Below are 57,671 nucleotides of genomic sequence, written 5' to 3'. Positions count from 1 at the left end.
GGCTGCCGCCGCCGCCGATCCGGCCGCTGCACCGCTGCTGGGCGCATTGCAGAAGCAGCTCGACGGCTATCGCCGGATCATCGTGCTGCTGGCCGACGAGGAACAGCAGTCCGCGGCCGATCGCACCACCTCCACCCGCATCGGCCAGCAGCTGTTCCACGATGGCCTGGAACAGCGCAGCGCCATTGCCGCGCAGTTCGACACGCTGCTGCGCGGTAGCAGCCCGCAGCGCTTCGCTACCCTGGGCACGGTGCTGGATTACATCGAGTCGGCGCCGGAACTGTTCGATGCCGATCGCCTGGCGTTCCGCGAAGTGCTGCGTGATCTGCACGAACGCATCGGCGCTGATTCCTCGTTGCCGGCGGTGAAGCTGCACCAGCGCATCGGCGAAGACCTGGAGGCGCTGGACGAGATCGAGCGCAACTACAACCAGGAACTGACCCGCATCTTCAGCCGCTTCGAGCGCACCCGTGCCATCGAACTGAAGCGCGAGAAGTGGGACGACTACATCGCGCACCTGCACAAGGACTACAGCCGCGAAGCGATCCTGCGCGACTACGGCGTGATCGAGCCGTACCCGATGTCGATGAAGGACAGCGATCGTGAGATCTTCGGCCGCGACCTGCCGCCGAAGACGGTGGTGCTGACCTTCGACGATGGCCCGCACAAGGCCTATACCGACGAAGTGGTGGCCATCCTCAAGCGCTACGACGTACCGGGCGTGTTCTTCGAAGTCGGCCGCAACCTCGGCAAGGTCGAGACCGACGGCAAGGTCAGCCTCGGGCCGATGGCGAAGATCAGCCGCAACCTGATGGAAGAGGGCTACGCCGTCGGCAACCACAGCCTGACCCATGCGCAGCTGTCGCGCACCACCGGCGATGCGCTGCGCCAGCAGGTGCTGGACACCGACACCCTGCTGAAGGACGTCGACAGCAAGCGCGCGCCGCTGTTCCGCTTCCCGTATGGCGCGCGCAACGCCGAAGGCCTGCAGCTGCTCAACGAAGCGGGGCTGAAGTCGATCATGTGGAACATCGATTCGATGGACTGGGCCGACCCGGTGCCTGAGTCGATCGTGCAGCGCGTGCTCGACCAGGTGAACAAGGAGCAGCGCGGCATCATCCTGTTCCATGATATCCACGACCGCGCGGTGAAGGCACTGCCGCAGATCCTGGATCGGCTGATCGCCGACGGCTACCAGTTCGCTGGCTGGAATGGCCGCGACTTCAGCGTCGCCCGCCCGCGCAAGGGCAGCGACCGCGATGCCACCGTCACCACCGGCTATGAAAAATCGTGGGCGATCGTGGTCGGCATCGACAACTATGCCAAGTGGCCGAAGCTGGAGTACGCCAGCCACGACGCGCAGGCGGTGGCCGATACGCTGACCGGGCAGTTCGGCTTCCCGTCCTCGCAGGTGATCGTGCTGAAGAACGAACAGGCCACCCGCAACAACATCCTGGCCGCCTTCCACGACCGGTTGTCCGATGACCGCACCGGCAGGAATGATCGCGTGTTCGTGTTCTTCGCCGGCCATGGCGCGACGCGCCAGCTCGCCTCCGGTCGTGACCTGGGCTACATCATCCCGGTCGATTCGGACCCGAAGGAATTCGCCACCGATGCCATCGCGATGACCGACATCCAGAATATCGCCGAGAGCATGCAGGCCAAGCATGTGATGTTCGTGATGGATGCCTGCTACAGCGGCCTCGGCCTGACCCGCGGCGGTCCGTCCTCGTCGTCGTTCCTGCGCGAGAACGCGCGCCGCAGCGCGCGGCAGATGCTGACCGCCGGTGGTGCCGACCAGCAGGTGGCCGATGCCGGCCCGAACGGACACTCGGTGTTTACCTGGGTGCTGCTGCAGGCATTGGCCGGTAAGGGCGACCTCAATGGCGATGGCCTGATCACCGGTACCGAGCTGGCCGCCTATGTGGCGCCGGCGGTGTCGGCGGTCTCGCACCAGACGCCTGCGTTCGGCAGCCTGCCCGGCTCGCAGGGCGGCGAGTTCGTGTTCCAGGTGCCGGACAGCCAGGAATACCTCAACGCCGACACGCGCCAGCTGACTGCCGATGCGATCGCCCTGAACAACAAGGTTGATGCCGCCCAGGACGCCAAGAACAGTGAGGCGCCAGTGACCGTGGCCGACCTGCAGGGCGGCAAGGCCAAGCTGGTGGTGCCGACGGCCGGACCGGCCTCGGACCGCCAGCGCTCGCAGCAGGCCAACGACCGTGGCCTGCAGCTGTACCGCGAGAAGCGCTACGACGAAGCTGCCGTGCAGTTCGCCGAGGCGTTGAAGCTGCGCCCGGATTTCGCCCAGGCGGCCAACAACCTCGGCTTCGTCTACTACCGCCAGCAACGCTACGCCGAAGCGGCGCGTTGGCTGGAGAACACACTGAAGATCGATCCGTCGCGCGCGGTGGCCCATCTCAACCTGGGCGATGCCTACTTCCACGCGGGCGAGAAGGCCAAGGCGAAGCAGGCCTACACCACCTACCTGGCGCTGCAGCCGCAAGGCAGTGGTGCGGCACAGGCGCGCGCGCAGCTGGAGAAGCTCTGAGCAATGAACGACGCGATCCGTACCGACACCATCGTAGCCATCGCCAGCGCACCCGGTGCGGGAGGCGTCGGCCTGCTGCGCCTGTCAGGCCCGCGCGCCGCAGCCATCGCCAACGCGCTCGGCGCACCGACGCTGCGCCCGCGCCATGCGCACTACGCGCGCCTGCGCGATGCCGACGGTGAGGTAATCGACGATGGCATCGTGCTGTGGTTCCCTGCACCAAACAGCTTCACCGGCGAAGAAGTGGTGGAGCTGCAGGGCCATGGCAGCCCGGTGTTGCTGCAGCAACTGGTTGCACGCTGCATCGCGCTGGGCGCGCGCCAGGCGCGGCCGGGCGAGTTCAGCGAGCGCGCGTTTCTCAACGGCAAGCTCGACCTGGCCCAGGCCGAAGCCATCGCCGATCTGATCGCCGCCGGTGACAACCGCGCCGCACGTGCTGCACGCCGTTCGCTGGATGGTGTGTTCTCGCGTCGTATCGACGCAGTGGTTGAACAGCTGGTGCTGCTGCGCATCCACGTGGAAGCGGCCATCGATTTCGCCGATGAGCCGCTGGACACGCTGGGCGGTGCACAGGTGCGGCGCGGGCTCGAGCAAGCCCGCAGCGACCTGGCCTTGCTGCGTCGTGATGCCGAGCGCGGCCGTCGCCTGCGCGATGGCCTGCATGCCGTGCTGATCGGCCCACCGAATGCCGGCAAGAGTTCACTGTTGAACGCGCTGGCCGGCAGCGAGCGTGCCATCGTCACCGACATCGCCGGCACCACCCGCGACACGCTGCGCGAGACCATCCGGCTGGACGGACTTGAACTGACCCTGGTCGACACCGCCGGCCTGCGCGATGGCGGCGATGCCATCGAACGCGAAGGCATGCGCCGCGCCCACGCGGAGATCGAACGCACCGACCTGGCCCTGATCGTGCTGGATGCGCGCGACCCGGCTGCGGGCGAAGCAGCTATCGGTGATGCGATGAAGGCGGTGCCACACAAGGTGTACATCCACAACAAGTCGGATCTACTGGATGCGATGCCGGTGCTGGACGATGCGGATCGCTTGTTTGTCTCCGCTGCCACCGGCGCGGGACTGGACGACCTGCATGCACGCCTGCGTTCGATCGCCTCGGCCGGCGCGGGGGAGCAGGTGGACGGTGAGTTCTCCGCGCGTACCCGCCACGTGGATGCCATCGAGCGCGCGCAGGAACATGCGCAGCGGGCGGACGGAGAGCTGGTGCACGAGCACCTGGAGCTGGCAGCGGAAGAGCTGCGGCTGGCGCACGATGCGCTGGGTGAAATCACCGGGCAGATGAGTGCCGATGACCTGCTGGGAAGGATTTTCTCCAGTTTCTGCATCGGCAAATAAGGCCGGGTCAGATCCCCGAAGGGGCTCTGATCCCCGACATCGATCAATCGCACGGCTCACGCTCTGGTAGATGCCAACCTTGGTTGGCACCGGGCATCCGGGGCCATGGAACCCCAAGAGCAGAGCGCCGACCAAGGTCGGCGACTACCGGATCTTGGAGATCCGTATCTGGCAGATTGGGGTCGGAGCCCCTTCAGGGATCCGACCCCGGCTCCCCCAACCTGTCACATTCCCGCCGCATACTGACGCCCATCACAAACCGCTTGGGGAAGTCGCAGTGAAGTCGTGGGGTCGTGCGTTGCTGTTGTCGCTGGCCGTGGCACCATCGGTGGCCATGAGTGCTGAATCCACCCCTCCGGCCGCGCCCAAGGTGTCGGTCTACGGTCATCGCGGCGCAAGCGCGCTGCTGCCCGAGCACACCTTGGCGGCCTATGCGCAGGCCATCGCCGACGGTGCCGATTACATCGAACCGGACCTGGTGATGACCAAGGACGGGGTGATGGTGGCCCGCCACGAGAACGAGATCGGTGGCACCACCGATGTGGCCGAGCACAAGGAATTCGCCAAGCGGAAGACCCGCAAGGTCATCGATGGGCAGACGGTCGAAGGCTGGTTCACCGAAGACTTCACCCTGGCCGAGCTGAAGACCCTGTACGCCCGCGAGCGCCTGCCGGAGTTCCGCAGCACCGCCTATGACGGCCAGTTCCGCATCGCCAGCCTGGACGAGATCCTGGCGTTCCTGGTCCAGCAGGCAGGTCGTGCCAACCGTGGCATCGGCCTGGTGCCGGAGATCAAGCACCCGACCTATTTCCAGTCGATCGGCCTGCCGATGGAAGACAAGGTGCTGGCTGCGCTGCGTGGCAACGCCTATACCAACGTAGGCCCGGTCACCATCCAGTCGTTCGAGACCGCCAACCTGCGTTACCTGCGCGGCAAGATCCCGCGTGGCAGCAACATCCGCCTGCTGCAGCTGCTGTGGAAGGGCGATACCCAGCCGGCCGACATCGCCAAGGCCGGCGGCGCGCTGACCTATGCGCAGATGATGACCCCGGCGGGTCTGAAGGACGTCGCGGCCTATGCCGATGGCATCGGCCCGGAGCTGCGCTCGATCATCCCGCTGGATGCCAACGGTGCGCTGGGCACGCCGACGTCGCTGGTGCGCGATGCGCACGCGGTGGGTCTGATGGTGATCCCGTATACGTTCCGCCCGGAGAACCACTTCCAGGCCAGCAACCTGCGCAAGGGTGCCGACAACGCGCGCAATGCGGAAGGGTCGATCGCCGAGATGCGCGCCTATCTGGCGACCGGCATCGATGCGTTCTTCACCGATGACCCGGCGCTCGGCCGGCAGGCGGTGGATGGAATGGGCGCGGCGGGAAACGCGGCGGATTGATGCGCCGGTGGTAGGTGCCAACCTTGGTTGGCACGCGGTCGCTGCGGGGGCATGAACGCCGGAGGCAGGAGCGCCGACCAAGGTCGGCGGCCACCGGGTCATCGGTGATCGGGGGCAGAGCCCCTTCGGGGATCCGACCCCGTCACAGCTCAAACGCGCGGGTCTTCCGGCCGGCGGAACGGGACAACCACATAGTCCTGCCCTTCGCGCGGCTGCCACAGTACCGGCACGCGCTGCGGCGACGGCGGCTCGAGTTCGTCGTCGGCCAGCGGCTCGATCTCTTCTTCCTCGTCTTCCCAGCTGTAACGCGGGCGCGGTGGCAAGGGATCGGCGTTGCGGAACAGCAGCGCAGCGATGATGCCGGCGAAGGCACCGCCCATGTGCGACTGCCAGGACACGCCGTCGGCGTGCGGCAGCACGGTCATCAGCATGCCGCCGTAGAACAGCATGCCGATCAACCCGGTGGCGATGGCCGCGCGGTCGCGGCGCAGCAGGCCGAGGCTGGCCAGCAGGAACATCAGGCCGTGGGTGACGCCACTGGCGCCGAGATGGAAGCTGCCGGGGTTGCCCAGCATCCACGCACCGATGCCCGAACCGACCCAGAGCAGGGGCAGGGCACGTAGCGTGGCCTTGGGATAGACGCTGCCGGCGAGGGTGCCGAGGATCAGGATCGCGGCGCTGTTGGCGGCGATGTGTTCGATCGATGCATGCAGCAGCGGTCCGCCGATCAGGCCGAGCAGTCCCTTGGCTTCCAGCGGTGCCACGGCCCAGGGTCGCCAGTCGAAATGGTCCTGCAGGGCGAACACGGCCACCAGCACCAGCACGGCGGCCAGGCTGGCATTGAAGGCGCGCAGGATGCGCGTGCGGTCGTTGCGGTCGGCCGGCGCGTCGCCGGCGGGCAGGGGCGCGTTCGTGTTCATACCCTCAGCAATGGCGGTGGCCGGCGCGAAACCAAGGCCACCGCTGCGGGAGAGTGGGTGCGGCCGGCGGGACAATCCACCGGCCGCATCCTTCAATCCGCCTGGATCAGGCGCCGCCTTCCTTCGGCGGATTCTTCAGGCTCAGCACCACCGTGGCAGCGATGATCACCGCGACCACGCCCAGCGAGATCGGGGTCGGGATCTTGAACAGGTCGATGATCATCATCTTGATGCCGATGAAGGCCAGCACCAGGGCCAGGCCGTACGGCAGCAGGTGGAAGCGGTCGGCCATGCCGGCCAGCAGGAAGAACATCGCACGCAGGCCGAGCACCGCGAACACGTTGGAGGTCAGCACGATGAATGGGTCGGTGGTGATCGCGAAGATCGCCGGGATGCTGTCCACCGCGAAGATCACGTCGGTCACTGCGATCAGGATCAGCACCGCGAACAGCGGGGTGAACCAGCGCACGCCGTCGCGCTTGACGCTCATCGCGTTGCCTTCGTAGTCCGGCAGCAGGCGCAGGTGCTTGCGCATCCAGCGCAGGGCCGGGTTGGCTTCCAGGTCAGGCTCCTGGCCCGCGGCGAACCACATCTTCCAGCCGGTGAAGAGCAGGAAGGCGCCGAACACGTAGAGCAGCCAATGGAACTGGGTGATCAGCACGCTGCCTGCGAAGATCATGATCGTACGCAGCACGATCGCACCCAGGATGCCGATGATCAGCACCTTCTGGCGCTGTTCCTCCGGCACCGCGAAGTAGCTCATGATCATCAGGAAGACGAAGATGTTGTCCACCGCCAGCGCCTTCTCGACCAGGTAGCCGGTCAGGAACTCCAGGCCGACCTTGTTGGCCACGACCTGGCCGGCCGTCTCGTTCAGGTAGAACCAGAGGCCGCCGTTGAAGGCCAGGGCCAGCGCGACCCAGCCGATGGACCACCACAGGGCCTCCTTGAAGGTGACCTTGTGCGGGCCACCATGGCGCATCAATACGAGGTCGACCAGCAGGGCGATGACCACCACCGCTGCGAAGCCGCCCCACAACCACAAATTACCGATCGTCTGCATGGGTTTGTCCGTTGGGAAAATGAAAAATGCCTCAAGCCGGACGGCGAGGATCTGCAACGGAGGATCGGGAGGGGATCCAGGGACAGAGCTTCGCCAGTACGGCGAAGGTCTCGCTCGCAGTTCCGATGGGCCGGAACTGCCGTTGCACCGGAGCCTGCGGGCTCGAATTGACGGCGACAACGTCTGGGAGCTACTCCCCTTCTGCCGCCGATTCTGCGGCCTGGCCGGGCCGGCGTCAAATGCCCTGGGGCCGGGACCAGCTCTGGTAGGTGCCAACCTTGGTTGGCACACCGGCCCGGGGTCAGCGCCCCTGTGGGGATCTGACCCCGGCGCCCGGTTTACAATAGGTGGATGAATACCCCCCTTCCCGTTGTCCGCCTCAAGAACGCGTGGCGTTCCAGCCACCCGTGGATCTTCCAGAAACTGGTCGAGAAGCCGACCGTCCGGCCCAAGCCCGGCTCCCTCGTCGACGTCGTCGGCGTGGATGGCGAGTTCATCGGCCGTGGCTTCTACAACGGGCATTCGCGTATTGCCGTACGCATCCTTGAAACCGACCCGCAGATCCCGGTGGACGCGGGCTGGTTCTCGCGCAAGATCGCCCAGGCGGTGTCGCTGCGTCGTGAGGTGCTGAAGCTTGATGCGGTGTCCGACGCCTGGCGCGTGGTACACAGTGAAGGCGACGGCCTGTCCGGCCTGGTAGTGGACCGTTACAACGACCTGGTGGTGGTGGAGTTCTTCGCCGCCGGCATGTTCCGCCACCGCGAGTGGATCTACGACGCCCTGCGTGAACAGTTCCCGGGCTGCCGCTTCCACAGCTTCGCCGACGAGCACGTGCAGAAGCAGGAAAGCTTCGATTTCCATGGCAACACCACCACCGAAGCGTCGGTGATCACCGAGTACGGCATCAAGTTCCGCGCCGACCCGGCCGGTGCGCACAAGACCGGTTTCTTCGCTGACCAGCGCGAGAACCGTGAGTGGCTGAGCCAGCAGGTGGAAGGCAAGAGCGTGCTCGACCTGTGCTGCAACACCGGCGGTTTCGCCGTGTATGCGGCCGCGCGCGGTGCATCGGAAGTGGTCGGCATCGACATCGATGAAGACGTCATCCAGATCGCCAAGGGCAATTCGCGTCTGAACAACGTGCGCCCGAAGTTCGTCCAGTCCGACATCTTCCCGTGGCTGCGTGATGCGGCCAACCGCGGCGAGAAGTACGACGTGGTGATCCTGGACCCGGCGAAGATGACCCGCGACCGTGAGCAGGTGATCACCGCGCTGAAGAAGTACCTGGACATGAACAAGCTGGCGCTTGGCGTGGTCAAGCCCGGTGGCCTGTTCGCCACGTTCTCCTGCACCGGCTTGGTGGCCGAGGACCAGTTCCTGGACATGTTGCGTCGTGCAGCGTACTTCTCTGGCCGCACCATCCAGATCCTGAAGGTGGCCGGCGCCGGTCCGGACCATCCGTTCATGGCCCACGTGCAGGAATCGCGTTACCTGAAGGCCGTGTTCTGCCGCGTGGTGGACTGAGCTGCGGAACACGTCACGCCGGACACGGGCCGGCAACCTGTAGCGCCGGGCCTACGCTCGGCTCTACAAAAGCGTGGACAGCAGCGCTATGGTCGGGCTCTTCCCTCTGCTGGTGAGAGCCCATGCCTTCGTTGAGTCGCCTGTCCCTGCTGCTCGCCCTGGCGCTGAGTGCGCCGCTGTCCGCCCATGCCGTCGACTTCAGCGCGCAGGAGCTGGCCCGGGCCAAGGCACTGCAGCAGCGCCTGCTGACCCTGGACAGCCATCTGGATACGCCGGCCAACTTCGGCCGCGACGGCTTCGACATCGAGCAGCGGCACGACCGCAATGCGCTCTCGCAGGTGGATTACCCGCGCATGGTCGAAGGCGCACTTGATGGCGGGTTCTGGGCGATCTACACCGACCAGGGCGATCGCACTGCCGCTGCGCATCCGGCCGAACGCGATCACGGCCTGCAGCGCTTGCTGGAGATCCGGCAGATGCTGGCCGCCAACCCCGAGCGCTTCGCGTTGGCGCTGACGGCCGATGACGCAGCGCGCATCAAGGCCGCTGGCAAGCGCGTGGTCTACATCAGCATGGAGAACGCCAGCCCGTTGGTGGCCGATCCCAGCCTGCTGTCGTTCTATCACCGTGCGGGCCTGCGCCTGCTCAGCACCGTGCACTTCGCCAACAACGAGTTCGCCGATTCGGCCACCGATCCCAAGGGCGCGGAGTGGAAAGGCCTGAGCCCGGCCGGTAAGGACCTGGTGCGCTCCGCGGTGAAGCTGGGCATCGTCATCGACCAGTCGCACGCCTCCGATGCCGTGTTCGACGATCTGCTGGCGATGATGCCGGTGCCGTTCGTGCTGTCGCACAGCTCGGCCAAGGCGATCTATGACCACCCACGCAACCTCGACGACGCACGCCTGCGCAAGCTGGCCAAGGCGGGCGGCGTGATCCAGGTGAACGCGTATGGCGGCTACCTGATCGACACCGCCAAGTCGCCCGAGCGCAAGCAGGCCGAAGAAGCCCTGAGCAAGCAGTTGGGGGGCTGGGAAGGCATGACCATCGAACAGGGCGTGGCGCTGCAGAAGGCCGAACAGGCACTGGACCACGAACACCCGGTGCGCCACGCCAGCCTGGACGACTTCTTCGCCCACTTCGAACACATCCTCAAGGTCGTCGGTCCCGAGCACGTCGGCATTGGCCTGGACTGGGATGGCGGCGGTGGCCTGAGCGACCTGCCCGATGTCAGCCAGCTGCCGAAGATCACCGCGTGGCTGTTGCGCAAGGGCTACACCGAGCAGCAGATCGCCGCCATCTGGGGCGGCAACCTGCTGCGGGTGATGCGCCAGGCGCAGGACTACGCGGCAAAGCAGGGCGGCTAGCCGCCCTGCGGTAGTGCCGGCCGCTGGCCGGCAATCCCCAAAGACCGCCGGGCATGGCCCGGCGCTACCTTTACCGGCCGATCAGCGCATTGCGGCGGCTGTAGGCGAAGTACAGCACCAGGCCGACCACGTTCCACGCCAGGAAGTACAGCTGGGTGGTGTGCGGCAGGCTGATGAACAGATAGATGCAGCCCAGCGCCGCCAGCGGGCCGACGATGAAGGCGAACGGCGTGCGGAAGGTACGTTCGCGGTTCGGCTCACGCACGCGCAGCACCACCAGGCAGATGCCAACGGCGGTGAACGCAGCCAGGGTGCCGGCATTGGCCAGTGCGGCGATCTCGTCCAGGCGCGCCACACCTGCCAGCGCCGACACCACCACGGCGGTGAACAGCGTGGTCGCCACCGGCGTGCCGGTACGTGCGTTGACCTTGGACAGGCCACGCGGCAGCAGACCATCGCGACTCATCACGAAGAAGATGCGGCTCTGGCCATACAGGAAGGCCAGCAGCACGGTCGGCAGGGCGATGATGGCGATCACGCCGATCAGCATCGCGGCGGTTGGCTGGCCCAGCTGGCGCATGATCAGTGCCAGCGGCTCGGCACTCTGGCCGAACACGGTGTAGCTCATCGCACCGATCGCGGCCAGCGCCACCAGCACGTACACGATGGTGCAGCCGACCATCGAGCCGATGATGCCGATGGACAGGTCGCGCGCCGGGTTCTTGGTTTCTTCGGCGGCGGTGGAGATCGCATCGAAGCCGTAGAACGCGAAGAAGATGATTGCCGCTGCGGCCATCACGCCGCGCTCGACGCCATCCGGCCCCAGCGTCTTGGCGAAGCCGTAGGGCATGAACGGCTGCAGGTTGTTGGTATCGAACGCCGGCAGGGCCACCGCCACGAAGATGGCCAGCGCGATCAGCTTGAACACGACCAGGATCGCGTTGAGGGTGGCGCTCTCCTTGGTACCGGCCATCAGCATCAGTGCCACCAGCCAGGTGATGACGATGGCGGGCAGGTTGATCATGCCGCCATCGACGTGCGGGCCCGCCGCGAGCATGGCCGGCAGGCGCAGGTCCCAGCCGAACTGGGTATGCACCCATTCCAGGAAGCCGACGAAATAGCCCGACCAGCCGACCGCCACGGTACTCACCACCAGCGAGTATTCCAGGATCAGGCTCCAGCCCACCACCCAGGCGAAGACCTCGCCCAGCGCGCTGTAGCTGTAGGTATAGGCGCTGCCGGCAGCCGGCATCATCGTGGACAGTTCGGCGTAGGCCAATGCAGCGCAGGCACACACCGCGCCGGCGATGGCGAAGGAGATCAGCACAGCGGGGCCGGCGCGGTCGGCACCGACGCCGATCAGGGTGTAGATGCCGGTGCCGACGATGGCGCCGATGCCGAGCGCGATCAGGTGCGGCCAGCTGAGGGTCGGGACCAGGCGCCGGCCGGCTTCATGGACGGTGACGGAATCTAGGGACTTGCGCCGGAGCAGGGACATGCAGGCCTCGGAAGGGGTGACTGAGAACGACAAGTTCCCGAGTGTGACCGAACGCAGCGCAGCATTGCCACTGACGGGGGTCATGCATGGCGTGGCGCGCGCTGCGCCCCGGCCAGGCTGCCGGAATCGGCACAATCCGGCGGCAGCCACCGGTGTGCGTTCGTCCCGGCTGCTCCTACGACTCGATGTTGGCCATGCCACTGACCGAATAGCGTTCACCCGCAGCGGCATGCAGCGGGAAGGCGACATCCAGTGCGTCCAGCGTGGCCGCATCCAGTTCCACTTGCAGCGCACCGAGGTTCTCGTCCAGCCGTGCCAGTCGCGTCGTGCCCGGGATCGGTACGATGTGCTCGCCGCGCGACAGCACCCAGGCCAGCGCCAGCTGCGAGGCGGCGATGCCGCGTTCGGCGGCCAGCGCCTGCACGGTGTCCACCAGCGCCAGGTTGCGCTGGAAGTTTTCGCCTTCGAAGCGGGGCGAGGTACGCCGGTAATCATCGGCGTCGAAGTCATCCGGGCTGCGGATGGCGCCGGTCAGGAAGCCACGGCCCAGCGGCGAATATGGCACGAAGCCGATGCCCAGTTCCGCCGTGGCGGCCAGCACTCCGTTCTGCTCCGGCTCGCGCGACCACAGCGAGTACTCGCTCTGCACCGCAGTGATCGGGTGCACCGCATGGGCGCGGCGGAGCGTAGCCGCCGAGGCCTCGGACAGGCCCAGCCAGCGCACCTTGCCCTGTTCCACCAGGCGCGCCATCGCACCTACGGTGTCCTCGATCGGCACGGTCGGGTCGACGCGGTGCTGGTAGTACAGGTCGATGTGGTCCACGCCCAGGCGGCGCAGGCTGGCCTCGCAGGCGGCCTGCACATAGTCCGGGCGGCCGTTGACCTGGCGCCCCTTTGGGTCAGCCGGGTCCAGGCCGATACCGAACTTGCTGGCCAGGAACACTTGGTTGCGGCGCCCGGCAATCGCGTGGCCGACCAGCACCTCGTTGGTGTGCGGGCCATACACATCGGCGGTGTCGAGCATGGTTACGCCACGGTCCAGCGCGTGCCGGATGACGGCAATGCCGTCATCGTCACTGCCGCGGCCGCCGTAGTAGGCACTCATGCCCATGCAGCCGAGGCCGAGGGCGGACACGGTGGGGCCGGCGGGGCCGAGAGTACGGGTCTTCATGCGGATCTCCTTGGGGAAGGCGCCACGCCTGGATGGGCAGTGGCGAGGGGCACAGCATCCTCCACGCCATCATGTGGATAAACTGCGTGCCAACGGACTTACCTTGAAGGTTGGCTTCACAATGGATGCCTCCGCGCCCCTCACTGCCGTGGTCGCCTTTGTCCGCGTGGCCGAACATGCCAGCTTCACCCGCGCCGCCAACGCGCTGGGCGTGTCGACCTCGGCGCTGTCGCAGAGCGTGCGTGCGCTGGAAGCGCGGATGGGCGTGCGCCTGCTGCAGCGGACCACGCGGCGGGTGAGCCTGACCGAACACGGCGCGCGTTTCCTGCAGCGCGTGCGCGGAGGCCTGGACCAGATCGACCAGGCATTTGCCGAACTGGACAGCGCGCGCTCGGTGCCTGCCGGGCGGCTGCGCGTGACCCTGCCGCGCATCGTCGCCGATCGCATGGTGCTGCCGCGGCTGCCCGACTTCCTTGCGCGTTACCCGCAGGTGCAGGTGGAACTGTGCGTCGACCCAGCGCTGACCGATCTGGTGGCCGAGGGCTTCGACGCCGGCATCCGCCTGGGCGAATCACTCGCACAGGGCATGATCGCGGTGCCGGTCGGGCCACCCGAGCGGCAGGTGGTGGTGGCTACGCCGGTCTATTTCGAACGCCATGGCGTGCCGCAGACCCCGCATGACCTGCAGGGCCACGCCTGCATCGTGCACCGCCTGGCCAATGGCCGGCTGATGCCCTGGGAGTTCAGCCGCGAAGGCCACGACCTGGACGTGGAAGTGAGCGGGCGGCTGGCGTTCAACGATGCCGGTGTCGCCCATCACGCCGTGCTGGCGGGGCTGGGCATGGCCCAGGGTTTCGCCTCGCTGATGGCCGACGACATCGCCGCTGGGCGACTGCAGAGTGTGCTGCAGGACTGGCAGCCGCCGTTCCCCGGCTTCCACCTGTACTACCCCGCGCGCGAGCAGATGGCGCCCAAGCTGCGGGTGTTCATCGATCACCTGCGCGAGGGAATGCATGATTCGCAGCCCTGGTAGGCGCCAACCCTGGTTGGCGGCCGTCGCGTCGGCTCAGTCGAGCCCACTCGACGCGACGGTCAGCGGCTCGACGCCCGCCCAATGGCAGCCATCTTCCTGCCACGCCTCGACGTCCTCATTGAACTCGGTGCGTCGCCCGTCGCGGGCGCGCTCGTAGCTGAAACCGTAGACGCGCGCGCCCTGCGTGGTCAGGTAGTAGCGCCCATTGAGGCGGCCACCGATGCGTTCTTCCCAGACGCTGTCGAACTGGTACGGGCGGTCCTCGTCCAGCACCGTCGTTTCCTGCGACGCCCGTTGCACCTGCAGGCGGCCGCGTTGCCCGGCGTACTGCACCTCGGCGCTGCCATCGTCCAGCCAGCGCCACAGCAGGTGGATGCCGTCGTTGCGGCCCCCGGTGAGGCAGCGATGGTCCTGTGCGCTGGCCGCTGCGGTGCCGGCCATGAGCCCGATGAACACCAGCGCCAGCCGCCGCCGGATCACCCGTTCAGGCCCAGGCGGATGCCGAATCCGACCAGGAACAGGCCGGCCACACGCCGCAGCGCATCGCTGACCCGCGGGTGCTGGATCAACCGACGGCGGGCCAGGTTGCCGACCCAGATCAGCAGCGAGCAGTAGGCGATGCTGACCACGAAGATGATTCCGGCCAGCGCCGCGAAGGTGGCCATGCCCTGATGGGCTTTGGGGTCGATGAACAACGGCAGGAACGCCATGTAGAACAGGATCGCCTTCGGATTGAGCAGGCTGACCAGGATCGCCTGGTGGAAGTAGCGGCCTGGCTGCATGCGCACCGGGCCGACCTCGGCACCGTCACCCTTGGGCGTGCGCAGCAGGCTGATGCCTACCCACACCAGGTACGCCGCGCCGAGATACTGCACGGCATGGAACACCGTCGGATTGGCCTTCAGCAGCGCGGCCACGCCGGCCAATGCCAGCCACATCAGGATCTGGTCGCCGACCAGCAGGCCGGCCAGCGCCGTGTAGCCGCCGCGTACACCGCCACGACCAGTGGCGGTCAGCAGGGTGAAGGTGCCCGGCCCGGGCAGGGCCAGAAACACCAGCACAGCGAGCAGGAAGGTCCACAGGTCCTGGATGCCCATCCACGGCATGGCGCGATTCTCTTACAACGGGGGAGCACCATTGTCGGCCAGCGGCGTTGCAGGCGACAGGGGCAGGCCGTCATGGCCGGGCATCGCGGACAGCAGCGGTTGCAGGTACTGGCGCAGCTGCGCGTGCAGTTGCCGCACCGCCGGTGAGAACTGCTTGCGGTGCGGACACACCAGCTGCAGGGGGATGTGGCTGCCGATGCCATCCAGCAGCACCTGCAGGCGTCCACCCAGCACGTCGTCGCGCACGTCCAGCCAGGATTTGTAGGTGATGCCCTCGCCGGCGACCGCCCAACGCCGCACCACGTCAGCGTCGTCGCAGACCAATGGCCCGCGCACCGGGATCACTACGCGGCGCCCCTCCAGCTCGAATGACCAGCGATCGTAGGCACGCCCTCCGAGCTGGTAGACAAGGCAATCGTGTTCACGCAGATCGTCCAGCCGGGTCGGCGTGCCACGCCGCCGCAGGTACTCCGGCGATGCGGCCAGCACGCGCCGGTTGCCTTCCAGCAACGGCAGGGCAACGTAGCTGGCATCGTCGAAGTGGCCAATGCGGATCGCCACGTCGACCGGGTCGCGGAACACGTCGGCCACTTCATCGGACAGGCGCAGGTGCAGGCGCAGCCGTGGATGTGCGGCACGGAACGCGGTCAGCCACGGCAGCAGCAGGTTGCGGCCGAAGTCCGAGGGCGCCGACAACTGCAGGGTGCCATGCAGTTCGGCATCCTCGCCCTGCACCCGCGCCTGGCCTTCGCGCAGGGTGGTCAGAACGTCCTGTGCGTAGGGCAGGTACAGCGCGCCTTCGGCGGTCAGCCGCAGGCTGCGGGTGGTACGCACGAACAGGCGCAGGTCCAGCTCGCGCTCCAGCCGCGCCACCGCCGCGGCCACCTGGCCCGGCAGCAGATCGGCCTCGCGTGCGGCCTGCGAGAAGCTGCCCAGCGCAGCGGTACGGACGAACAGCTGCAGATCGTCGAAACGGACCATTTTCATTGCTGCAGTGAAAGTGTTGACCGATTCTGCGCCTTTCTGCCCCCCTGCGCACGGCGCACGCTGTGGCCTCTCCTCATTGGATCTCCCCCATGCGCGCCATTGCCTACACCCATGCCGGCCTGCCGATCGACGACCCGCAGGCCCTGATCGACCTCGACCTGCCCCTGCCGCAGCCGGGCCCACGCGACCTGCGGGTGGCGGTGCGCGCGGTGGCGGTGAACCCGGTCGACACCAAGGTGCGACGCGGCGCTGCCACCGACGGCCCACGCGTGCTGGGGTGGGACGCGGTTGGTGTGGTCGATGCGATCGGTAGCGAGGTGACCCTGTTCCAGCCCGGCGACGCGGTGTACTACGCCGGTGTGATCGATCGCCCGGGCAGCAATGCCGAATACCAGCTGGTGGACGAGCGCAGCGTTGGCCGCAAGCCGACCAGCCTGGACGATGCCGCGGCGGCGGCGCTGCCGCTGACCGCGATCACCGCGTGGGAACTGTTGTTCGACCGCCTGCGCATCGCCGAAGGCGGTGGTGACGGCCAGACCCTGCTGGTGATCGGGGCAGCGGGCGGCGTGGGTTCGATCCTTGTGCAGTTGGCGCGTCGGCTGACCAAGCTGACGGTGATCGGCACCGCCTCGCGCCCGGAGACCCAGGACTGGGTGCAGGCGATGGGCGCGCACCATGTGATCGACCACACCCGGCCGCTGGCCGAGGGCCTGACCCGGCTGGGCATCACCGAGGTGGACCACGTGGCCAGCCTGACCCACACCGACCAGCACTATGCGCAGATCGTCGAGCTGCTGGCGCCGCAGGGGCAGCTGGGGCTGATCGATGATCCGGGCCAGATCGATGTGATGGCGCTCAAGCGCAAGGCGCTGTCGCTGCACTGGGAATCGATGTTCACCCGGCCGCTGTACAAGACCGCGGACATGCAGCGTCAGCACGAACTACTGAACCGGGTGGCCGAACTGGTCGATGCCGGTGTGCTGCAGACCACGCTGGGTGAGCACTTCGGGCGCATCGACGCGGCCAACCTGCGGCGTGCTCATGCGCTGCTGGAGAGCCATCGGGCGAAGGGAAAGATCGTGTTGGAAGGCTGGTAAGTGTTCGGGCCAACCGGAGACAAGAAACCCGAAGCGATCCTTCTGACCTTCATCCACGCATGGCGTGGATCTACTGCAGATCGCGGAAGTCCGTGAAAGGCGGGGTGGCATGGGTTTGCGGGACCGCAGGCGCCATGGATGGCGCCTACGAGCCCCCATGGATGGGTTTACGGCGTGTCCTGCAAATCCATGCCACCCCGCCATCCCACCGAATGCTGCCTTTCGATGTTGACGTTGCCTCTGCAGGTGCAGGGCGCAGCCCTGCCGGAAACTCCCTTACGCCACGCCGTTGTCCACATGTTTAGCGAAGCCCGGGCGGGGGCGCAGGCGCTCGAACCAGGCTTCCACGTGGGGCAGCGCCGGTTTGTTTCCCGGTGTGCTGCGCCAGCGCTGGGTGGACAGGCCGAGCACGATGTCGGCCAGGGTGAAGGTGTTGCCCACCACGTAGCCATCGGTCGTCGCCAGCTGTGCATCGAGCAGTGTCATCAGATGATTCCAGTGCGTCAGGCTGGCCTCCGCGCGCGCGTCGTCCGCGAAGTCGGGGTGCTGGCGCACGCGGGCCATGAACACGTGGCGCCAGGCGCTGTTGAGGTCGGTGGCCTGCCAGTCCATCCACTGCTCGACCTTGGCGCGGCCCTGTGCCGTGGCGGGCAGCAGGTCATCGCGGCCCTGGCGTGCGGCCAGGTAGCGGCAGATGCTGTTGGACTCCCACAGCACGAAGTCGCCGTCGCGTAGCGCCGGCACCTGCCGGCTCGGATTCAGCGTGGCCAGCAGGTCCGGCGCGGGGGTTGGTTCATGCGTAAGCGGGAGATCGAGTTCGGCGCACAGCCACAGCACTTTGCGCACGTTGATCGAGGTGGGCTTTCCGTAGAGAACAAGCATGGGCGGGTCCGATGTGGTCCGACCAAGGCTAGCGCAGCGGGGCTACACTGGTCGCATGAACATCGAAGTCCTCATGATTGTCGCCGTGGTGCTGCTGCTGGCGACGTTGCTGGTGCTGGTACTGCTGTGGCGTCGGGCATCCAACAGCGCCCCCGCTGCTGAAGCACAGCAGCAGCTGGTTACCGAACGCGAGCAGCATCGCCTGGCCCTGGTTGACGCCGGTCAACTGCGAGGTCGGCTGGAAGCGTTGCTGGCAGAGCTGGAAAGCGAGCGTGGCCGAAGCCTGCAGCACGCCCAGCTCGTCACTACCCTGACCGCACGCGTGGAGCGGGAGGCCGCGTTGGCGTCCAGTCGTGAAGCGATGTTGGCCGAGCGCGAAGCTGCCCTGGCGCAGGTACGGGCCGGTCTGGCCGAGTCCAGCAAGGAGCTGCAACACGCGCAGCAGCGCTACCAGCAGCTGCATGGCGAACATGCTCGCGCGCTGGCCAACCTGCAGCATTCCGAACGCGCCAGTGCCGAGCTGCGCAGCTATCTGGATACTGCCAAGGAAAAGCTCTCCGGCGCCTTCGCCGAACTGGCGGGCAAGGTGTTCGACGAACGCGGACAACAGTTCGAAAAGAACGTGCGCCAGGCAACGGTGCAGTCGCGCGCGGATATCGAAGGGCTGCTCAAACCCTTTGCCGACAGGCTGGGGGATTTCCGCAACCGGGTCGACACGCTGTACGGGGAAGAGGCGAGGCAGCGTGCCAGCCTGCTTGGCGCGGTGGGTGAACTGAAGACGCTCAACCAGGACATGGCTGCACAGGCCTCGGCGCTGACCAATGCGCTGAAAGGCAGCGCCAAGGTGCGCGGTGACTGGGGCGAGCTGATGCTCGACAACGTGCTGCGTGGCTCAGGCCTGGAGGAGGGCGTTCACTACCAGCGGCAGAAGCACGCCGTGGATGATGAGGGCGCGCGCCTGCGGCCGGACGTGGTGGTGCAGTTCCCCGATGAGCGCAGCGTGGTGATCGACAGCAAGGTCAACCTGATCGCCTGGCAGGAGGCGATGAATGCCGCCACGCCGGAACAGTCCGAAGATGCATTGCGCCGCCATGCGGTGGCGCTGCGCCAGCACGTCAAGGATCTGGGCGAAAAGAACTATCCGAAGGCTCTTGGCAGCGAGACCCTGGATATCACCATCGCTTTCGTTCCCATCGAAGGCGCGCTGTCGGCGGCGCTGGGCGCGGATGGTGCACTGCAGGCGTATGCCTTCGACAACCGCGTGGTGTTCGCTTCGCCCAATACGCTGATGGCCCTGTTGAGGGTGGCCGAGCGACTGTGGACACGTGACAAGGTGCAGAAGCAGGCATTGAAGATCAGTGAAGCCGGTGGACTGGTGCTGGACGCCCTGACTGGATTCCTGCAGGACTTCAATGCCATGGGCAAGAAGCTTGATGATGCAGGAAAGGCTTACGCCGACGCACGCAACCGCTTGATCGATTCGCCGCAGTCGGCCATCAGCCGTGCCCGCCGGCTTGCCGAACTGGGCAGCAAGTCAAAGCGCGCGTTGCCCCCTGAGCTGACCCCCGATCCGATGCAGCAGTTGACCTCCACCGACGGAGAGGACGACGGCAACGCCGGCTGACACGCCACCTGCATGGGCGGGTGCGTATGCTGGCGCCGTCCACACCCTTCAGGTACCGCCATGCGCCTCCGATTCCTTGCCAGCTTTGCCCTGGGCGCGCTGCTTGCCGCCTGCAGCAGTGCGCCACCGGCCAGCGAAGATGCAGGCACGGCATCCACGGCGGCCGACAGCCCCGAAGCTGCTGCAGCCTATGAAGAAGCACGCGATGTGGACTGCCGCGCAGCGGGCGGTACGCTGCAGCCGTTGGGCCGCCTGCAACGGGTGCAGTGCGTGATTCCCTATGCCGACGCTGGCAGGTCGTGCGGCAACAAGAGCGACTGCAGCGGACAGTGCCTGGCCACGGGAGAGGTCGCTGCCGGCGTTGTGGCGACCGGCACCTGCCAGCGTGATGTCAGCCAGAACTTCGGCTGCCGCCAGCGCATCGACGGTGGCAAGGCGCAGGGCACGATCTGCGTGGATTGAGGATGTCCTGTAGAGCCGAGCCCATGCTCGGCTACCGTGGCATCAGCCGAGCATGGGCTCGGCTCTACAACAGCGCATGCGGCGGTATGCTGGTGGGCCTTTCCCAGCCGTAGCCGGAGCCCCCGCGTGAGTACCTCGATCCAGGATGTTTCCCTCACCACCATCGACGGCCAGTCGTCCTCGCTTGCCGACTACCAGGGCAAGGTACTGCTGCTGGTCAACGTGGCGTCCAAGTGCGGCCTGACCCCGCAGTACGAAGGCCTGCAGGCGCTGTACGCGGAAAAGCACGCGCAGGGCCTGGAAGTGCTGGGCTTCCCGGCCAACAACTTCCTCGGCCAGGAACCGGGCAGCGAGGCGGAGATCCAGCAGTTCTGCCAGCTGACCTACGACGTGAGCTTCCCGGTGTTCGCCAAGATCAGCGTGGCCGGTGAAGACACCCACCCGCTGTACCAGCAGCTGACCGCCGCACAGCCGCAGGCGATCGGCGAAGGCCCGCTGCGCGAGCGCCTGGCCAGCAAGGAGATTCCGATCCACCCGGCACCGGCGGTGCTGTGGAATTTCGAGAAGTTCCTGGTCGGCCGCGATGGCAAGGTCATCGCCCGCTTCGCCCCGGACGTTGCCGCCGATGATGCGCGCCTGCGCGAAGCGGTCGAGGCGGCGCTGGCGGCCTGAAGACGACGTGCCAACCAAGGTTGGCACCTACCGGAAGGTAGGTGGATGCCAGTAAACAAAAAACCCCGCCGAGGCGGGGTTTTTCATGCGGTGCCGGCAGCGGTCAGTTGGTCCACTGCGGCATCGGCATCGCATCGACCGGGATCGGCGAGTTCGCATCGTCGCTGCCACGCTCGCGCTTGCTGCGCAGATCGTTCTCGATCTGGTAGTTGCGGCGCTGCATCCAGGCATCGCGGACCAGGGCGTATTCGTCCACCGCGGTATCGCGCAGGTCGTCGATCGCCAGCAGCTGTGCACGGGTGTCGACCAGCTGCAGGCCCTGCAGGCCGATGCGGTACTTGTCGCTTTCGATGCGGCGGATCGGCGACAACGGGATGTCACCGGCCAGGCCGAACACATCACGCACGGTACGCGGGCCGAAGAACGGCAGTTCCACGTAACGCGAACGACGCCAGCCCCACGCACCCAGGGTCTGCCCGAAGTCCTCGTTGCGACGCGGCACCATCGCCTTGCTGGCCGGGTCGAACAGGCCACCAATGCCCAGCGTGCTGTTCATCAGGAACCGGCCCAGGCTGTCCCACGCATCGGCCGGTCGGCCCTGCAGCAGCTGGTTGGTGATGGTCAGCGGCGCACGCAGGTTGCTGAAGAAGTTGCTTACGCCGGTACGTGCAAAGCGCGGCACCACGTGGGTATAGGCGGTGGCCAACGGGCGGGCGATACCGCGGTCGACGGCGTTGTTGAAGCCGTGCACCTTGCGGTTGAACGGTTCCCACGGGTCGTAGGCGGTAGCGCTGCGGCTGTTGTCACTGGTGCCGTACAGCGCATCGAAGTCGTTGTCGCCGCCCGGTGCGGTCGCCGCCGCGTCGGTGGCGGCATCGGTTGTCGGGGCACGGCTGCCGGTGTCCACGGCGGCCGCAGCGGGCGGCGTGTCGGCCTGCGTCGGCTGGCTGGCCGGCTCGGTGTCAGCAGCAGTGGCTGCGGCAGGTGCTGCAGCAGTCGGCGGAACCACGGTATCGGCCACCGGCGCGTCGCTGCGTGCCGGCTTGCCGGCGCAGGCGCTGAGCGCAGCGGCCAGGAGGATCAGAGGGAAAACGCGCACGACGTTCATGTCAGCTCGCAGCAGAAGTAGCGTTGAAGTCCAGGTCGGGCGACAGCCGGTAGGCCGCGCTCAGTTCGTTGTAGCCGGCGGGGGCGCCGGAGATCGTCAGCGGATGACCGCCCTGGCGCGCGCGCGCGGCCAGCTCGGCCAGCAACGCCAGGCCGGCGCTGTCCACGCGCTCGACCTCCGCCAGTTCCAGCCGCGACAGCTGCGCCGGCAGGGCCTGCAGCTGCGGCCACAGCGCGATCACCGCTGCACGGTCGAGCACCCCGCGCAGGCGCAGGGTGTCACCTTCCAGCAGCGCCAGCGCCTTATTTGCCATTGCCGGCCGGTCCGGCCTGCATGCTGCCGCTGCGCAGATCGTTGGCTACCTGCTTGATGCCCTTCTGTCGCAGCGGGGCATCGAACTGGTTGCGGAAGGTCTGCACGTAGGAGATGCCTTCGATGTTCACGTCGAAGATCTTCCACTGGCCGTTGACGTTGCGCATCCAGTATTCAACCGGCGTCGGCTCGTTGGCGGCGCGCACCAGTTCGGTGGCCACGCGCACGCCGCGGTTGCCCGGCAGCGGGCTCTCGCCCTTCAGGCGGAAGCTCGGCTTGCCTTGGATGTTGAGCAGGGTCGAGCCATAACGCTGCATCAGGCTGTCGGCCATCGCATCGGCGAACAGTTTGATGTCGGCATCCGAAGCGCCGCGGGCGTGCGGGCCCAGCACCAGGCGCGCGGCATAGTCGCGGTCGAAGGTACGGGTCAGTTCGCTGTCGATGTAGCTGCGCAGGCTGGCCGGGTTGCTGGTGAACTCAGCACGGCGCTGCTGCAGGGTCGACATGATGCGGCTGCTGGCGTCGATCACCACCTTGCCGGCCTGGCCCTGGGGGGCGGCGGCAGCGGCGGGGGCGGCCTGCGCCTGGGCCAGGAACGGGGTGGCCAGCAGCAGCGACGAGGCGAGCAGGGCCGGGATCAGTTTCATCTTCATGGTTGCGGTTCCGTTGCAGGCGACTGCTCGCCATCGTTGGGTTTCTGAGCAGCGCCACCACCGGCGCCGCCACTGAACATGTACTTGCCGACCAGCTGCAGCAGGTCCACGGCCGGCTGGGTGAACACGATTTCCTCACCGGGCTTGAGCACGTCCGGATCACCGCCGGGCTGCAGACCGATATAGCTCTCGCCAAGCAAACCGCTGGTGAAGATGCCGGCGGAGGTGTCGGCCGGCAGGTCCTTGACCTTGCTGTCCATGCGCAGGGTCACGATCGATTCGAACTTCACCGGGTCCAGTTCGATGGAAGCGACCTGGCCGACGGTGACGCCGCCGATCTTCACCGGCGCCTGCTTGCGCAGCTGGCCGACCTGGGAGAAGCGGGCCTTGAGTTCATAGCCTTCGCCACCCCAGCTCCAGCGCTGGTTGGTCGAGGCGACGGCCAGCACCATCAGCGAGGCCAGGGCCAGCAGCAGGAAAGCGCCGACGGAGAATTCGAGTCTGGGACCGCGGATGGCCATGTGGATTACCTGATCAGTCGTGGTGGCCGCGCGCCGATGCGCACCGCCGATGGAGGGGTTAGGTGAACAACATTGCCGACAGCACGAAGTTGAACATCAGCACCAGCAGCGAAGCGTTGACCACCGCACGGGTGGTGGCGACGGAGGTGCCTTCGATGGTCGGTTCGGCGTGGAAACCGACATAGGCGGCAACCAGTGCGGCGGTGCCACCGAAGATCGCCGACTTCAGCATCGCCACGCCGAAGTCGTCCCAGAAGTCCACGCTGTTGCGCAGCGCCGACCAGAACACGCCGTTGTCCAGGCCCAGTACGTGCACTGCTTCGAAATAGCTGGCGCTGATTGCCAGCGAACAGAAGATGCCGGTCAGCAGCGGCACGGTCAGTACCGCCGCCCAGAAGCGCGGCGCCACGGCCTTGGCCACCGGGTCGATGGCCATCAGTTCCAGCGCCTTGATCTGGTCGGTGGCGCGCATCAGGCCCAGTTCGGCGGCGATCGAGCTGCCGGCGCGGCCGATGAACAACAGCGCGGTCAGCACCGGTGCCAGCTCGCGGTACAAAGACAGACCGAGCAGGGTGGACAGCGCGTCGGCCGCACCGAAGGTGGTCAGCGTGCGGTAGCCCTGCAGGGTCAGCACCAGGCCGACGAAGGCGCCGCCCACGGCGATGATCGGCAGCGAGCGCGCACCGATCTTGTAGATCTCGCGGGTCAGCTCGGCCAGGAAATCACGGGTCGGCAGCGAACCGCGCAGCACGGTCAGCGAGAACAGACCGGCACGGCCCAGCGAACGGGTGGCTTGCACGAACGGCATCAGGCAACCCTCGCGCGCGGTGCGGCATCAAACGGAATGGGACCGTCGGGCTGGCCGTGCAGGAACTGCCGCAGCAGCGGGTCCTGGCTGGACTGCAGCGCTTCGGGCGTGCCCTGGAACACGATGCCGCCGTTGGCGATCGCGATCACCTGGTCGCAGATCGGCAGGGTCTCGTGCACATGGTGGCTGACGATGATGCTGGTCAGGCCCAGGCTGTGGTTGAGGCGCTGGATCAGGCTCATGATCACACCCGAGGCGATCGGGTCCAGCCCGGTCAGCGGCTCGTCGTAGATCATCAGCGGCGGGTCCAGGGCCAATGCGCGGGCCAGTGCCACGCGGCGGGCCATGCCACCAGACAGTTCACGTGGCCAGGCATCGGCGGCGGCCAGCAGGCCGACCGAATGCAGCTTCATCTGCACCAGCCGGCGCAGCACCGGTGCCGGCAAGCGGGTGTGGGTGCGCAACGGCAGGGCGACGTTTTCGGCCACGGTCAGGTCGGTCAGCAGGCCATTGCCCTGCAGCAGTACACCAACGCTCTTGCGCATCTCCAGCAGTTCGGAGGTGCGCTGCGGGATCGGCTTGCCGAACAGGGTGATGTCGCCTGCAACCGGGCGAAGTTCGCCGGTCAGCGCCGCCAGCAGGGTCGACTTGCCGCTGCCGGACGGCCCCAGCACGGCAGTGATGCTGCCTTTGGGCACCTGCAGCGAAACGTCGCGCAGGATCGTGCGCCCGCTCCGGTCGATGCGGACGTTGGACAACTGCACCAGACTGGAGGTGGAAGCCGACATGGGCACCCTTAACGTTTTTTCGACATTGAAGCATCGGGTCAGACTGCTGAACATAAGCAGACTGGACGGTCCAGTATTGTTGCACGGCCGGACCGCCGCCAGACCGGGACAATTCCTGAAACGACCGGAACAATCCGTCGCGATCACCGTCCCCCGGCATTGAATACGGCCGGGTGTGCTGCACACTGTGCACGATGAGTGACCCGGGCAGCGACTTCCGCCTCTACCATTCCAATTCGCTGGACGTGCTGGCTGCCCTGCTGGCGCGCAATGTGCGTGTGCCGGTGCCGGGACAGCCGCTGCTGGCGCCGGAGGTGGTGCTGATCCCGCAGGTGGCGATGCGGCGCTGGCTGCAGGCGACCCTGGCTGCCGAGTATGGCGTGGCAGCCAATCTGCAATTCCTCACCCCCGGTGAGTTCGTCGCCCGTGCATTGAACGCCAATGTCGAGGGCGAAGCCGACGACCTGGACGCGGCCGCCCTGCATTGGCGCCTGTACCAGGCCTTGCGCGACCCGCACCTGCTGGCGCAGCCCCCCATGCGTGCGCTGCAGTCCTATCTTGCCGGTGGCGACGCGCTCAAACCCTGGGCCCTGGCCGGCGAACTGGCCTCGGTGTTCGAGAAGTACCAGGCCTGGCGCCGCGACTGGCTGCTGCGCTGGGAAGCCGGCGCCGATGCGGCCGACCCGCAGGCCATCCTCTGGCGCAGCATCGCCGCTGGTCATGGTTACCGCGCGCGCCGCATCCAGGCCTACCTGGACCGCTTCGAGGGCGCCGCCCAGCCGCTGCCGAAGGGCCTGCCGCCGCGGATGTCGGCGTTTGCCACCCTCAACATCTCACCCGACGTACTGCGGGTGATGGCCACCCAGTCGCGGGTGGGCGAACTGCATTTCTATCTACCCACGCCGGTGCAGTCCTACTGGGGCGACCTGCAGACCCTGGCAGAGCGCCTGCGCAGCGGCGCGCCGGACCCGTTCGGCGAGGCCGCCGGCGAGAACCGCCTGCTGGAAGCGTGGGGTGCGGCCGGCCGCGATTTCATGGCGGTGCTGGGCAGCTACGAAGTGGTGCATCCGGCCGGTGAGATCGCGGCCTATTCCGACCCCGAGGAAGATACGCGGGCGACCATGGACCAGGGCGGGCTGTCCGACAGCCTGCTGCACCGCCTGCAGCGCGACCTGTTCCACCGCCGCGCATTGCCCTCGGGCGAACTGCGCGACGGCCTGCGCAGCGACGACCCGAGCCTGCAGGTGCATGCCTGCCACACCCGCCTGCGCGAGCTGCAGGTGCTGCACGACCAGCTGCGCAGCCTGCTGCAGGACCCGCGCTTCGACCCGCCGTTGCAGGCGCGCGAGATCGCCGTGCTGGCGCCGGACATCGATCCGTATGTGCCCTATCTGGAAGCGGTGTTCGGCGGACGTGGTGGCGACGACGAGCACATTCCCTACGCGCTGGCCGACAGCAGTCCACTGGCCGGCGAGCCGCTGGCCGATGTGTTCGTGCACCTGCTCGGCCTGCCGATTTCGCGCTTCGGCCTGAACGAGGTGCTGGACCTGCTGGCCAGTGCGCCGCTGGCCGAGGCGGCGGGGCTGGAAGCGGTCGACTTCGATCGACTGCATGGCTGGCTGCAGCAGGCCGGCGCACGGTGGGGCCTGGATGCCGACCATCGCGACCAGCTGCAGGCCCCCAGCGATGATGCCTACACCTGGCAGTTCGCGCTGGATCGCCTGCTGCTGGGCCACGCCACCGGCAGCGAGGTGGACCTGGCCGGGGTGGCGCCGTGGATCGAGCTGGAAGGCGGGGCGCTGGATGCGCTGGACCGGCTGCTGCGCCTGCTGCGCGTGCTGGCCGTCTACCAGCGTCGGCTCGGCGAGCTGTTGACCCCGGCACAGTGGCGGCAACGCCTGCTGTCGCTGCTCGATGCGCTGCTGCCGACGCCGCCCAGCTCACCCAACAGCCAGCGTGCGCTGGAGCGCCTGCGCAAGCTGCTCAACCAGTTCGCCGAGGATGCGTACAAGGCCGGGTTCGCCGACGGCGTGCCGCCGGAAGTGGTGCGTGCACATTTCGCCGGTGCCCTGGCCGAAGCCGATACGCGGGCGCCGCTGCTGACCGGTGGCATCAGCTTCGGCCGCATGGTGCCGATGCGCCTGCTGCCGTTCCGGGTGATCTGCGTGCTCGGCCTCAACGACGGTGATTTCCCGCGTCGTGACCCTGCCGCCGGCCTCAACCAGCTCACCGCCGAACTGGATACGCCGCGCCGCCGCCCGGGCGACCGCTCCACCCGCGAAGACGATCGTTTCCTGTTCCTGCAGCTGTTCGCTGCGGCGCAGGACGTGTTCTACCTCAGCTATCTCGGCGCGGACCCGCGCGATGGCAGCGTGCGCGAACCCTCAGTGCTGGTCAGCGAACTGATCGATGCCGCCGCGGCCTATCACCTTGACCCGCCGGCCGCTACGCGGGATTTCACCGTGCGCCATGCGCTGCAGCCGTTCTCGCCGGCCGCCTTCGGTGACGGCGACCCGCGCCGCTTCAGCTACCGCCGGCAGTGGCATCCGGCCGCCGGGCGACTGGGCGGGGAGCGTGGCGGCCTGCTGCCGTGGTTCGACACCACACTGCCGCCACCGGCGGACGACGCGGTGGAAGAAGAGGTCTCGCTGGACAGCCTGCGTCGTTTCCTGTGCGATCCGGCCGGTCAGTTCCTCGCGCAGTCGCTGGGCCTGCGCCTGGCTGACGACGTTGAGGACGTCGACGACCTGGAGCCGCTGGTGCTGTCTTCGCGCGGGCCGGAGAAGCGCAGCGTGCAGTTGGCCGTGGTGCAGGCCACCCTGGCCGGCGACAGCGAGCCGCTGTACCCGCGGTTGCGCGCACGCGGACTGTTGCCGTCGGGCATCCTCGGCGAGCGCCAGTTCGAAGTGGAGCAACTCAAGACACGGCCCTACGCAACGGCCATGCTCGGCTGGTTGCAGGGCACGCCACGGGAGAGCCGCCGCTATGAAGTGGAGATCGACGGGGTGCGCCTGCATGGCCGGGTCGGCGATCGCCATCCGGAGGGCCTGGTGCGACTGCGCGCCGGCGCCCTCAACGGCAACGCGGTGATCCGCCAAGGGCTGGACTGGCTGTTGGCCAACGCCGCCGGCGATGCCTTGCCGCTGGTGCAGTTCCACGATGGTGGTGATGCCGGCCCCGGTCCGCATGTGTTGCCTGCGCTGACCGTGACCGCAGCCCGCGTGGCATTGCGCGCGCTGCTGCAGCTGCGCCAGCGTGGTCTGCGCGAGCCGCTGCGCTTCGCGCCCTACACCGGCTGGGTGCTGTTCAACGCGCCGGTGGAAAAGCAGCGCAGTGAAGGCTGGAAACAATGGCATGGCAGCGACCGCAGCTGGGGTGAAGCCAACAGTGATGCCTGGCAGCTGCTGCTGCGTGGCGCCGACCCGTTCGCCGACGACGCCAGCTACGCCGATCTGCTGCGCAACAGCCAGGTGGTTTTCAGCGCCGTGCGCGAAGGCCGCAGCTTCGGCAACGATCCACAGGCAGGCCACGCATGAGCAGTGTTGCCGAGGGCCCTTTCATCGACACGCGTTTCCCCGACCCTTACCTGGCATTGCCGCTGCACGGCACGCGACTGATCGAAGCCAGTGCCGGCACCGGCAAGACCTTCACCCTGGCGACACTGTTCACCCGGCTGGTGGTCGAGCAGGGCCTGCGTATCGGCCAGATCCTGGCGGTGACGTTCACTGACGCGGCCACCCAGGAGCTGCGCAAGCGCATCCGTGAACGCCTGGCCTTGGCCGCACGCCTGGTCGATCTGCCGCCCGGCGAAGATGAAACGCCCGACGCGGCGCTGACCCGGCAGGTGCTGCAACGCCATCTGCAGGACGGCACCGAAAGCGCCAAGGCGTTGAAGCGGCGCCTGCAGGTGGCTGCCGATGAAATCGATCTGGCGGCGATCTTCACCATCCACGGCTTCTGCACCCGCGTGCTGCGCGAACATGCGCTGGAGAGCGGGCATACCTTCGACCCGCCGGAGCTGCTGGCCAGCGATCGTGAACTGCTGGAAGAACTGGCCGCCGATCTCTGGCGCGTGCATGCCAACGACCCGGCAACGCTGGAACCTTTGACCTGGCTGTGGTCCACCCCGGATGCGCTGGCGGCTGACCTGCGCGCGCTGCTGGCTTCGCCCCCCCTGCACCCGCGGCCGCAGCCGCTGGCGGTGGACGACCCGCACCCGGCCCTGCAGGACGCGGCGGTGGAGCTGTCGATGGCCGTGCGCGAGCATGGTGAGCGCTTCTTTCTGGACCTGTGCGAAGCGGTCGACAACAAGTGGATCAACGGCGTCTCCTACAAGCTGGGCTGGTTGCACCCGCTGGGTCGCCAGCTGTTGGGTTGGGCCGAGCGCGGCGACGCCGCCGAACTGCTGTCCAGCGACCGCCTGCCTGCGCTGCTGCCCGATGCACTCGTAGCCAAGACCAACAAGAAGTTCACCGAGCGCACACCGTCTTCGCCGCTGCAGGCCCCGTTGGCGCGCTATGTCGCATTGCTCGCCGAGCGTGAGCAGTGGCTGCGGGCCAGTGCGCTGAACTTCCTGCATGCGCTGCGCGAGGATGCCAGCCAGCGCCTGGCGGCCCTGAAGCGCCTGCGCCGCGTGCAGACCTACGACGATCTGATCGACGGCGTCGCCCGCGCACTGGAAGGCCCGCAGCGGCTGGCCCTGGTGAAGCAGCTGCGTGCGCAGTACCGCATCGCCCTGGTCGATGAATTCCAGGATACCGACGACCGCCAGTGGGGCATCTTCCATACCGTATTCGGCGCCTCGCCGGAGGTGGACGAACTGGGGCTGCAGCCGGCGCTGTTCCTGATCGGTGACCCCAAGCAGGCGATCTATGGCTTCCGCGGCGGCGACATCCATACCTACCTGAAAGCCAAACAGGTGGCCGAGCAGGCGCCGGCGCTGGACCAGAACTTCCGCTCGCGCCCGGCCGTGCTGCGCGCGCTGCAGGCGCTGTACGACAACGCGGGCGAAGACGCGTTCCTCGAACGCGACATCCAGTTCGAGCCGGTGCGCCCGGGTGGCGTGCGTGCCGATGAGGATTACCTGCGCGATGGCCGGGCCGCACCCGCCCTCACCCTGCGCCTGTTGCGCAGCGAGGGTGAAAAAGCCTTCGGCGCCGATGCTTCGCGTGACGCGGCGACCCAGGCCTGCGTGGCCGCGATCCACCAGATCCTGCTGGAGGCGCGTGCCGGCACCGCACTGCTGCGCGGGCGTGCGCTGCAGCCTGGCGATATCGCCGTGCTGGTGCGCTCGCATCGCGAAGCGACGCTGGTGCAGCGCGCGCTGGCTGCGGTCGGCATTCCCGCCGTGGCGGCCGGCAAGCAGAGCCTGTTCGCCACCAGCGAGGCGCGTGACCTGCGTGCGCTGCTGCTGGCCCTGCTGCAACCGGCCGACGAAGGGCGCCTGCGCACCGCATTGGCAACCGTGCTGCTGGGCCAGCGCGCAAGTGCGATTGCCAGCATGGAGCGCGAGGGCGACCTGCAGCGCGGGTTCCAGGCGCAACTGCTGCACTGGCGCGAGCGCTGGCAGCGTGGCGGACCGTTCGCGGTGGTTGCCGATGTCTGCGCGGCGCAGGGCGAGCGCCTGCTGGCGCTGATCGACGGCGAGCGGCGCCTGACCAATTACCTGCAGCTGGGCGAACTGCTGCAGGAAGCCTCGGCGCAGGCACTGGGCATGCACGGCCTGCTGGACTGGCTGCAGGGGCAGATGGCCAACGCCGACCAGGACGATGAGCAGCAGCTGCTGCGCTTGGAGTCCGACGCGCGGCGGGTGCAGATCATCACCCTGCACAAGAGCAAGGGCCTGGAATACCCGCTGGTGTTCCTGCCGTTCGTGGGGATCGATGGTGGCGCGCCGAACACCGCTTCCCACTGCACCGTGCACCTGCAGGGCGAGCGTCAGCTGCACTGGAAGCTGGACAAGGACGATGCCTGGGAAGCGGCCAGCAGCCAGCGCGAGCGCGAACAGCGTGCAGAAGACGCGCGCTTGCTTTACGTCGGCCTGACCCGCGCCGAGCATGCGCTGTGGATCGCCACCGGCGATCTGGCTGGCCACGCGAAAACCCGCCTGGCCCCGTTGCTGGGCGATCTGCAGGTGCTGCGCGCGCACGCGGACGTGGAGCTGGATGACAGCGTACTGCCGGGTCGTCTACCGCAGCTGCTGGCCGAAACCGAAGGTGAGCTGCCTGCGGTGCGCGCATTGACCCGCCGTGTGCCACATGACTGGTGGGTCTACAGCTTCACCCAGCTGGCGCATGCCGACGCTGGCAACAGCGACGATATCGAAGCGGCGGCCACCGAACTGCCGGCACCGGCCGCCGACGAACCCGCCGGTGCCGAGCTGCCGCTGGAACCGGCATTGCCGGAAGCCGCTGCAGAAGACATGGCGCCGCCGGATCCACGCTTCATGGGCAGCCGTTTCGGCAACGTCCTGCACGATGCGCTGGAGAACGTCGACTTCGGACTGTGGACCGGCTGGCAGCCTGAGCAACCGGCACCGGAGGGACAGGCCGACGTGCTGCGCCGCTCGCTGCACGACGAAGGCTATGCCGACGAGGATCTGGACGATGGCGTGGCGGTGCTGGTGCCGCTGGTGGGCCATACCCTCACCGTGCCGCTGCCCGAAGGCGGCGCGCTGTGCAGCGTGCCTGAGACCGAACGCCGGGCCGAGATCGAATTCCACTTCGCCATCGAACCGACCGCAGTACCGGTGCTGCTGCAGCTGCTGCACGACCACGGCATCTCCAGCGCGCGGCGTGGCTTTGGCCTGCGCAGAAGGCTGGAAGGCCTGATGACCGGCAAGATCGATCTGACCTACGTGCGTGACGGCCGCTGGTATGTGCTGGACTACAAATCCAACCGGCTGCCGGGCTACAGCCCGGACCTGCTGCAGATCGCCATGCGCCACAGCGAGTACGACCTGCAGGCGCTGATCTACACCGTCGCCCTGCATCGCTGGCTGCGTTTCCGCCTGGGCGCGGCCTACGACTACGCACGCGACATGGGCGGTATCCGTTACCTGTTCTGCCGGGGTCTGGACGTTGCCGGCAACGGCGTGCACGTGCAGCGCTTCGCACCGGAACTGGTGGATGCGCTGGATGCCTTGTTTGCCGGCGGCGAAGCGGCCCAGGCAGACATGGCGGCGCGCGCGCGCGGAGAAACCGCATGAGCCTGCTGCGCGACCTGCATCGCAGTGGCCAGCTGCGCACCCTGGACCACGCCCTGGCCACCAGCCTCAAGCGCCTGCGCGAGGACACCCCGGAGAACGTGGCGCTGGCGGCCGCACTGGCCTCGCTGGCCGTGGCGCAGGGGCACGCTGGATTCGATCCACGCCAGCCACAGCGCCTGATCGATGGCGTCCCGGCATGGCCCGAGCCTGCGCAGTGGCTGGCGCAGTTGCGGGCCTCGCCCTGGGTGGCGACGCCGCAGGACGCCAGCGCCGCCGCAGAGGAAGCACCGCTGGTGTTGGAAAACGGCCTGCTGTACCTGCGCCGTTACCGCGAGTACGAGCGGCAGCTGGCGGTTGGCCTGCAGCGCATCGGCCGCCATCCGCTGCCTGCACCGGACATGGCTGCCGTGGCGCCGTTGTTCGCGCGCCTGTTCCCGCAGGCCGCCACCAGCAAAGACCAGCAGGCACGCGCCGCCGGCGTGACCCTGCGCCACCCGCTGGCTCTGGTCACCGGCGGCCCCGGTACCGGCAAGACCACCACCATCGCCCGCCTGCTGCTGCTGTTGGCCGCACAGGCGGTGCACCAGGGCTTGCCCGTACCGAAGGTAGCGCTGGCTGCACCTACCGGCCGCGCCGCTGAGCGCATGGCCGAAAGCCTGCGCCTGGCCGTGCAGCGGCTGCAGGAGCAGGGGCTGGACCCGGCACTGTGCACTGCGCTGCCCAGCACCGGCACCACCCTGCATCGCCTGCTCGGGGTGATTCCCGATTCACCGCGCTTCCTCCATCACGCCGACAACCCGTTGCCGGTGGACGTGGTGGTGGTCGACGAAGCCTCGATGATCGACCTGCCGTTGATGGCCAAACTGGTCGACGCGATCGCCAGCGGCACCCGCCTGATCCTGCTCGGCGATCCCGACCAGCTGCCATCGGTGGAAGCCGGCGATGTGCTCAGCGCCATCCTGCGCGCCAGCGGCGATGGCATCGGCACCCGCGCCGACGACGCGCAGGCGCTGCATGGCCTGCTGGCACCGGCCACGCTGCAGCCGCAGGCAGCACCGCGTGCATTTGCTGGTCGCCGCGTGCAGTTGCAACGGGGCTACCGGCAGAGTGATGCGCTGGACCTGGCACCGCTGGCGCAGGCCGTGCGCGGCGGCGACAGTGGCACCGCCCTGCGCCTGCTGCGCAGCGGTGAACTGGCCGGCGTCCGCTTCCATGAAGGCGAAGCCGATCCGTTGCGCAGCCAGCGCGAGCATCTGCTCGACCATTGGCGCGCGCTGGCCGACGCGGTGGATCCGGCGAAGGCGCTGCAGCAGGCCGGTCGCCTGCGCGTGCTGACCGCACTGCGCGAAGGCCCGCAGGGCGCGCGCGGCCTCAACAGCCGCATCGAACAGCTGCTGGCCGGCAACACCCCGGGCTACTTCCAGGGCCGGCTGCTGCTGATCACCGAGAACAGCTACCGCCATCGCCTGTTTAACGGCGATATCGGCATCTGCCTGCGCGATGGCAGCGGCGCGATGGCGGCCTGGTTCCCCGGCGAGACCGCCGACCAGCCGCGCGCCTTCCACCCGGCAGCATTGCCTGCACACGAGAGCGCCTTCGCGATGACCGTGCACAAGGCGCAGGGCTCGGAGTTCGATGAAGTGTGGCTGCAGCTGCCACGGCAGGACAGCCGCGTACTGTCGCGCGAGCTGGTCTACACCGGCCTGACCCGCGCCCGCCAGCGCCTGCAGGTAGCCGGCAGCGCCGACGTGCTGGAGGCCGCGTTGAAGCGGCATGCCAGTCGTCTCGGTGGATTGGCGTGGAGGCTGGGCGCGGAAGAAGTGCCCGACGAACCAACGCGCATCGAACAACCCACGGTGCAGGGCCAATTGTTCTGATCATGGGTCGGATCCCTTTCCCAACGGGAAAGGGCTCTGACCCCATCCAGATCTCGGAGGCGCTTCTGTCGCATATGCCCTTTGATGACGCCGTCGGCGCTACCTATCCTGCGTTGCTACCAACGACACAGGAACCGGCACATGGCCCTAATCGCCTTGGATGATCCCCGCTGGGCCGAACTGCAGCACGCATATGGTGCTGCGGATGACATTCCGGAGCTGCTGGCCAATCTCAGTATCCCGAAAAACGAAAGATCCGAAGACGATCCGATCGAGGACACCTGGCACGAGCTGTGGAGCAGCCTGTGCCATCAAGGGGACGTCTACAGCGCTTCGTTTGCGGCTGTGCCGCATATCGTCAACGCATTGCCAATGGACGCTGACTCAAACGATTGGCAGTTCATTTCCCTCGCACAATCCATCGAAACGCTGCGATGCCACCAAGGCATGGAGCTTCCTGCTGGATTGGAGCCGGAGTATTCGCAGGCCATTCAGCGCATGGGGAAACATGCTGCAATGCTAGTCGCGACGCCGCAGGAAGCATGGAAAACTTCAGCATTCTTTGCAGCCATCGCTATCGCGCACGGCCACACCCCGATGGCCAGACTGCACACCGAGATCATGTCCGACGAGATGGACGAGGCAGTCAACATCTTCTTCGCAGAGGTAACACGGGACAAATAGCGCTTCCGCTGGTGAGCGGGAACACTGCCTCCATGATCCTTTCGCGTCAGTCGAGCATGGCTCGACTCTACAAAAGCGCGCTTCGATCATTTTGGCGTTCATCCACGCATGGCGTGGATCTACCGTGTCGACCAAGGTCGACATCCACCAGAAGCAGGCCATGCAATTCCGACAGATCGCGGGAACCTGTCGAAGGCGGGGTGGGTTCGGTTGCGGGGGTGTCCGCGGCATGGATGCCGCGGCCAAGCCCCCAGGGATGGGTTCACGGCGTCCCCCGCAACCGGACCCACCCCGCCATCCCCCAGTAGCCCAGCATTTGACGTTGACGTTGACGTTGACGTTGATTCGGCAGGTGCAGGGCGCAGACCTGCCGCCAAACCTACTCCGGCATCAACACCAGCCCATCCGGATACACGATCGCCGCTTCATCAGCACTCACATCGAAGAACCCCACGCCGTGCTTCTCGGCCAGGTCCTGCACCAGCCCATGCGCGCGCTCGGCCACCGAATACGCGAACGCGCCATAGATCACGTCGCGGCCGATGCTGTACTCGGTCACTTCGGCGCGATCATCATCGTCGTTGCTCAACGGGCCGTTCATCGGCGGAAATTCCTGTGCCATCTCCGCAAACCACGCCTGCAACGCCGGGCTGCTGACCGCCGGGTCGTCATACTCGTGGCGCTCGCCCCACTGCGCCTGCTTCTCGAACCAGGCGATGAAGGCCGCCGCGTCACGCGGGGCCACGCTGGCCTCGAACACCATCATGTCGTAACTCATTGGAGCGTCCTGTTGTCTGGGTGAAAAGCCGCCGGGCATGGCCCGGCGCTACCGGAGGATAAGGGGTGCGCCGGGGCATGCCCGGCGATTCGTATCAGGCGGACAGGGTAGCGCCGGGCCATGCCCGGCGGATCGCATCAGACGGACGGCGCTGCGGCGTCCGCCAACCCCAGCGCCAGCGCCTTCGCTTCCGGGAACAGTGCAAACCGCAGGCCGACCAGGCCCATCAGCGCCTCATCGCGGGCCTTGCACGCCGCCACGCTGCCGACCCGCCCCAAGGACGTGTCCAGCCGCTCGCGCAGCGCCTCGGCAGCGGCGATCGGTTTGCGCGCGGCGATCTGCCGACGGTAGTGCGCGGCCACTTCCTCCAGGATGTGCTCGACGGCCTCGCGGCTGCGCTCGGGCAGTTCCAGTCGTGCGCGGCGCAGCTGCAGGATGTTCAGGCCGATGCGGGCTTCGTTGAGCATGTCCACCGAGGCGATGTCGCTGCCTTCCGGGGTCGCTGCCAGGCGCGGTGCCAGCAGGCCGAGCAGATCCAGCATGCGTGCGGCGAAGCGCTGGCGATCCTGCTGGCCGCGGCCTTCGGCGGCTTCGGCCAGGGTGGTCCAGCCCTGCCGTACCAGCCGGCGCGCGGTCCATTCGGCACCCACCGAGCGGAACAACCGCGTCATCACCACGGCAAAACCAATGCCGATGAACATCGCGATCGACGAGTTGGCGAAGGTCTGGACGTTGGCACTGTAGGTGTTCTGCAGGCTCAGCAGTGCCGCCAGGTTGACCGTCAGCGGCAGCGCGAACAGCGCGCTCTTCGGGTGGTGCAGCAGCAGGCCCAACGGCAGGAACACCACCGCCAGCACCAGCGCCAGCAGCCCGAAGTCGTGCACGGCGGGGAACACACCAAACAGGTACACACCGGCCACCAGTGACGCCACCATCGCCCACACCAGGAAAGAGACCATGCTCGGCGCCGGGTCATCCTGTGCAGCAAAGAACGCGGCGGTCACCGCGGCCATCATCGCGCCGTTGCCACCGCCCTCCCAGCCCAGGCCGATCCACAGCACGCAGTAGCTCATCAGCGCCACGCCGGCACTGAGCGCGGAGAACAGCGCCATGCCGTAGTCGACGTGCTTGTCGGTGGCGGTGCGTTCGGTGCGGATGCGGTAGTGCGCACGGTCCAGTGGCGCGGTGCCCTGGTCGATCGCGTGCTGCAGGGTGCGGCAGTCCTGCCACAGGTCCACCAGCTCTTCCAGGCGCAGCAGCAGGCTGGCCAGCTGCAGGTGCTGCAGGTCGCGGTCCACCTGTGGCTTCAGCGCACTGATGCGTGCGCGCAGGCGCGCGTAGTCGCTGGCACTGGACGGCGTGTCGATCCAGTCGTGGATGTCATCGACCAGCGTCGGCAGGCCCTCGGGCAGTGTCTCTCCATCGCTGCGCAGCGCGCTCAGGCGGTCTGCGATCGAGGACAGCACCGGCAACAGCAGCAGCATGCGCTCGCGCAGGCGCTCCATCGACACCGCCGACCCGGCATGGCGTGGATCATCGCGGCGCAGGAACTCGATCAGCGCTTCGAACTGCACCAGGTCGGCGGCCAACCGGTTGCGCGGCGCATGCGCACGGCCGCGCTCGAGGATCTGCCGGCACCACTGCGCCGCGTCCTCCATCCAGTTGCCGATGCGCGCGCCCAGCATCGGCCGCACCGAGGCCGGGAACAGCAGCGAAGCAAACAGCACCGCCACCACCGTGCCGAGGATGATCTCCTCGCTGCGTGCCACCACCGTGTCGAAGATGGTTTCCGGCGAGGTCACCGCCGGGAAGCCGATGAAGGCGGTGGTGTAGCCGGCCAGCAGGAACGCGTAGCCGCGCGGCCCACGGTTGAGCAGGGCCATGAACAGGCAGCCGGCCAGCCAGATCGACATCGCCGCACTCAGCACCAGGGGTGTTTCCACCAGCGCGGGCAGCATCAGCAGGGTGGCCAGGCCGGCGGCCAGGGTGCCGAGGATGCGGTACACGCCCTTGGCCCGGGTCGGGCCCAGCAGCGGCTGGCTGACGATGTACACCGTGCCCATCGCCCAGTACGGGCGCGACAGGTTGCCGGCCATGGCGATGTACAGCGCGACGATCGCTGCCAGGTAGGTCTTGATCGAAAACAGCCAGGCCTGGCGGTCGGTCAGCGCGTTCATGGCTTACTTCGCTGCGGTCGGGGTGCCGGCTGCGGCGACGGTTGCCTGCCAGCCACCACCCAGCACCAGGAACAGATGGATCTGGTCACGCGAGACCTGCGCTTCGGCCGCGGCCAGGGTGGCATCGCTGGTGGCCAGGCTGCGGTCGGCATCCAGGCTGGACAGGTACGGCGTGCGGCCGCCCTGGTACAGCCTGCGGTTCTGCTCGGCGGCCAGCGCAGCCTGCTCCTGCGCAATGCGCAGCGCCTGCAGCCGGCGTAGGTCCTGCGCATAACGATCCAGCGCGGTCTGGGTTTCGCGCAGCGCCTGCAGCACCGTGTGGTCGAACTCGGCCAGCGCCGCATCGGCACCGGCTTCGGCGGCGTGGATGCGGGCGTGGGTACCCGAGGACGGCAGCGTCCACGAAATCAGCGGGCCGATCGACCACTGCTGGGTCATCGGCGTGCCGAAGTCCTCCAGCAGGCCCGCAGCGCCCACCGAGGCACCCAGGCGGATGTCCGGATACAGCTCGGCGGTGGCCACACCAATCCGTGCCGTGGCCGAGGCCAGCTTGCGTTCGGCCTGGCGCACGTCCGGGCGGCGCTGCAGCAGCGCACGGCCATCACCGACCGGCAATGGCTGCGCCAGGGTCGGCGCATCGGCGCAGTCGATCACCCCGGCCGGCAGCTGGCCGGGGGTCTGCCCGAGCAGGGCGGCCAGCGAATAGGCGGCCGCCGAACGCTGCGCCTGCAGCGGAGGCAATGCCGCTTCCAGCAGCGCGACCTGGGCATTGGCGCGGGCCAGCTCCGGCGGCGTGCCGCGGCCTGCGCTGATCAACCGCTGGGTGACCGAGCGGCTGCGCTGCTGCAGCTGCAGCGAGTGCTCGGCCACATGCAGCTCATGGTTGGCGTGGCAGATCTCCAGGTAGCTGTCGGCCACCTCGGCCACCACACTCACCTGGGCCAGGTCACGTGCGGCGGCCACCGACTGTTCGTCGGCGCGCGCCGCTTCGGCACCGCGCTTGAGCTTGCCGAACAGGTCGAACTGGTAGCTGACCGCGAACTTGCCGTCGGCCAGGTTGATCACTGGCAGTTCGTGTTCCTGCAGGAACGATTCGGCCGACAACTGTGCGCGGCTGACCCCGGCCTCGGCCTCGTACTCGAAGCCACCGGCATCCATCGCCTGCTCGTACACGGCAGCGGCGCGGCGCAGGTGCGCATCGGCGGCCTTCAGTTCGACGTTGTCGCGCAGCGCCTGGGTAATCAGCCCATCCAGCACCGGGTCGTTGTACAGCGACCACCAGCGTGCCGGCAGCGCCTGGTTGGCGGCCACCTGCGGGTTCTGCGTGTCGATGAAGGCCGCATTGGCCTGCGGCCGCTTGAACGCCGAGCCCTCGGGCAGCGCGTAATCCGGGCCGACGGTCCTGCACGCGGCCAGGCTGGCCAGGGCGACGATCAGGCCAAGGCGGGGCAGGGCGGCGTTCACAGGCCCGCCTGTGTCGGCGCAGCGCCGGCCTTCTTGTTCTGCACGTGGCGGCCGGTGTCCACGGTCACCGTGGCGGTGCGCCCGGCGATCAGTTCCACGCCGGCAGGCACCTCGTCGATGGCGATGCGCACCGGAATGCGCTGCGCCAGCCGCACCCAGTCGAAGGCCGGGGTCACGTTCGGCAGCAGGGTGCTGCCGTTGCTGCGGTAGCGATCTTCGATGCCGGCGGCGATGCTTTCGACATGGCCGTGCAGGGGGGTGTCCTCGCCCATCAGGCGGATGTCCACACGCTGCCCCGGGGCCACGCCGCGCAGGCGGGTTTCCTCGAAGTAGCCATCAATGCGGAACGAACCGGTATCCAGCAGCGCCAGCACCGGCTTGCCGGCCACCACGTAATCGCCCACGCGCATGGTGCGGTCGTTGACCCGGCCATCAGCCGGCGCGCGCACTTCGGTGCGGGCCAGGTTGAGTTCGGCCAGGTCAACCGCGGCCTGCGCAGTGGCCAGTGCGGCCTGCGCAGCCTGCAGCTTGGCCCGGCGCACTTCGGCATCCTCGGCGGCGACCAGATCCTGCAGGCTGCGGTCGCGGCCGATCTCGCGGCGCAGCTGCGCGACCGATGCCTGCCGTTCGGCCAGGCTGGCGCGGCTCTGTTCCAGCGCGATGCGGTAGCGCGCCCGATCGATCACGAACAGCAGGTCGCCCTTCTTCACCGCCTGGTTGTCGGCCACCTGCACCGTTTCGACCAGGCCGGACACATCCGGCGCCACCTGCACCACATCGGCGCCGACGTGCGCATCGCGCGTCCACGGCTCATCCATGTAGTAGACCCACAGCTGGCGCAGCACCAGCAGGGCGACGATCACGGCTGCGCAGGTGAGCAGCACCGGCAGGGTCTTCTTCACGATCTTGTTCACGATTGCATCCAACGCAGGAGGTGGAACAGCAGGCCCAGCACGATCCCGTACAAGGCCAGGTTGAACAGCGCCGGGTGCCATACGTGGCGATAGGCGCCGGCACGCTGCAGCAGCGCGTGCAGGCCGCTGTTGACCAGATAGGCCAACACCATCAACCCGAGCAGGGTCGGGACGAACACTCCGTGGAGACTGAATTCACCGGGCATCGGTAGGGGCAGGGGCGGTATGGGGAAGGGGAGGCGGAACAGAACAACGGCAACGGGCAAAAGCCGCTGGCGCATGCACGGCAGCGGCGGTTTTCACGGACAGCGGGCTTACGTGATGCGGTCGGCAGCCTCGGCGAGCAGGCGCCACGCCTTCAATACGGCGTGCAGTTCATCCGTGGAAAGCTCGCCGAACACGTCCTGGCGCAGGCCGATCAACTGATCTTCCAGTTCGCGAACCAACGCCTGGCCTTCCTCGGTCAGCCACAGCAGGTTGGCGCGGCGGTCGCTGGCATCGCATTCGCGGCGGACCAGTCCACTGGCGCAGAGCTTGTCCAGCAGGCGCACCAGCGACGGGCCTTCCATGCCCAGCTGCTGGGCCAGCGCGACCTGGCGGATGCCACCGCCGGAGCGGCCGATCATCAACAGCGGCATGGTGCAGGCGGTGGAGATGCCGTAGCTGCCCAACCGGCTGTCGGCCAGGCGCTGCCACTGCCGCCCTGCGTACAGCAGGCCGGAGCTGAGCTGCATCTGCAGCACGGTGCGCTCGTCGAGGGGTCGGTCCATAAGTAATAGATAGGATACTACTAATTTCATTCCTATCAACAGGTTTTGCTGAATGGGTGGGGTGTAGTGAGGAAAGCGTTGCGCCTGCTGGGTGTCGGCTCGGGCGGCGGAGGGCCGGGCGGGGCAGGGCACGCCGCAAGTACGTCCCTGTAAGCTCGATCGGCGCATCCATGCGCCTCACGGCCCTGCCCCGCCCGGCCCTCCGCCGCCCACCCATCACCCCGCGAGCGCGGAGGGTTGGCTCTAAAGGCAGAAGCAGTGCGGACCAAGGTCCGCACCCACCAAAGCTGCAACCCGCGCAGTCTCCGCAGCCATGAACCCAGCTTTTGACCCCCGCTTTCGGGCGGTCCGGCCGCGCCCGCAGGAAACCGTCGGAGAGGCGGAGGGGCAGGCAGGGCAGGACCGTCCACGGCATGGATGCCGTGGCCGAGCCCCCATGGATGGGTTCACGGCGTGTCCTGCCCTGCCTGCCCTTCCGCCTCTCGCTCAGCAGCAACGAGGCGCTGCAATAGACCCCCGATGAACCGTCCCCAGAGGACGACCCACCCCCCGGTCGGGTACGATGCTCGCCCCCCGTTCGGGCGCTGTATGCAATGAGCAAGAACAACGAAAAGGCCGCCCCGCAGGGCGATGTGACCCAGGTCCAGGCCGAGGATGCCGTGCGCACCCTGCTGCGCTGGGCCGGTGAGGACCCCACCCGCGAAGGCCTGCTGGATACCCCGCGCCGCGTGGCTGAAGCCTATGGCGACTGGTTCAGCGGCTACCGCGACGACCCGCGCGCCTACATGGAGCGCACCTTCGAGGAAGTGGCCGGCTACGACGAACTGATCGTCCTGCGCGACATCGAATACGAAAGCCACTGCGAGCACCACATGGCGCCGATCATCGGCCGCGTGCACGTCGGCTACCTGCCGGCCGGCAAGGTGGTGGGCATCAGCAAGCTGGCCCGTGTGGTCGAAGCCTACGCCCGCCGCTTCCAGGTGCAGGAAAAGATGACCGCGCAGATCGCCCAGTGCATCCAGGATGTGCTGCAGCCGGTCGGTGTCGGCGTCGTCGTCGAAGGCGCCCATGAGTGCATGACCACCCGCGGCATCCACAAGCGTGGCGTCAGCATGGTCACCTCGAAGATGCTGGGCAGCTTCCGCGAAGACGCCCGCACCCGCGCCGAGTTCCTGCGCTTCATCGAAGTGGGCGGCAAGCGCTGAGCGCCGTCGCCTCCCGGTGGCGGCCCCGCGTGGCCGCCGCTTTCGCCGTGCCTGCGCCGCGCCTGCGCGCGCGCGCTGGCCGCCGCGCCCTTCGGACCGATCTCGCTGCATGAAGCACCGCGAACGCATCACCCGTTACCGCCACCTGCGCGAACAGCCGCAATGGAAGCTGCTCGCCGCCGACCACGCACCGGAAATCATCGGCCTGCTGCAGGGCCTGCTGATGGACGGCGATCGCACGTTGCCTGCATCGGTCCTCAACGAGCGCCTGCAGCGCGCGCTGGACCAGCTCAACGGTGACGAGCTGTCGCGCGAGCTGCCGCGGACCGCGCAGGCCTACGTTGCCCATTGGTTGGCGCAGGGCTGGCTGGAACGCCGGCTGCCCGAAGGCGCCGACCAGGAGCAGTACGAGCTCTCGACCCAGGCGCTGCAGGCGATCCGCTTCGCCGACAGCATGGAGCAGGCCCGCGTGGCCGCCACCGAGAGCCGTCTGGCACTGGTGATCGAACAGCTGTCGCAGCTGGCCGCGCAGACCGAGGCCGATCCGGACGCACGCCTGTCCGCACTGCGCGACGAGCGTGACCGCATCGATGCCGAGATCGCCCGTGTCGGCGCCGGCCGTGTGACCGCGCTGGACGGCAAGCGCGCGCTGGAACGTACGCGGCAGATCATCGGCCTGGCCGACGAACTGACCGAAGACTTCCGCCGCGTGCGCGACGACTTCGAACAGCTCAACCGTGATTTCCGCGAACGCATCATCGATGACGAGGGCGAGCGCGGCGACGTGCTGTCCAAACTCTTTGAAGGCGTGGACGTGATCGGTGAGAGCGACGCGGGCCGTAGTTTCCAGGCCTTCTGGCGTCTGCTCAATGACGCCGAACAGAGTGCCCAGCTCGATGCTGCGCTGGAGACGCTGCTGGCCCGCGGCTTCGCCCGTCGGCTGGATCGCAACGAGCGCAATTTCCTGCGCGGCTTCACCAGCACCATGCTCGAGCGCGGTGGCCAGGTGCATGACGTGCTGCAGAACTTCGCGCGCAGCCTGCGCGGTTTCGTGCAGAGCCGTGGTTACCTGGAACAGCGCCGCCTCAACCAGCTGTTGAAGCAGGCGCAGTCCGAAGCGCTGGCATTGCGCGATGACTTCCCGGCGCAGCGCGCCATCGGCCGCGACCTGCAGCTGACCACCAGCCGCCTGCGCTCGTGGTCGCAGTGGAAGCTGCACGACCCGCGCAGCGCCCAGGTCGATGGCAACGTCGAATACAACGATGCGGCCAGCATCAGCCTGGAAAGCGTGGGCGACCTGGTGGCGTCCTCGGAAATCGATTTCCGCACCCTGCGCCGCGACCTGCACGACCTGCTCGACAGGCAGCCGAAACTCAGCATCGCCCAGGCCCTGTCGCAGCGCGAAGCGCCGCAGGGGCTGGGCAGTGTCATCGGCTACCTCTCGCTGGGCACGCGCTTTGGCAGCGTGATCGTCGGCGAACAGGAGCTTGCCGAATGGCGTGGTGGCGACGGCCAGATCCGTCGCGCCCGCATCCCGCTGGTTTGGTTTACCCAGGAGAGACGCCATGAGCTGGCATGAAGACCCCATCGACGCACCGCATGCCGACCTGGCCGAAGACGCTTACGAGGCCGAGCCGGTGACGACCGTGGCACAGCCCAAGCGTGGCAACGACGTCTACTACATGGGCGATACCGGCCGCCTGCCGCTGGATGCGCGCCGCGCGCTGTGCCAGCTGCTGATCGGCCCCAGCATCGACCAGCTGCGCCACGCCAAACTGTGGCCGGCACTGATCCGCAGCGAAGCCGGCATCCGTTCGGCGCTGTCGGACCTGTTCCTGGAACTGGTGCTCGACCGTGACAGTGGCGTGGCGTTCACCCGCCAGGCCGATACCGAGGACGTCGATGCACCGGTACTGCTGCGCACGTCGCCGTTGACCTTCATCGATTCGGTGCTGTTGCTGTACCTGCGCCAGCAGCTGGGCGAAGCCGATGCACGCGGCAACCGCGCCGTGGTCGCCGACGCCGAAATGGCCGAAGCGCTGGCCATCTACGAGAAGAACCTGTCCACCGACCGCGCCGGCTTCAATCGGCGCGTCGCCTCGGCGGTGCAGAAGATGAAGGACAACCACATCCTGACCCGTCTCGGCGGCCAGGAAGACCGCCACGAAGTCTCGCCGGCGTTGAAGCTGCTGTTCTCCGCCGAAGACGTATCCCAGCTTTCGGCGGTCTACCGCCAGCTGCGCGAAACCCCGGCCGCTGAAGCCTGAGAGACCCGAGCACCGCATGGCCATTTCCAAGCACACTCCCGCCCTGTTCAATGACGGCCTGCCCGACCCGCGCCTGCAGCAGTTCCGCATGCGCCGCCTGCAGGTGCACAACTGGGGCACCTTCAACGGCCTGACCGAAGTGCCGATCGCCGAGCGCGGCTTCCTGTTCGTCGGCCGCTCCGGCTCGGGCAAGTCGACCCTGCTCGATGCCATGTCCGCACTGCTGACGCCGCCGGCCATCGTCGACTTCAACGCCGCTGCGCGTGAAGCCGAACGCAGCGGCCGCGACCGCAACCTTGTCTCCTACGTGCGCGGCGCATGGGCCGATCAGCAGGACAGTGGCACCGGTGAAATCGCCACCCAGTACCTACGCAAGGGCGCAACCTGGACCGCGCTGGTGCTGGAGTACCGCGCTGGTGATGGCCGCGTGGTCAGCCTGGTGCGCCTGCTGTGGATCGCCGGCAGCAGCACCTCCGCCGGTGACGTGCGCAAGCACTACATGATCGCCGAGCGCCCGTTCGACATCGCCAAGGACCTCGGCGGTTTCGACCTGGATCTGCGCAAGCTCAAGCAGAAGCTGGCCGACGTCCATCACTTCGATACGTTCTCCGGCTATGCCGAACGTTTCCGCCACCTGCTCGGTATCGACAACGAGATGGCGCTGCGGCTGCTGCACAAGACGCAGTCCGCGAAGAACCTCGGAGACCTGAACGTCTTCCTGCGCGACTTCATGCTCGACACGCCGAAGACCTTCGACGCTGCCGAACGACTGGTCAGCGATTTCGCCGAACTCGATGGCGCGCACCAGGCCGTGGTCACGGCGCGGCGTCAGGTCGAAACCCTGCAGCCGGCGCGCGAACATTACGGCGACCTGCAGGCGATGAGCCGCCGGCGTGGCGACGACGAAGCGCTCAAGCTCGGTATCGACAGCTTCCGCGAAAGCCGCCGCCAGTTGTTGATCGAAGCGCGCCTGCGCGAGATGGACACGCGCGATCGTGGCCTGCTGGGTGAAGAATCGCAGCGCCGTGCGGCGCTGGACAACCACACCGAACGCCTGGCCGAGCTGGAACTGCAGCGCCGCCAGCAGGGCGGTGAGCGCATCGAGGAACTGGAACGCGAGCAGGGTCGCGCCGAAGCCGAACGCGACCGCCGCTTGGCCAAGCAGGCGCAGGCACACGACGCCGCACAGAAACTGCAGGCCGCGTTGCCCGACGACGCGCATGGCTTCGCCGAGCTGGTCGAGCAGGCGCAGTCCGAACTGGAAGACCGCCAGCGCGCTTCGAGCGCTCTGGACGACGCCATCAGCGAACGGCTGGGCGGCAAGCGCGACGACGAGCGGCGCTTCTCCGACGTGCGTGGCGAACTGGAGGCGATGCAGCGCACGCCCTCCAGCATTCCTGCGCCGATGCAGAAGCTGCGCGCGCGCCTGGCCGAAGAAACCGGTATCTCCGAAGCGGCCTTGCCGTTCGTCGGCGAACTGATCCAGGTCCGCTCGGAAGAGCAGAGCTGGCAGGGCGCGATCGAGCGTGTGCTCGGTGGCTTCGCGCAATCGCTGCTGGTCGACGACAAGCACTACAACGACGTCGCCGAATGGGTGAACCGCACCCACCTGGGCATGCGTTTCACTTACTACCGCGTGCGTCGCAATGATGATGCGTTCGCCCGCGAACCGTCCGCGAAGTCGCTGCTGCACAAGCTGGAACTGCGCGACCACGTGTTCGAAAGCTGGCTGCGCCGCGAGCTGGGCAAGCGCTTCGACTACGAATGCGTGGATGCCAAGCAGCTGCGCAACGTCGACCGCGGCATCACCCGCGAAGGCCAGGTCAAGCATCCGGGCGACCGCTTCGAGAAGGACGATCGCAGTGCGGTGAATGATCGCCGCCGCTGGCTGCTGGGTTTCAGCAACCGCGACAAGCTCGCCGTCTTCGAGAAGGAAGCCCAGGAGCTGGCCGCCCGTATCGCCAGTTGCGATACCGACATCGCGCGCCTGCGCAGCCAGCGTGACCGCGACAACGAACGTCGCCTGGCCTGCCACCAGCTGGTTGGTATCAGCTGGAATGAAATCGACGTCGCCGCGCCGCAGCAGCGCCTGGCCGACATCGAGGCCAGCCTGCATGCGCTGCGCGAAGGCAATGCCGACCTGGCCAGGATCGCCCAGCAGATCGACGCCACCCGCGCCGATATCGAGCAGGCCCGCCGCACTTACGAAGACACCCGCGTCGAGCGCGGCCAGCTGGTGCGCGAACGCGACCGCCTGGACCGGGCCCGCCAGCAGAGCCGTGCACTGGTATTGCCGGCACTGGCCGAAGACCAGGAAGCCGGCCTGGCCGAGCGCCTGCAGGAGCAGGGCCCGCTCAGCCTGGAAACGCTGGAAGCGCACATGCGCCAGGTTAGCAACGCGCTGAACGAACAGCTGTCGTCTTCGCAGCAGGACGTCAACCGCGTCGAGAACCTGCTGCTGGGCTGCTTCCGTCGCTTCATCCAGCAGTGGCCGGAAGAATCGGGCGACTTCACCGTGTCGGTGGCCTCGGCCGAGGATTTCCTCGCCCGCCTCGAACGTCTTGAACGCGATGGCCTGCCGCAGCACGAAGAACGCTTCTTCGACCTGCTGCAGAACCAGAGCAAGAACAACCTGCTGGCGCTGCAGCGGCACAGTGCCGAGGCCCGCAAGTCGATCGGCCAGCGCCTGGATGAAGTCAACGCCAGCCTCGAGCAGGTGCCCTTCAACCGCGGCACCCTGCTGACCATCGAGCTGAACGACCGGCGCCTGCCGGAAGTGCAGGAGTTCCACCTGCAGCTGCGCGAGGTGTTGTCGCAGCAGCAGACCGAGCAGCGCGACGTCGCCGAAACGCAGTTCACCGTCCTGCGCCAGCTGGTCAACCGCCTGGGCTCGCAGGAAGGCGAAGACAAGCGTTGGCGCGAGATTGTGCTCGACGTGCGCCTGCACGTGGAGTTCATCGGCGTGGAACTGGATGTGGAAACGCGCCAGCAGGTCGAGATCTACCGCAGTGGCGCCGGCAAGTCCGGCGGTCAGCGGCAGAAGCTGGCCACCACCTGCCTGGCGGCGGCGCTGCGCTACCAGCTCGGCGGTGCCGACAGCCAGCTGCCCAGCTATGCCGCGGTCGTGCTCGACGAAGCCTTCGACAAGGCCGACAACGAGTTCACCGCGCTGGCGATGAACATCTTCGACAACTTCGGTTTCCAGATGGTGGTCGCCACCCCGCTGAAATCGGTGATGACGCTGGAGCCGTTCATCGGTGGCGCCTGCTTCGTCGAGATCAGCGGTCGCCACGATTCGGGCGTCCTGCTCATCGAGTACGACGAAGAAGGCAAGCGCCTGAAGCTGCCGGAGCGCAGCCGCCAGCAGGCCGACGAACCGGAAGAAGCCGAAGCCTGATCGCCTCGACCGCCAATCCCCAGTAGAGCCGAGCCATGCTCGGCTGCACTTCGCGACCGGAAACAGCGTGCCAACCAAGGTTGGCACCTACCGGGTCATGAATCCCGATAGTGGTAGTGCCGGCCGCTGGCCGGCAATCCCCTGTAGAGCCGAGCCATGCTCGGCTGCTCTTCGCGACCGGAAACAGCGTGCCAACCAAGGCTGGCACCTACCAGGTCATGACGCTCATTCACGAACTACGGAACGTATCCCATGCCATCCGCGCGATCAGCACCACCACCAGGCCCACGAACAGCTTGCGGATGAACGGCGTGCCGCCCTTCAGCGCCAACCGCGTGCCCACCACCGAACCGATGATGTTGGCCGCCGCCATCGGCAGCGCGAACAGCCACAGGATGTTGCCGGTCGGCACGAAGAACGAGATCGCCGCCACGTTGGTCGCCAGGTTCACCACCTTCGACGCTGCCGACGCACGCAGGAAGTCCAGTCCGAAGAAGCGCACGAACAGGAAGATCAGGAAGCTGCCGGTGCCGGGCCCGAAGAAGCCATCGTAGAAACCGATTGCCGCACCGATCGCCAGCGCGATCATCAACTCGTTGCGGCCGATCTCGCGGGGCCGGTGCAGTGCGCCGAAGTCTTTCTTCCACAACGTGTAGGCAAGCATCGCCACCAGCAGCACCAGCACCAGTGGCCGCACTGCGTCCTTGGGCAACAGGCTGACCGCCGTAGCGCCAAGGAAGGAGAACACGAAGGCCGTACCGGCGGCGAACAACACCGGCTTCCACGGGAAGCGCACGTTGCGTGCATAACGCCACGCCGCCGCGCCGGTGCCGAACATCGAGCTGAACTTGTTGGTGCCGAACAGCATCGCCGGCGTCTGCTGCGGCAGCACCGTGAACAGGCCCGGCAACTGCACCAGTCCGCCGCCACCCACGGCTGCATCAACCAGGCCGGCAATGAAGGCGATCGCCACCAGCCACCACAACTCAGGAGGAATCATTTCCAGCACGGCGATCGATCGAAGTGAGGGCGCGACAGCATACGCCTGTCACATTGCCCCCGCCCACGCGACAATACCCGCATGAGCCGAACCGCCCCCGATCCCTGTCCCTGTGGCCTGGCCGCCGACTACGCCGCCTGCTGCGGTCGCTTCCATGCCGGCGACGCCGCGCCCGATGCCGAGCGTCTGATGCGCTCGCGTTACAGCGCCTATGTGCGCCATCTGCCGGACTACCTGCGTGCCACCTGGCATCCGGACACCCGCCCCGCAGAACTGTCGCTCGATGATGCCCCCGGCCAGCGCACCCAGTGGCTGGGCCTGACCGTGCAGGATCACCAGGTTACCGGCATCGACAGTGCCGAGGTCCGCTTCACCGCTCGCTACCGCGTCGGTGGCGGCAGCGCGGTGAAAATGACCGAGCACAGCCGCTTCCTGCGGATCGAAGGTCGCTGGTACTACCTCGACGCCGTCTGAGCGTGGCTGCCGCGCACGGCCAGCACCCGCTGTCCGCCATGCGCGCACACGCGGTTGCGGCCTTCCTCCTTGGCCGCATACAGCGCCTGGTCGGCCGCTTTGACCACCCCGGCAGGGCGCGGATCGACCCGGCTGTCGGCCAGGCCGATGCTGACGGTCACCTGCACCACCGCACCGCCACCGCCGCGCCCGCGCTGCTGTTGGCCGAGCGTATCGTCACGGCTGCGGGTAGTGCGGTCGCGCAGCTGCATCCGGCTCTGCTCGATGCCCTGCCGCAGCGCCTCCACCGCGTCCACGCAGGCCGATGCCGGGCGGTCGAGGAAAACCACGGCGAATTCTTCGCCGCCATAACGGAACGCGCGGCCGCCGTCGCCCACCCGCGACAACCGGGAGGCCACCAGTTTCAGCACGTCATCGCCGGTGTCGTGGCCGTGGATGTCGTTGAACTTCTTGAAATGATCGACGTCGATCATCGCGATGCTGTAGGTGCCGGTGGCACGCTTGAGCGTCTCGTTGAACGCACGACGGCCGGGCAGGCCGGTCAGCTCGTCGCCGAATGCCATGTGGAAAGACTCCTGCAGGGTCGCGGCCAGCATCAGCAGCAGCGCCGCCACGCTCAACGCCGGCAGCAGCACCGGCTGCAGGAAGATCCGCGGCAGCATCCACCACAGGCACAGCAGGGCCAGCAGCATCGCCGTATGCAGCGGCCGCGGCTGGCGCCACGCCTGCCATCCCAGCGCAGCGGTGGCCAGCAGGAACAGCATGGCAGGCAGCTGCGCCAACGCGTTCCAGTCGCTCGGTATCCAGGGGAAGTGCCGGTTCGACAGCAGGTCGTGCATGCCTTGTGGCTGCTGTGCGGCCAACAGGATGAAAACCGCCACGGCAACACCGCTGATCGTGGCCCTCAGCAGCAGGTCCTGGCGGCGGCGCCCGCGTTCGGGCCACAACGCATGGATGGCGAACAACAACGGCAGCCAGGTCGAGATCGCATGGAAGCGCAGTGGGGTCAGCGCCGTTACCCGCCCATCGCGCAGGTAGTGCCCCAGATCCTGGTGCAGCACCGCGAAGGCCAGCGCCACCAACAGCAACAGGCACAACGTGCGCACCTGGTTGTACATCAGCGCCAGTCCTGCACCCAGGCAGGCCAGCAACCACGGCAGGATGCGCTGCCCGGCGCGGCCGACATCATCGCTTTCCAGGCTCACCCACAGCACCAGTGCGACCAGCACGGCGGGCAGCACGAACAGATAGTGCACAGGCTGTCGGAGCGGATGATGGGCCACACGGAATTCCAGCGCGGTCACGACGCGGCCGCAGCACTGCCGTTAGCGGCGCAACGGTGCCCTTCTTGAACGGTGCCTTTCTTGAACGGTGCCCTTCTTGAATCCGCGGGCGCCGATGTGAACAGCATGGCACCGGGCCATGACATCGCGCTCACCGGCCGCGGCCGAAGCTGGTTGCATGGACAGCGTACCCGCCGCCGTCGCTGCCCCGCAGCATGACCTCGCCCGCCACTTCACCCATGTGCGGGGGCGCAGCGTGCAGCTGGCCGCACCGCTCAGCCCCGAAGACGCCCTGCTGCAGAGCATGGCCGATGCCAGCCCGGCCAAATGGCACCTGGCCCATACCACCTGGTTCTTCGAACGCTTCGTCCTCGCCAGTCGGCCCGGCTACACACCCTGGGATCCGGCCTGGGACTATCTGTTCAACAGTTATTACAAGAGTCTCGGCCCCGCCCACGCACGGCCACAGCGCGGTCTGCTGTCGCGGCCCTCGCTGCAGCAGGTCCACGCTTACCGCCGGCACGTGGATGAACAGGTGCTGGCACAACTGCGCGACGGCGACCTGGGCAGCGACGCCCTGCAGCATCTGCAGCTGGGGCTGCACCACGAACAGCAGCACCAGGAGCTGCTGCTCACCGACATCAAGCACGCCTTCTGGTGCAATCCGCTGCAGCCGCCGTATCGCGATGACCTGCCCATTGCCGTAAGTGGCCACAGCGCACAGGGCTGGGTCGAACAGGGCGAACGCATCGTCAGTATCGGTGCATCCGCCTGGCCGCAGCACGCAGCATTCGCTTATGACAATGAGTCACCCGTGCATCGCGTGCTGCTGCCCGCGCATGCACTCGCCGAACGTCCGCTCAGCAACGCCGAATACCGCGCCTTCATCGACGCGGGTGGCTACCGCGATCCACGTTGGTGGCTGAGCGAGGGGTGGGCGCTGCGTGAGGCCGAACAGTGGCAGCATCCGCTGTACTGGGATGACGACCTGCTGCGCGAGTTCACCCTGGGAGGCTGGCGCCAGCTCGATCCGCACGCACCGGTCTGTCATCTCAGCTACTACGAAGCCGATGCCTGCGCGCGTTGGGCCGGTGCCCGCCTGCCCACCGAATTCGAATGGGAAGCGGCTGCCGCCACGCAGCCGGTCGAAGGCCACTTCGCCGATGACGACCAGCTGCATCCGCATGCAGGGCAGGGCAGGGGCATCCGCCAGCTGTTCGGCGATGTCTGGGAATGGACCAGCAGCGCCTATGGTGCTTATCCCGGCTTCCGTCCGTTCGCCGGCAACCTCGGCGAATACAACGGCAAATTCATGTGCGGCCAATGGGTGCTGCGCGGTGGCAGCTGTGCCACCCCGCGCGGCCATGTGCGGGCCAGCTACCGCAACTTCTTCATGCCACCGGCGCGTTGGCAGTTCTCAGGCATGCGCCTGGCAAGGGATCTTTCATGAGCACCGTCCAGGACGCGCTGCAGGCGCTGACCGACCTTACCCCCGGCCGCCAGCAGATCCTTGCCGACGCCGTGGCGGGGTTGTCGCACGCCTCACGCCAGTTGCCTTCCAAGTATTTCTACGACGCGCGCGGCTCGCGCTTGTTCGAGCAGATCACCCACACCCGCGAGTACTACCCCACACGCACCGAGCTGGCCCTGCTGGATCGGGTACTGCCGCAGATCGCGCAGGCGGTGGGGCCGCGCGTACATGTGGTGGAACTGGGTAGTGGCAGCGGCCGCAAGACCGCCCGCCTGCTGGCCGCTCTGCAGGATCCGGTGGCCTATACCCCCATCGAGATCTCGCGCACGGCGCTGTTGTCCAGCATCGACCACCTGGCACCGGCGCTGCCGGACGTGGAAATGCTGCCGGTGTGTGCCGACTTCACCCGGCCGGTGCAGGTTCCCGTGCCGGACCGGCCTGCCGCGCGCCGGCTGCTGTTCTTCCCGGGCTCCACGCTGGGCAACTTCGCTGATGAGGACGCGATCGCGCTGCTGCGCGCGATGCGGCAGACGATGGGCAAGGACGGCCTGGCGCTGGTCGGTATCGACCTGCACAAGGACCCGGCACTGATCGAGGCCGCCTACAACGATGCCGACGGCATCACCGCCGCCTTCACCCTGAACCTGCTGGCGCGCCTCAACCGCGAGGTCGGCAGCGATTTCGATCTCGACGGCTTCCGTCACCAGGCCCGTTACAGCACTGCGCGCCTGCGCATCGAAACCGACCTGGTCAGCCAGCGCGAGCAGGACGTCCATCTCGATGGCCGCACCTTCCATTTCAGCGCGGGCGAACCGATCCGCGTGGAGTACAGCCACAAGTACACCGACGCCAGCTTCGGCCATCTGCTGCAGCAGGCAGGGCTGGAGGTGGTGGCGCACTGGAACGCTGACCATCCTGCGTACGGCCTGCGTCTGCTGCGCCCCGCACCATAGCCACCGGTAGTGCCGGCCGCTGGCCGGCAGCAACGGCCAACCTTGCCGCTCCTCCGCGTTACCATGGCTCCAGCACCGGCAACACGGAGTACGCCATGCCCATTCTGACCACGCTCGGCCTCGCCGCCGCGCTTGCCGTGCCAGCGGCGGCCCCGCCGACAGCCGCGGCAACCGCTGATCCCGCGTTCGCCCGCTGCATGGCGGGACTGCAGACGACTGCCGCCAGCCAGGGCATTGCCGCTGACCGTTTCACGGCCATCACCGCCGGACTGCAGCCGGATCCCACCGTGCTGCCGCTGCTCGACGCGCAGCCGGAGTTCACCACACCGATCTGGGACTACCTGGCCGCGCTGGTCGATCGCCAGCGCGTGGACGACGGTCGCGCCATGCTGCAGCAGCACCGCGATCTGCTTCAGCGCGTATCGGCGCAGTACGGCGTCGATCCAGTCACCATCGTCGCCGTATGGGGTGTGGAGAGCGACTACGGGCGCGTGTTCGGCAAGCGTCCGCTGCTGCAGTCGCTGGCCACGCTGTCCTGTGCCGGCCGAAGGCAACCTTTCTTCCGCGGCGAACTGCTGGCGCTGGTCAAGCTCATCGACAAGGGTGACCTGCAGGCACAGGGCCTGACCGGTTCCTGGGCCGGTGCCTTCGGCCACACCCAGTTCATGCCCAGCACCTACGCACGCATTGCCGTTGATGGTGACGGCGATGGCCGCCGCGATCTGGTCGGCAGCATTCCCGATGCATTGGCTTCCACCGCCAACTATCTGAAGCGTGCCGGCTGGCGAACCGGCGAACCCTGGGGCATGGAAGTCCGCGTCCCCACCGGCTTCAACGCCGGCCAGGCCGGCCGCACCCAGCGCCGGGCACTGGCCGACTGGCGCGCATTGGGCGTGACCGGCCTGGACGGCAGCGCGCTGGCGCCGGCCGGCCTGCCCGCCGATGCACGCGCCGCGCTGCTGCTGCCGGCCGGCAACAAGGGCCCGGCGCTGCTGGTGTTCCGCAACTACGACGCGATCTACAGCTACAACGCGGCCGAGAGCTATGCCTTGGCCATCGCCACCCTGGCCGATCGCCTGCGCGGGGGTAATGGACTGGTGACGGCCTGGCCCACCGATGATCCCGGTCTTGGCCGCGACGAGCGCCGCCAGCTGCAGACCCTGCTGCTGGCGCGCGGCCATGACATCGGCGCCGCCGATGGCATGATCGGTACCGCCAGTCGTCGCGCCATCCAGGTCGAGCAGCGCCGGCTCGGTTGGGCCGACGCCGATGGTCGCGCTGGCCAGCGCATTCTGCGCGCGCTGCAGAGCGGACCGCAGGCGAAGGTTCCGGCCACACCCACCCGCTTCAGCCTTCCCACCAACTACAGTGCCGTGCAGTCGCCGGCCATCCGGAGTCGATCCAGCGTGCAACAGATCCAAGGTGTCAGCAGTGGCCAGTTCCAGGGACTCGATGCCTGGCTGGTGGAAACCCCGCAGGCAACCGCCGCGATCAGCGTGTTCGGCGGTCAACTGCTCTCGTTCGTGCCCAAGGGCCAACCCGATGTGATGTGGCTCTCGCCCAAGCGCGCGGCACTGCCTACGCCCATCCGTGGCGGCAGCCCGGTGTGCTGGCCGTACTTCGGCCGCCAGGGGCAGGGCGACGACGTGCCGGCCCATGGCTTCGTGCGCACCTTGCCCTGGGAACTGCAGCAGGCGCGCCGCCTCGACGATGGCAGCATCGAACTGACCCTGGCCCCGCCTGCGTTGGACAATCTCGGCCTGCGTCTGACCATGACCGTCCGTGTCGGCCGTGAACTGCGCCAGCAGCTGGTTACTGAGAACACCGGCAAGGCCCCGGCCACCATCACCCAGGCGCTGCACAACTACTTCCGTGTCGGTGACGCCAGCAAGGTGGACGTCGACGGCGTCGATGGCCTCGACTACCTCGACAAGTTCGAGAACTACGCCCAGTCTCGCCGCCAGCAGGGCCCCTGGTCGCTGCGTGATCCGCGTGATCCGGGCCGCAGCGACCGCATCTATACCCAGGCCGGCGGGCACTATGTGCTGCGCGACCCGGTGCTCAAGCGCCGCATCGACATCCGCACCGAAGGCAGCCGCTCGCTGGTGGCATGGAACCCTGGCGCCGACGCTGCCGCGAAGATGGCCGATGTCGGCGACGGTTGGCGCGACTACGTCTGCCTGGAAGCCGCCAACGCCGGGCCCGATGTGATCACCATCGCTCCCGGCGGTCGCCACACGCTGGTGCAGACGCTGTCCAGCGCATCCCTGTAAACCGCGCAACGCCCACACAGGACGATTTTCAATGCAGGAAGCACAGTGGTACTACGCCCGCAACGGCAAGAGTGAAGGGCCAGTGGACCTGGCTGGCCTGCAGAGGTTGCAGCAGGACGGCGTCATCACCGGCCACACCCTGCTCTGGTGCGAGGGCATGGCTGGCTGGCAGCCGCTGCAGTCGCTGCAGTCGACTGCAGCGCCAGCGTCGGCTGCCGACGGCGTCGCCGATGGCCCGGCAGCACCGCCTGCCAGTGAGATCGCCGTCGCCGCAGCGTCCAGCCATGACCCATACCGCGCACCGACCGCAGCGGCAACGTCCGATGTCATTCCACTGGGCGCCGGACTGACCGGCCAGTTGGGTCTGTATGCAGCCATTGTCGGCGGCAACTTCCCGATCTATCGCAAGCGTTGGCGCCTGGACCAGGGCACCGCGAACGCGGCGGGCACCTGGCACTGGCCGGGGTTCCTGTTTGGCGTGATCTGGATGATGTACCGGAAGATGTACCGCATGGCCGCCATCTGGGTCGGCGTGCTGGTGGCATCCAGCGCGATCGAGGCCTTCATCGAAGTGCCGGATGCCCTGTCGCTGGTGATCAACCTGGGCCTGAGCGTTACCGTGGGTGTCTTCGCCAACAGCTGGTACCTGCAGCATTGCCAGCGGGAGATCGCACGCGCCCAGTCGCTCAGTACGGACAACGAGGCTGCGGTGCGCAGCACGCTGGCAGCACGTGGCGATACCAGCGTGATTGGTGCTGTGATCGCCATCGCCGTGTCCGTCACCCTGGGCATCGTCGGGGCCGTGTTGGCCGGCTGATCCCTTCAGCTGGCCTGCCGCGGCCGCAGCACCCACAGGCAGAGCGTCCCGGCGACCAGGCCCCAGAACGCAGAACCAATACCGGCCAGTGTCATCCCCGAGGCGGTCACCAGGAAGGTGACCAGCGCGGCCTCGCGGTCGCGCTCCACTGCCAATGCACTGGCCAGGCTGTTGCCGATGGTGCCGAACAGGGCGATACCGGCCACGCAGGCCACGAGTTCCTTGGGGAAGGCAGCGAACAGGGCCGCTACGGTGGCCCCGAACAGGCCGATGACGATATAGAAGGCGCCGGCCGCCATCGCCGCCGTGTAGCGCCGTGCCGGATCCTCGTGGGCATCACGGCCCATGCAGATCGCCGCGGTGATGGCTGCCAGGTTCAGTGCGTAGGCGCCGAAGGGTGCCAGCAGCGTGTTGACCACGCCGATCCAGCCGATCACCGGCGACACCGGTGCGTCATAGCCGGAGGCGCGCATCACCGCCACACCGGGGATGTTCTGCGAGGCCATGGTGACCACGAACAGGGGTAGGGCGATACCGACCATCGCCGTCCACGACAGCGAAGGAGTGACCCATTGCGGTACGGCCAGCTGCAGGTGCACCTGTTGTGCATGCAGCAGACCCTGGCTGGCGGCGATGGCGATGCCGACCAGCAGAGTGGCGATCACCGCATAACGGGGGAACAGGCGGCGGCCCAGCAGCCAGGTAGCGAACATGGCCAACGCCAGCACGCGCTGGGTGTTCATTGCCACGAACACGTCCAGGCCGAAGCGCAGCAGCACACCGGCCAGCATGCCCGCGGCCAAGGCCATGGGCACGCGCTTCATCAGCCGGGCGAACACCCCGGAGAAGCCCGCGAGCATGCCCAGCACCGCCGCCAGCAGGAACGCACCGGTGGCTTCAGACAGAGACGCGCCACCGGCACCGACGACCAGCATCGCCGCACCCGGCGTCGACCATGCGGTGATCACCGGGACGCGGTAGCGCAGCGACAGGCCGATGCAGGTCACGCCCATGCCCAGCCCCAGGGCCCACATCCATGAGGCGATGTGCGCCTGGTCGGCACCAACGGCCTGCGCGGCCTGGAACACGATCACCGCCGAACTGGCAAAGCCGACCAGCACGGTGATGAAGCCGGCGACGATCGCCGGCATCGAAAGATCGCGCCACCATCCCTGTCGTTTCTGCGTGTCCATGCTCTTCTCTTCGCTATGCATCGGTGTATTGATAGCGCCTGCGGCGTTGACCGCGCAACGCGCGGGCAACGCCGCGGTGACATATCAGCAGCCGCCATGCAGGGTGCAGGCGCTGTTCTGTCATCTTCCTGAAAAAAAGAGTTGACGAATTCTGCAGGATCTCTAGAATTCGCTCCCTTGCTGCAGCGCGGCGACTTCTTCGGAAGCCACCAACGCGAACAGCGACGCCACCACCGCCGGACGAGATGATCGAACGAAGGTGTTGACGGACTCGAAAAGTCCGGCATAATAGGCGGCTCGCAACGATGAAAGACCCTCGGGTCCAACGACGAAGCGGCATCGGCAACAACGTCCACTTCGGTGAGACGGCCTTGAAAAAAGGTGTTGACGAAGCGGAAAAGCCGGCTATAATGGGCGGCTCGCTACGAAGGAAACTTCGCAGCACACGGGAATGGCGCTGAGGCCACTTCCCAGGATCTTTGAAAGTATGCGCAGGTATCTTGTGAAGGCGCCTGCAGGAAGGATGATTGTCCATCTTGCAGACGTTTGATCAAGCAACTATTAATTGTTTTAAAGCAAG

General features: G+C 67.4%; 46 protein-coding genes (1 of these 46 running past the window's edge). 23 read left to right on the top strand and 23 right to left on the bottom strand.

Going from position 1 to position 57,671, the window contains the following annotated elements; all coding sequences use genetic code 11:
* From CR156_RS19800 to CR156_RS19790, 3 genes are all read left to right on the top strand, one after another.
* Positions 1–2,551 carry the 3' portion of a polysaccharide deacetylase family protein gene (locus CR156_RS19800; protein WP_100554507.1) on the top strand. It extends 119 nt beyond the left edge of the window, so only the last 2,551 of its 2,670 coding nucleotides appear in the window; its start codon lies off the left edge, out of view; it ends in the stop codon at positions 2,549–2,551.
* A 3-nt stretch (positions 2,552–2,554) separates the two neighbouring features.
* Positions 2,555–3,904, top strand: a complete 1,350-nt coding sequence (mnmE, locus tag CR156_RS19795) for a tRNA uridine-5-carboxymethylaminomethyl(34) synthesis GTPase MnmE (protein WP_100554269.1) — start codon at positions 2,555–2,557, stop codon at positions 3,902–3,904.
* A 277-nt stretch (positions 3,905–4,181) separates the two neighbouring features.
* Positions 4,182–5,297: a glycerophosphodiester phosphodiesterase gene (locus tag CR156_RS19790; RefSeq protein WP_100554268.1), complete on the top strand. Its 1,116-nt coding sequence runs from the start codon at positions 4,182–4,184 to the stop codon at positions 5,295–5,297.
* A 149-nt stretch (positions 5,298–5,446) separates the two neighbouring features.
* On the opposite strand, the gene CR156_RS19785 is transcribed toward CR156_RS19790, so the two are convergent.
* Both CR156_RS19785 and CR156_RS19780 read right to left on the bottom strand, forming a co-directional pair.
* Complete coding sequence (locus CR156_RS19785; RefSeq protein WP_100554267.1) at positions 5,447–6,217, bottom strand: rhomboid family intramembrane serine protease; 771 nt, start codon at positions 6,215–6,217, stop codon at positions 5,447–5,449.
* Positions 6,218–6,323: 106 nt separating this feature from the next.
* Positions 6,324–7,280, bottom strand: coding sequence for a TerC family protein (locus CR156_RS19780; RefSeq protein WP_025875596.1), 957 nt, complete (start codon positions 7,278–7,280; stop codon positions 6,324–6,326).
* Between the two features lie 351 nt (positions 7,281–7,631).
* On the opposite strand from CR156_RS19780, the gene CR156_RS19775 reads away from it, so the two are divergent.
* Together CR156_RS19775 and CR156_RS19770 are read left to right on the top strand one after the other, a co-directional pair.
* Complete coding sequence (locus CR156_RS19775) at positions 7,632–8,801, top strand: class I SAM-dependent rRNA methyltransferase (RefSeq protein ID WP_089241927.1); 1,170 nt, start codon at positions 7,632–7,634, stop codon at positions 8,799–8,801.
* Positions 8,802–8,923: 122 nt separating this feature from the next.
* On the top strand, positions 8,924–10,165 hold the full coding sequence (locus tag CR156_RS19770) for a dipeptidase (RefSeq protein WP_100554266.1): 1,242 nt from the start codon (positions 8,924–8,926) through the stop codon (positions 10,163–10,165).
* Between the two features lie 70 nt (positions 10,166–10,235).
* Here CR156_RS19770 and CR156_RS19765 read toward each other — a convergent pair whose 3' ends face one another.
* Together CR156_RS19765 and CR156_RS19760 are read right to left on the bottom strand one after the other, a co-directional pair.
* Entirely contained in the window at positions 10,236–11,663 is a 1,428-nt protein-coding gene (locus CR156_RS19765) for an amino acid permease (RefSeq protein ID WP_100554265.1), read from the bottom strand.
* Positions 11,664–11,838: 175 nt separating this feature from the next.
* A complete protein-coding gene (locus CR156_RS19760; protein ID WP_100554264.1) occupies positions 11,839–12,834 on the bottom strand; it encodes an aldo/keto reductase in 996 nt (331 codons plus the stop codon).
* A 121-nt stretch (positions 12,835–12,955) separates the two neighbouring features.
* On the opposite strand from CR156_RS19760, the gene CR156_RS19755 reads away from it, so the two are divergent.
* Positions 12,956–13,867, top strand: coding sequence for a LysR family transcriptional regulator (locus tag CR156_RS19755; RefSeq protein WP_100554263.1), 912 nt, complete (start codon positions 12,956–12,958; stop codon positions 13,865–13,867).
* A 33-nt stretch (positions 13,868–13,900) separates the two neighbouring features.
* On the opposite strand, the gene CR156_RS19750 is transcribed toward CR156_RS19755, so the two are convergent.
* From CR156_RS19750 to CR156_RS19740, 3 genes are read right to left on the bottom strand one after another with little or no spacing between them, the layout of a single operon-like run.
* Positions 13,901–14,308, bottom strand: a complete 408-nt coding sequence (locus tag CR156_RS19750) for a hypothetical protein (RefSeq protein ID WP_165781027.1) — start codon at positions 14,306–14,308, stop codon at positions 13,901–13,903.
* 35 nt (positions 14,309–14,343) lie between these two features.
* The gene (leuE, locus tag CR156_RS19745) at positions 14,344–14,973 is read right to left on the bottom strand and encodes a leucine efflux protein LeuE (RefSeq protein ID WP_089241943.1); all 630 of its coding nucleotides are present in this window, start codon (positions 14,971–14,973) and stop codon (positions 14,344–14,346) included.
* Positions 14,974–14,985: 12 nt separating this feature from the next.
* Positions 14,986–15,960 carry a LysR family transcriptional regulator gene (locus CR156_RS19740; protein ID WP_100554261.1) on the bottom strand — a complete coding sequence of 325 codons (975 nt, stop codon included), beginning with the start codon at positions 15,958–15,960 and terminating at the stop codon, positions 14,986–14,988.
* Between the two features lie 89 nt (positions 15,961–16,049).
* Here CR156_RS19740 and CR156_RS19735 point away from each other — a divergent pair, with 89 nt between their 5' ends.
* The gene (locus CR156_RS19735; RefSeq protein WP_100554260.1) at positions 16,050–17,057 is read left to right on the top strand and encodes a zinc-binding alcohol dehydrogenase family protein; all 1,008 of its coding nucleotides are present in this window, start codon (positions 16,050–16,052) and stop codon (positions 17,055–17,057) included.
* Between the two features lie 276 nt (positions 17,058–17,333).
* On the opposite strand, the gene CR156_RS19730 is transcribed toward CR156_RS19735, so the two are convergent.
* Positions 17,334–17,939 carry a glutathione S-transferase family protein gene (locus tag CR156_RS19730; protein WP_100554259.1) on the bottom strand — a complete coding sequence of 202 codons (606 nt, stop codon included), beginning with the start codon at positions 17,937–17,939 and terminating at the stop codon, positions 17,334–17,336.
* A gap of 55 nt (positions 17,940–17,994) precedes the next feature.
* Here CR156_RS19730 and rmuC point away from each other — a divergent pair, with 55 nt between their 5' ends.
* The 3 genes from rmuC (at position 17,995) to CR156_RS19715 (ending at position 20,697) form a co-directional block, all read left to right on the top strand.
* Positions 17,995–19,563 carry a DNA recombination protein RmuC gene (gene rmuC / locus CR156_RS19725; protein WP_100554258.1) on the top strand — a complete coding sequence of 523 codons (1,569 nt, stop codon included), beginning with the start codon at positions 17,995–17,997 and terminating at the stop codon, positions 19,561–19,563.
* A 60-nt stretch (positions 19,564–19,623) separates the two neighbouring features.
* Entirely contained in the window at positions 19,624–20,025 is a 402-nt protein-coding gene (locus tag CR156_RS19720) for a hypothetical protein (protein WP_100554257.1), read from the top strand.
* 126 nt (positions 20,026–20,151) lie between these two features.
* Positions 20,152–20,697: a glutathione peroxidase gene (locus CR156_RS19715; protein ID WP_100554256.1), complete on the top strand. Its 546-nt coding sequence runs from the start codon at positions 20,152–20,154 to the stop codon at positions 20,695–20,697.
* A gap of 103 nt (positions 20,698–20,800) precedes the next feature.
* Here CR156_RS19715 and CR156_RS19710 read toward each other — a convergent pair whose 3' ends face one another.
* From CR156_RS19710 to CR156_RS19685, 6 genes are read right to left on the bottom strand one after another with little or no spacing between them, the layout of a single operon-like run.
* The gene (locus CR156_RS19710) at positions 20,801–21,805 is read right to left on the bottom strand and encodes an MlaA family lipoprotein (protein WP_100554255.1); all 1,005 of its coding nucleotides are present in this window, start codon (positions 21,803–21,805) and stop codon (positions 20,801–20,803) included.
* 1 nt (position 21,806) lies between these two features.
* Entirely contained in the window at positions 21,807–22,118 is a 312-nt protein-coding gene (locus CR156_RS19705) for an STAS domain-containing protein (RefSeq protein WP_025875628.1), read from the bottom strand.
* Positions 22,108–22,770, bottom strand: coding sequence for an MlaC/ttg2D family ABC transporter substrate-binding protein (locus CR156_RS19700; RefSeq protein WP_100554254.1), 663 nt, complete (start codon positions 22,768–22,770; stop codon positions 22,108–22,110). The genes CR156_RS19705 and CR156_RS19700 overlap by 11 nt, the downstream gene beginning before the upstream one ends.
* Positions 22,767–23,291 carry an outer membrane lipid asymmetry maintenance protein MlaD gene (mlaD, locus tag CR156_RS19695; protein WP_100554253.1) on the bottom strand — a complete coding sequence of 175 codons (525 nt, stop codon included), beginning with the start codon at positions 23,289–23,291 and terminating at the stop codon, positions 22,767–22,769. The genes CR156_RS19700 and mlaD overlap by 4 nt, the downstream gene beginning before the upstream one ends.
* A 58-nt stretch (positions 23,292–23,349) precedes the next feature.
* Positions 23,350–24,099: an MlaE family lipid ABC transporter permease subunit gene (locus CR156_RS19690; RefSeq protein ID WP_005414955.1), complete on the bottom strand. Its 750-nt coding sequence runs from the start codon at positions 24,097–24,099 to the stop codon at positions 23,350–23,352.
* Positions 24,099–24,887 carry an ABC transporter ATP-binding protein gene (locus CR156_RS19685; RefSeq protein ID WP_100554252.1) on the bottom strand — a complete coding sequence of 263 codons (789 nt, stop codon included), beginning with the start codon at positions 24,885–24,887 and terminating at the stop codon, positions 24,099–24,101. Before CR156_RS19685 ends, CR156_RS19690 begins: the two co-directional genes overlap by 1 nt.
* Positions 24,888–25,081: 194 nt before the next feature.
* On the opposite strand from CR156_RS19685, the gene recC reads away from it, so the two are divergent.
* From recC to CR156_RS19665, 4 genes are all read left to right on the top strand, one after another.
* Entirely contained in the window at positions 25,082–28,423 is a 3,342-nt protein-coding gene (recC, locus tag CR156_RS19680) for an exodeoxyribonuclease V subunit gamma (protein WP_100554251.1), read from the top strand.
* Positions 28,420–32,094, top strand: a complete 3,675-nt coding sequence (gene recB, locus CR156_RS19675) for an exodeoxyribonuclease V subunit beta (protein ID WP_100554250.1) — start codon at positions 28,420–28,422, stop codon at positions 32,092–32,094. The genes recC and recB overlap by 4 nt, the downstream gene beginning before the upstream one ends.
* Positions 32,091–33,971, top strand: coding sequence for an exodeoxyribonuclease V subunit alpha (gene recD / locus CR156_RS19670; RefSeq protein WP_100554249.1), 1,881 nt, complete (start codon positions 32,091–32,093; stop codon positions 33,969–33,971). Before recB ends, recD begins: the two co-directional genes overlap by 4 nt.
* Before the next feature lie 141 nt (positions 33,972–34,112).
* Positions 34,113–34,655 (top strand): hypothetical protein, encoded by a 543-nt coding sequence (locus tag CR156_RS19665; RefSeq protein WP_100554248.1) that lies wholly within the window; start codon positions 34,113–34,115, stop codon positions 34,653–34,655.
* Between the two features lie 379 nt (positions 34,656–35,034).
* Here CR156_RS19665 and CR156_RS19660 read toward each other — a convergent pair whose 3' ends face one another.
* The 6 genes from CR156_RS19660 to CR156_RS19635 all read right to left on the bottom strand — a co-directional run bounded on the left by CR156_RS19660 (position 35,035) and on the right by CR156_RS19635 (position 40,758).
* Positions 35,035–35,433 carry a hypothetical protein gene (locus CR156_RS19660; RefSeq protein ID WP_100554247.1) on the bottom strand — a complete coding sequence of 133 codons (399 nt, stop codon included), beginning with the start codon at positions 35,431–35,433 and terminating at the stop codon, positions 35,035–35,037.
* 137 nt (positions 35,434–35,570) lie between these two features.
* Entirely contained in the window at positions 35,571–37,610 is a 2,040-nt protein-coding gene (locus CR156_RS19655; RefSeq protein ID WP_100554246.1) for an FUSC family protein, read from the bottom strand.
* A 3-nt stretch (positions 37,611–37,613) separates the two neighbouring features.
* The gene (locus tag CR156_RS19650) at positions 37,614–39,074 is read right to left on the bottom strand and encodes an efflux transporter outer membrane subunit (RefSeq protein WP_100554245.1); all 1,461 of its coding nucleotides are present in this window, start codon (positions 39,072–39,074) and stop codon (positions 37,614–37,616) included.
* The gene (locus tag CR156_RS19645; protein ID WP_165781026.1) at positions 39,071–39,988 is read right to left on the bottom strand and encodes an efflux RND transporter periplasmic adaptor subunit; all 918 of its coding nucleotides are present in this window, start codon (positions 39,986–39,988) and stop codon (positions 39,071–39,073) included. Before CR156_RS19645 ends, CR156_RS19650 begins: the two co-directional genes overlap by 4 nt.
* Entirely contained in the window at positions 39,985–40,194 is a 210-nt protein-coding gene (locus CR156_RS19640; protein WP_025875651.1) for a DUF1656 domain-containing protein, read from the bottom strand. Before CR156_RS19640 ends, CR156_RS19645 begins: the two co-directional genes overlap by 4 nt.
* Before the next feature lie 108 nt (positions 40,195–40,302).
* Positions 40,303–40,758, bottom strand: a complete 456-nt coding sequence (locus CR156_RS19635; protein WP_089241977.1) for a MarR family winged helix-turn-helix transcriptional regulator — start codon at positions 40,756–40,758, stop codon at positions 40,303–40,305.
* A 593-nt stretch (positions 40,759–41,351) separates the two neighbouring features.
* Between CR156_RS19635 and folE the strand changes: the two genes are divergently transcribed.
* The 4 genes from folE to CR156_RS19615 all read left to right on the top strand — a co-directional run bounded on the left by folE (position 41,352) and on the right by CR156_RS19615 (position 47,627).
* Entirely contained in the window at positions 41,352–41,963 is a 612-nt protein-coding gene (gene folE / locus CR156_RS19630; RefSeq protein ID WP_089241981.1) for a GTP cyclohydrolase I FolE, read from the top strand.
* Between the two features lie 109 nt (positions 41,964–42,072).
* Entirely contained in the window at positions 42,073–43,542 is a 1,470-nt protein-coding gene (locus tag CR156_RS19625) for a DUF3375 domain-containing protein (RefSeq protein ID WP_100554243.1), read from the top strand.
* The gene (locus tag CR156_RS19620; RefSeq protein ID WP_100554242.1) at positions 43,529–44,230 is read left to right on the top strand and encodes a DUF4194 domain-containing protein; all 702 of its coding nucleotides are present in this window, start codon (positions 43,529–43,531) and stop codon (positions 44,228–44,230) included. Before CR156_RS19625 ends, CR156_RS19620 begins: the two co-directional genes overlap by 14 nt.
* 16 nt (positions 44,231–44,246) lie before the next feature.
* Positions 44,247–47,627: an ATP-binding protein gene (locus CR156_RS19615; RefSeq protein ID WP_100554241.1), complete on the top strand. Its 3,381-nt coding sequence runs from the start codon at positions 44,247–44,249 to the stop codon at positions 47,625–47,627.
* 229 nt (positions 47,628–47,856) lie between these two features.
* On the opposite strand, the gene CR156_RS19610 is transcribed toward CR156_RS19615, so the two are convergent.
* Positions 47,857–48,636 (bottom strand): sulfite exporter TauE/SafE family protein, encoded by a 780-nt coding sequence (locus CR156_RS19610; RefSeq protein WP_100554240.1) that lies wholly within the window; start codon positions 48,634–48,636, stop codon positions 47,857–47,859.
* A 72-nt stretch (positions 48,637–48,708) separates the two neighbouring features.
* Between CR156_RS19610 and CR156_RS19605 the strand changes: the two genes are divergently transcribed.
* The gene (locus CR156_RS19605; protein ID WP_100554239.1) at positions 48,709–49,101 is read left to right on the top strand and encodes a YchJ family metal-binding protein; all 393 of its coding nucleotides are present in this window, start codon (positions 48,709–48,711) and stop codon (positions 49,099–49,101) included.
* On the opposite strand, the gene CR156_RS19600 is transcribed toward CR156_RS19605, so the two are convergent.
* Positions 49,083–50,384 (bottom strand): GGDEF domain-containing protein, encoded by a 1,302-nt coding sequence (locus CR156_RS19600; protein ID WP_100554506.1) that lies wholly within the window; start codon positions 50,382–50,384, stop codon positions 49,083–49,085. The two genes, CR156_RS19605 and CR156_RS19600, sit on opposite strands and share 19 nt — an antisense overlap.
* A gap of 178 nt (positions 50,385–50,562) precedes the next feature.
* Between CR156_RS19600 and egtB the strand changes: the two genes are divergently transcribed.
* From egtB to CR156_RS19580, 4 genes are all read left to right on the top strand, one after another.
* Positions 50,563–51,834 (top strand): ergothioneine biosynthesis protein EgtB, encoded by a 1,272-nt coding sequence (gene egtB, locus CR156_RS19595; protein WP_100554505.1) that lies wholly within the window; start codon positions 50,563–50,565, stop codon positions 51,832–51,834.
* The gene (egtD, locus tag CR156_RS19590; protein ID WP_100554238.1) at positions 51,831–52,808 is read left to right on the top strand and encodes an L-histidine N(alpha)-methyltransferase; all 978 of its coding nucleotides are present in this window, start codon (positions 51,831–51,833) and stop codon (positions 52,806–52,808) included. The genes egtB and egtD overlap by 4 nt, the downstream gene beginning before the upstream one ends.
* A gap of 95 nt (positions 52,809–52,903) precedes the next feature.
* Positions 52,904–55,081 (top strand): lytic murein transglycosylase, encoded by a 2,178-nt coding sequence (locus CR156_RS23450; RefSeq protein WP_457852737.1) that lies wholly within the window; start codon positions 52,904–52,906, stop codon positions 55,079–55,081.
* A 31-nt stretch (positions 55,082–55,112) separates the two neighbouring features.
* On the top strand, positions 55,113–55,898 hold the full coding sequence (locus CR156_RS19580) for a DUF2628 domain-containing protein (protein ID WP_100554237.1): 786 nt from the start codon (positions 55,113–55,115) through the stop codon (positions 55,896–55,898).
* Positions 55,899–55,903: 5 nt separating this feature from the next.
* Here CR156_RS19580 and CR156_RS19575 read toward each other — a convergent pair whose 3' ends face one another.
* A complete protein-coding gene (locus CR156_RS19575; RefSeq protein WP_100554503.1) occupies positions 55,904–57,091 on the bottom strand; it encodes a benzoate/H(+) symporter BenE family transporter in 1,188 nt (395 codons plus the stop codon).
* Between the last annotated feature and the right edge of the window lie 580 nt (positions 57,092–57,671).

This window comes from Stenotrophomonas lactitubi (assembly GCF_002803515.1).
Lineage (GTDB): Bacteria > Pseudomonadota > Gammaproteobacteria > Xanthomonadales > Xanthomonadaceae > Stenotrophomonas > Stenotrophomonas lactitubi.
Note: the sequence above shows the minus strand (reverse complement) of the source record. Positions and strands in the feature narration are given on the sequence as shown.

Bases quoted from the DNA above. Each gene is read 5' to 3' on its own strand.
- CR156_RS19580 (WP_100554237.1), top strand. From the start codon at position 55,113: ATGCAGGAAGCACAGTGGTACTACGCCCGCAACGGCAAGAGTGAAGGG.
- recD (WP_100554249.1), top strand. From the start codon at position 32,091: ATGAGCCTGCTGCGCGACCTGCATCGCAGTGGCCAGCTGCGCACCCTG.
- CR156_RS19685 (WP_100554252.1), bottom strand. From the start codon at position 24,887: ATGTCGGCTTCCACCTCCAGTCTGGTGCAGTTGTCCAACGTCCGCATC.
- CR156_RS19640 (WP_025875651.1), bottom strand. From the start codon at position 40,194: ATGCCCGGTGAATTCAGTCTCCACGGAGTGTTCGTCCCGACCCTGCTC.
- CR156_RS19775 (WP_089241927.1), top strand. From the start codon at position 7,632: ATGAATACCCCCCTTCCCGTTGTCCGCCTCAAGAACGCGTGGCGTTCC.
- CR156_RS19655 (WP_100554246.1), bottom strand. From the start codon at position 37,610: ATGAACGCGCTGACCGACCGCCAGGCCTGGCTGTTTTCGATCAAGACC.
- CR156_RS19770 (WP_100554266.1), top strand. From the start codon at position 8,924: ATGCCTTCGTTGAGTCGCCTGTCCCTGCTGCTCGCCCTGGCGCTGAGT.
- CR156_RS19735 (WP_100554260.1), top strand. From the start codon at position 16,050: ATGCGCGCCATTGCCTACACCCATGCCGGCCTGCCGATCGACGACCCG.
- CR156_RS23450 (WP_457852737.1), top strand. From the start codon at position 52,904: ATGCCCATTCTGACCACGCTCGGCCTCGCCGCCGCGCTTGCCGTGCCA.
- mlaD (WP_100554253.1), bottom strand. From the start codon at position 23,291: ATGGCCATCCGCGGTCCCAGACTCGAATTCTCCGTCGGCGCTTTCCTG.
- CR156_RS19730 (WP_100554259.1), bottom strand. From the start codon at position 17,939: ATGCTTGTTCTCTACGGAAAGCCCACCTCGATCAACGTGCGCAAAGTG.
- CR156_RS19605 (WP_100554239.1), top strand. From the start codon at position 48,709: ATGAGCCGAACCGCCCCCGATCCCTGTCCCTGTGGCCTGGCCGCCGAC.
- CR156_RS19700 (WP_100554254.1), bottom strand. From the start codon at position 22,770: ATGAAGATGAAACTGATCCCGGCCCTGCTCGCCTCGTCGCTGCTGCTG.
- mnmE (WP_100554269.1), top strand. From the start codon at position 2,555: ATGAACGACGCGATCCGTACCGACACCATCGTAGCCATCGCCAGCGCA.
- rmuC (WP_100554258.1), top strand. From the start codon at position 17,995: ATGAACATCGAAGTCCTCATGATTGTCGCCGTGGTGCTGCTGCTGGCG.
- folE (WP_089241981.1), top strand. From the start codon at position 41,352: ATGAGCAAGAACAACGAAAAGGCCGCCCCGCAGGGCGATGTGACCCAG.
- leuE (WP_089241943.1), bottom strand. From the start codon at position 14,973: ATGCCGTGGATGGGCATCCAGGACCTGTGGACCTTCCTGCTCGCTGTG.
- CR156_RS19615 (WP_100554241.1), top strand. From the start codon at position 44,247: ATGGCCATTTCCAAGCACACTCCCGCCCTGTTCAATGACGGCCTGCCC.
- CR156_RS19710 (WP_100554255.1), bottom strand. From the start codon at position 21,805: ATGAACGTCGTGCGCGTTTTCCCTCTGATCCTCCTGGCCGCTGCGCTC.
- CR156_RS19720 (WP_100554257.1), top strand. From the start codon at position 19,624: ATGCGCCTCCGATTCCTTGCCAGCTTTGCCCTGGGCGCGCTGCTTGCC.
- egtB (WP_100554505.1), top strand. From the start codon at position 50,563: ATGGACAGCGTACCCGCCGCCGTCGCTGCCCCGCAGCATGACCTCGCC.
- CR156_RS19780 (WP_025875596.1), bottom strand. From the start codon at position 7,280: ATGCAGACGATCGGTAATTTGTGGTTGTGGGGCGGCTTCGCAGCGGTG.
- CR156_RS19635 (WP_089241977.1), bottom strand. From the start codon at position 40,758: ATGGACCGACCCCTCGACGAGCGCACCGTGCTGCAGATGCAGCTCAGC.
- CR156_RS19625 (WP_100554243.1), top strand. From the start codon at position 42,073: ATGAAGCACCGCGAACGCATCACCCGTTACCGCCACCTGCGCGAACAG.
- CR156_RS19575 (WP_100554503.1), bottom strand. From the start codon at position 57,091: ATGGACACGCAGAAACGACAGGGATGGTGGCGCGATCTTTCGATGCCG.
- CR156_RS19665 (WP_100554248.1), top strand. From the start codon at position 34,113: ATGGCCCTAATCGCCTTGGATGATCCCCGCTGGGCCGAACTGCAGCAC.
- CR156_RS19660 (WP_100554247.1), bottom strand. From the start codon at position 35,433: ATGAGTTACGACATGATGGTGTTCGAGGCCAGCGTGGCCCCGCGTGAC.
- CR156_RS19690 (WP_005414955.1), bottom strand. From the start codon at position 24,099: ATGCCGTTCGTGCAAGCCACCCGTTCGCTGGGCCGTGCCGGTCTGTTC.
- CR156_RS19750 (WP_165781027.1), bottom strand. From the start codon at position 14,308: ATGGCCGGCACCGCAGCGGCCAGCGCACAGGACCATCGCTGCCTCACC.
- CR156_RS19765 (WP_100554265.1), bottom strand. From the start codon at position 11,663: ATGTCCCTGCTCCGGCGCAAGTCCCTAGATTCCGTCACCGTCCATGAA.
- CR156_RS19620 (WP_100554242.1), top strand. From the start codon at position 43,529: ATGAGCTGGCATGAAGACCCCATCGACGCACCGCATGCCGACCTGGCC.
- CR156_RS19705 (WP_025875628.1), bottom strand. From the start codon at position 22,118: ATGGCAAATAAGGCGCTGGCGCTGCTGGAAGGTGACACCCTGCGCCTG.
- egtD (WP_100554238.1), top strand. From the start codon at position 51,831: ATGAGCACCGTCCAGGACGCGCTGCAGGCGCTGACCGACCTTACCCCC.
- CR156_RS19740 (WP_100554261.1), bottom strand. From the start codon at position 15,960: ATGAAAATGGTCCGTTTCGACGATCTGCAGCTGTTCGTCCGTACCGCT.
- CR156_RS19760 (WP_100554264.1), bottom strand. From the start codon at position 12,834: ATGAAGACCCGTACTCTCGGCCCCGCCGGCCCCACCGTGTCCGCCCTC.
- CR156_RS19755 (WP_100554263.1), top strand. From the start codon at position 12,956: ATGGATGCCTCCGCGCCCCTCACTGCCGTGGTCGCCTTTGTCCGCGTG.
- CR156_RS19785 (WP_100554267.1), bottom strand. From the start codon at position 6,217: ATGAACACGAACGCGCCCCTGCCCGCCGGCGACGCGCCGGCCGACCGC.
- recB (WP_100554250.1), top strand. From the start codon at position 28,420: ATGAGCAGTGTTGCCGAGGGCCCTTTCATCGACACGCGTTTCCCCGAC.
- recC (WP_100554251.1), top strand. From the start codon at position 25,082: ATGAGTGACCCGGGCAGCGACTTCCGCCTCTACCATTCCAATTCGCTG.